52 protein-coding genes (1 of these 52 running past the window's edge) are annotated in these 57,671 nt (G+C 69.3%); 35 read left to right on the forward strand and 17 right to left on the reverse strand.

What is annotated here, in order from left to right; all coding sequences use genetic code 11:
- From AC5Y31_RS20100 to secG, 7 genes are all read left to right on the forward strand, one after another.
- A partial coding sequence (locus AC5Y31_RS20100; protein WP_499982473.1) for an HNH endonuclease signature motif containing protein occupies window positions 1-1,246 on the forward strand: 1,246 nt, incomplete at its 5' end.
- A 32-nt stretch (window positions 1,247-1,278) separates the two neighbouring features.
- Window positions 1,279-2,109 (forward strand): alpha/beta hydrolase, encoded by an 831-nt coding sequence (locus AC5Y31_RS20105; protein WP_499982476.1) that lies wholly within the window; start codon window positions 1,279-1,281, stop codon window positions 2,107-2,109.
- 73 nt (window positions 2,110-2,182) lie between these two features.
- Window positions 2,183-3,949, forward strand: a complete 1,767-nt coding sequence (locus tag AC5Y31_RS20110; protein ID WP_499982477.1) for a DUF3556 domain-containing protein — start codon at window positions 2,183-2,185, stop codon at window positions 3,947-3,949.
- 47 nt (window positions 3,950-3,996) lie between these two features.
- Window positions 3,997-5,019, forward strand: coding sequence for a type I glyceraldehyde-3-phosphate dehydrogenase (gene gap, locus AC5Y31_RS20115; protein WP_064853896.1), 1,023 nt, complete (start codon window positions 3,997-3,999; stop codon window positions 5,017-5,019).
- An 11-nt stretch (window positions 5,020-5,030) separates the two neighbouring features.
- Complete coding sequence (locus AC5Y31_RS20120) at window positions 5,031-6,266, forward strand: phosphoglycerate kinase (protein WP_499982480.1); 1,236 nt, start codon at window positions 5,031-5,033, stop codon at window positions 6,264-6,266.
- Window positions 6,263-7,048, forward strand: a complete 786-nt coding sequence (tpiA, locus tag AC5Y31_RS20125; protein WP_065022734.1) for a triose-phosphate isomerase — start codon at window positions 6,263-6,265, stop codon at window positions 7,046-7,048. The genes AC5Y31_RS20120 and tpiA overlap by 4 nt, the downstream gene beginning before the upstream one ends.
- Window positions 7,049-7,090: 42 nt before the next feature.
- Window positions 7,091-7,324, forward strand: a complete 234-nt coding sequence (gene secG, locus AC5Y31_RS20130) for a preprotein translocase subunit SecG (protein WP_064853893.1) — start codon at window positions 7,091-7,093, stop codon at window positions 7,322-7,324.
- A 12-nt stretch (window positions 7,325-7,336) separates the two neighbouring features.
- Here secG and AC5Y31_RS20135 read toward each other — a convergent pair whose 3' ends face one another.
- The 6 genes from AC5Y31_RS20135 to tkt are packed head-to-tail and all read right to left on the reverse strand — an operon-like array spanning window position 7,337 to window position 14,228.
- The gene (locus AC5Y31_RS20135; protein ID WP_065022733.1) at window positions 7,337-7,735 is read right to left on the reverse strand and encodes an ATPase; all 399 of its coding nucleotides are present in this window, start codon (window positions 7,733-7,735) and stop codon (window positions 7,337-7,339) included.
- A gap of 33 nt (window positions 7,736-7,768) precedes the next feature.
- On the reverse strand, window positions 7,769-8,515 hold the full coding sequence (pgl, locus tag AC5Y31_RS20140) for a 6-phosphogluconolactonase (RefSeq protein ID WP_301635370.1): 747 nt from the start codon (window positions 8,513-8,515) through the stop codon (window positions 7,769-7,771).
- Window positions 8,512-9,423 (reverse strand): glucose-6-phosphate dehydrogenase assembly protein OpcA, encoded by a 912-nt coding sequence (gene opcA / locus AC5Y31_RS20145; protein ID WP_499982484.1) that lies wholly within the window; start codon window positions 9,421-9,423, stop codon window positions 8,512-8,514. Before opcA ends, pgl begins: the two co-directional genes overlap by 4 nt.
- Window positions 9,420-10,973 carry a glucose-6-phosphate dehydrogenase gene (gene zwf / locus AC5Y31_RS20150; RefSeq protein WP_499982485.1) on the reverse strand — a complete coding sequence of 518 codons (1,554 nt, stop codon included), beginning with the start codon at window positions 10,971-10,973 and terminating at the stop codon, window positions 9,420-9,422. Before zwf ends, opcA begins: the two co-directional genes overlap by 4 nt.
- Window positions 10,974-10,980: 7 nt before the next feature.
- Window positions 10,981-12,093 (reverse strand): transaldolase, encoded by a 1,113-nt coding sequence (gene tal / locus AC5Y31_RS20155; protein ID WP_065022730.1) that lies wholly within the window; start codon window positions 12,091-12,093, stop codon window positions 10,981-10,983.
- Between the two features lie 44 nt (window positions 12,094-12,137).
- Entirely contained in the window at window positions 12,138-14,228 is a 2,091-nt protein-coding gene (gene tkt, locus AC5Y31_RS20160; RefSeq protein WP_301635377.1) for a transketolase, read from the reverse strand.
- Window positions 14,229-14,431: 203 nt separating this feature from the next.
- On the opposite strand from tkt, the gene AC5Y31_RS20165 reads away from it, so the two are divergent.
- Window positions 14,432-15,355 (forward strand): heme o synthase, encoded by a 924-nt coding sequence (locus AC5Y31_RS20165; protein ID WP_065022728.1) that lies wholly within the window; start codon window positions 14,432-14,434, stop codon window positions 15,353-15,355.
- Here AC5Y31_RS20165 and AC5Y31_RS20170 read toward each other — a convergent pair.
- Window positions 15,352-15,831: an NUDIX hydrolase gene (locus AC5Y31_RS20170; protein WP_499982494.1), complete on the reverse strand. Its 480-nt coding sequence runs from the start codon at window positions 15,829-15,831 to the stop codon at window positions 15,352-15,354. The two genes, AC5Y31_RS20165 and AC5Y31_RS20170, sit on opposite strands and share 4 nt — an antisense overlap.
- Before the next feature lie 171 nt (window positions 15,832-16,002).
- Between AC5Y31_RS20170 and AC5Y31_RS20175 the strand changes: the two genes are divergently transcribed.
- Together AC5Y31_RS20175 and AC5Y31_RS20180 are read left to right on the forward strand one after the other, a co-directional pair.
- Window positions 16,003-17,562 (forward strand): PPE domain-containing protein, encoded by a 1,560-nt coding sequence (locus AC5Y31_RS20175; protein WP_499982496.1) that lies wholly within the window; start codon window positions 16,003-16,005, stop codon window positions 17,560-17,562.
- A gap of 62 nt (window positions 17,563-17,624) precedes the next feature.
- Window positions 17,625-19,076: a PPE family protein gene (locus tag AC5Y31_RS20180; protein ID WP_499982559.1), complete on the forward strand. Its 1,452-nt coding sequence runs from the start codon at window positions 17,625-17,627 to the stop codon at window positions 19,074-19,076.
- Here AC5Y31_RS20180 and AC5Y31_RS20185 read toward each other — a convergent pair.
- On the reverse strand, window positions 19,073-20,050 hold the full coding sequence (locus tag AC5Y31_RS20185; protein ID WP_499982497.1) for a quinone oxidoreductase family protein: 978 nt from the start codon (window positions 20,048-20,050) through the stop codon (window positions 19,073-19,075). The genes AC5Y31_RS20180 and AC5Y31_RS20185 overlap by 4 nt on opposite strands.
- A 31-nt stretch (window positions 20,051-20,081) precedes the next feature.
- On the opposite strand from AC5Y31_RS20185, the gene AC5Y31_RS20190 reads away from it, so the two are divergent.
- Window positions 20,082-20,774, forward strand: coding sequence for a DcsG N-terminal domain-containing protein (locus AC5Y31_RS20190; protein WP_499982499.1), 693 nt, complete (start codon window positions 20,082-20,084; stop codon window positions 20,772-20,774).
- On the opposite strand, the gene AC5Y31_RS20195 is transcribed toward AC5Y31_RS20190, so the two are convergent.
- From AC5Y31_RS20195 to mptB, 4 genes are all read right to left on the reverse strand, one after another.
- Entirely contained in the window at window positions 20,730-21,659 is a 930-nt protein-coding gene (locus tag AC5Y31_RS20195) for a COX15/CtaA family protein (RefSeq protein WP_499982561.1), read from the reverse strand. The genes AC5Y31_RS20190 and AC5Y31_RS20195 overlap by 45 nt on opposite strands.
- A gap of 71 nt (window positions 21,660-21,730) precedes the next feature.
- A complete protein-coding gene (locus AC5Y31_RS20200; protein ID WP_065022723.1) occupies window positions 21,731-22,513 on the reverse strand; it encodes an ABC transporter permease in 783 nt (260 codons plus the stop codon).
- A complete protein-coding gene (locus AC5Y31_RS20205) occupies window positions 22,510-23,448 on the reverse strand; it encodes an ABC transporter ATP-binding protein (protein WP_082966261.1) in 939 nt (312 codons plus the stop codon). The genes AC5Y31_RS20200 and AC5Y31_RS20205 overlap by 4 nt, the downstream gene beginning before the upstream one ends.
- On the reverse strand, window positions 23,445-25,187 hold the full coding sequence (mptB, locus tag AC5Y31_RS20210; RefSeq protein ID WP_499982503.1) for a polyprenol phosphomannose-dependent alpha 1,6 mannosyltransferase MptB: 1,743 nt from the start codon (window positions 25,185-25,187) through the stop codon (window positions 23,445-23,447). Before mptB ends, AC5Y31_RS20205 begins: the two co-directional genes overlap by 4 nt.
- A 207-nt stretch (window positions 25,188-25,394) precedes the next feature.
- Here mptB and AC5Y31_RS20215 point away from each other — a divergent pair, with 207 nt between their 5' ends.
- The 9 genes from AC5Y31_RS20215 (at window position 25,395) to AC5Y31_RS20255 (ending at window position 34,480) form a co-directional block, all read left to right on the forward strand.
- The gene (locus AC5Y31_RS20215; protein WP_499982563.1) at window positions 25,395-26,171 is read left to right on the forward strand and encodes a helix-turn-helix transcriptional regulator; all 777 of its coding nucleotides are present in this window, start codon (window positions 25,395-25,397) and stop codon (window positions 26,169-26,171) included.
- Window positions 26,172-26,238: 67 nt separating this feature from the next.
- The gene (gene sufB / locus AC5Y31_RS20220; RefSeq protein ID WP_065022721.1) at window positions 26,239-27,687 is read left to right on the forward strand and encodes a Fe-S cluster assembly protein SufB; all 1,449 of its coding nucleotides are present in this window, start codon (window positions 26,239-26,241) and stop codon (window positions 27,685-27,687) included.
- Window positions 27,687-28,883 (forward strand): Fe-S cluster assembly protein SufD, encoded by a 1,197-nt coding sequence (sufD, locus tag AC5Y31_RS20225; protein WP_499982504.1) that lies wholly within the window; start codon window positions 27,687-27,689, stop codon window positions 28,881-28,883. Before sufB ends, sufD begins: the two co-directional genes overlap by 1 nt.
- A gap of 25 nt (window positions 28,884-28,908) precedes the next feature.
- Window positions 28,909-29,691, forward strand: coding sequence for a Fe-S cluster assembly ATPase SufC (sufC, locus tag AC5Y31_RS20230; RefSeq protein ID WP_499982505.1), 783 nt, complete (start codon window positions 28,909-28,911; stop codon window positions 29,689-29,691).
- Between the two features lie 2 nt (window positions 29,692-29,693).
- Window positions 29,694-30,956 (forward strand): cysteine desulfurase, encoded by a 1,263-nt coding sequence (locus AC5Y31_RS20235; RefSeq protein ID WP_065022718.1) that lies wholly within the window; start codon window positions 29,694-29,696, stop codon window positions 30,954-30,956.
- 4 nt (window positions 30,957-30,960) lie between these two features.
- On the forward strand, window positions 30,961-31,458 hold the full coding sequence (sufU, locus tag AC5Y31_RS20240; protein ID WP_499982507.1) for a Fe-S cluster assembly sulfur transfer protein SufU: 498 nt from the start codon (window positions 30,961-30,963) through the stop codon (window positions 31,456-31,458).
- Window positions 31,455-31,796 carry a metal-sulfur cluster assembly factor gene (locus AC5Y31_RS20245; RefSeq protein ID WP_064853875.1) on the forward strand — a complete coding sequence of 114 codons (342 nt, stop codon included), beginning with the start codon at window positions 31,455-31,457 and terminating at the stop codon, window positions 31,794-31,796. Before sufU ends, AC5Y31_RS20245 begins: the two co-directional genes overlap by 4 nt.
- Before the next feature lie 15 nt (window positions 31,797-31,811).
- Window positions 31,812-32,624: an MBL fold metallo-hydrolase gene (locus AC5Y31_RS20250; RefSeq protein ID WP_499982509.1), complete on the forward strand. Its 813-nt coding sequence runs from the start codon at window positions 31,812-31,814 to the stop codon at window positions 32,622-32,624.
- 119 nt (window positions 32,625-32,743) lie between these two features.
- Window positions 32,744-34,480 (forward strand): amidohydrolase, encoded by a 1,737-nt coding sequence (locus tag AC5Y31_RS20255; protein ID WP_499982511.1) that lies wholly within the window; start codon window positions 32,744-32,746, stop codon window positions 34,478-34,480.
- A gap of 30 nt (window positions 34,481-34,510) precedes the next feature.
- Here the strand turns inward: AC5Y31_RS20255 and AC5Y31_RS20260 are convergent, their stop codons facing one another.
- Both AC5Y31_RS20260 and AC5Y31_RS20265 read right to left on the reverse strand, forming a co-directional pair.
- The gene (locus tag AC5Y31_RS20260; RefSeq protein ID WP_499982515.1) at window positions 34,511-39,313 is read right to left on the reverse strand and encodes a cation-translocating P-type ATPase; all 4,803 of its coding nucleotides are present in this window, start codon (window positions 39,311-39,313) and stop codon (window positions 34,511-34,513) included.
- Window positions 39,314-39,571: 258 nt separating this feature from the next.
- Window positions 39,572-40,225 carry a DUF5666 domain-containing protein gene (locus AC5Y31_RS20265; RefSeq protein ID WP_499982517.1) on the reverse strand — a complete coding sequence of 218 codons (654 nt, stop codon included), beginning with the start codon at window positions 40,223-40,225 and terminating at the stop codon, window positions 39,572-39,574.
- A gap of 177 nt (window positions 40,226-40,402) precedes the next feature.
- Here AC5Y31_RS20265 and trxA point away from each other — a divergent pair, with 177 nt between their 5' ends.
- From trxA to AC5Y31_RS20285, 4 genes are all read left to right on the forward strand, one after another.
- Complete coding sequence (gene trxA / locus AC5Y31_RS20270; protein ID WP_499982519.1) at window positions 40,403-40,777, forward strand: thioredoxin; 375 nt, start codon at window positions 40,403-40,405, stop codon at window positions 40,775-40,777.
- A gap of 26 nt (window positions 40,778-40,803) precedes the next feature.
- Entirely contained in the window at window positions 40,804-41,625 is an 822-nt protein-coding gene (locus tag AC5Y31_RS20275) for an enoyl-CoA hydratase (protein WP_499982522.1), read from the forward strand.
- A gap of 36 nt (window positions 41,626-41,661) precedes the next feature.
- Window positions 41,662-43,299, forward strand: coding sequence for an ABC-F family ATP-binding cassette domain-containing protein (locus AC5Y31_RS20280; protein WP_499982524.1), 1,638 nt, complete (start codon window positions 41,662-41,664; stop codon window positions 43,297-43,299).
- Window positions 43,300-43,399: 100 nt separating this feature from the next.
- On the forward strand, window positions 43,400-43,588 hold the full coding sequence (locus tag AC5Y31_RS20285) for a helix-turn-helix domain-containing protein (protein ID WP_499982565.1): 189 nt from the start codon (window positions 43,400-43,402) through the stop codon (window positions 43,586-43,588).
- 12 nt (window positions 43,589-43,600) lie between these two features.
- On the opposite strand, the gene AC5Y31_RS20290 is transcribed toward AC5Y31_RS20285, so the two are convergent.
- Window positions 43,601-44,164, reverse strand: a complete 564-nt coding sequence (locus AC5Y31_RS20290; protein ID WP_499982525.1) for a TetR/AcrR family transcriptional regulator — start codon at window positions 44,162-44,164, stop codon at window positions 43,601-43,603.
- A gap of 23 nt (window positions 44,165-44,187) precedes the next feature.
- On the reverse strand, window positions 44,188-47,010 hold the full coding sequence (gene acnA / locus AC5Y31_RS20295; RefSeq protein WP_499982527.1) for an aconitate hydratase AcnA: 2,823 nt from the start codon (window positions 47,008-47,010) through the stop codon (window positions 44,188-44,190).
- Window positions 47,011-47,145: 135 nt separating this feature from the next.
- Here acnA and AC5Y31_RS20300 point away from each other — a divergent pair, with 135 nt between their 5' ends.
- From AC5Y31_RS20300 to AC5Y31_RS20340, 9 genes are all read left to right on the forward strand, one after another.
- Complete coding sequence (locus tag AC5Y31_RS20300; RefSeq protein WP_065022707.1) at window positions 47,146-47,697, forward strand: Rv1476 family membrane protein; 552 nt, start codon at window positions 47,146-47,148, stop codon at window positions 47,695-47,697.
- Between the two features lie 242 nt (window positions 47,698-47,939).
- Complete coding sequence (ripA, locus tag AC5Y31_RS20305; protein WP_499982529.1) at window positions 47,940-49,355, forward strand: NlpC/P60 family peptidoglycan endopeptidase RipA; 1,416 nt, start codon at window positions 47,940-47,942, stop codon at window positions 49,353-49,355.
- 74 nt (window positions 49,356-49,429) lie between these two features.
- On the forward strand, window positions 49,430-50,062 hold the full coding sequence (gene ripB / locus AC5Y31_RS20310) for an NlpC/P60 family peptidoglycan endopeptidase RipB (RefSeq protein WP_499982567.1): 633 nt from the start codon (window positions 49,430-49,432) through the stop codon (window positions 50,060-50,062).
- 121 nt (window positions 50,063-50,183) lie between these two features.
- Window positions 50,184-51,293 (forward strand): chaperone MoxR1, encoded by a 1,110-nt coding sequence (gene moxR1 / locus AC5Y31_RS20315; RefSeq protein ID WP_499982530.1) that lies wholly within the window; start codon window positions 50,184-50,186, stop codon window positions 51,291-51,293.
- Window positions 51,294-51,352: 59 nt separating this feature from the next.
- Window positions 51,353-52,264 carry a DUF58 domain-containing protein gene (locus AC5Y31_RS20320; RefSeq protein ID WP_065022787.1) on the forward strand — a complete coding sequence of 304 codons (912 nt, stop codon included), beginning with the start codon at window positions 51,353-51,355 and terminating at the stop codon, window positions 52,262-52,264.
- Between the two features lie 97 nt (window positions 52,265-52,361).
- Window positions 52,362-53,369, forward strand: coding sequence for a VWA domain-containing protein (locus AC5Y31_RS20325; protein WP_499982532.1), 1,008 nt, complete (start codon window positions 52,362-52,364; stop codon window positions 53,367-53,369).
- Window positions 53,370-53,459: 90 nt separating this feature from the next.
- Window positions 53,460-54,209, forward strand: coding sequence for a 3-oxoacyl-ACP reductase FabG1 (fabG1, locus tag AC5Y31_RS20330; RefSeq protein ID WP_499982534.1), 750 nt, complete (start codon window positions 53,460-53,462; stop codon window positions 54,207-54,209).
- Between the two features lie 16 nt (window positions 54,210-54,225).
- Window positions 54,226-55,035 carry an NADH-dependent enoyl-ACP reductase InhA gene (inhA, locus tag AC5Y31_RS20335; protein ID WP_499982536.1) on the forward strand — a complete coding sequence of 270 codons (810 nt, stop codon included), beginning with the start codon at window positions 54,226-54,228 and terminating at the stop codon, window positions 55,033-55,035.
- A complete protein-coding gene (locus tag AC5Y31_RS20340) occupies window positions 55,036-56,061 on the forward strand; it encodes a ferrochelatase (protein ID WP_499982538.1) in 1,026 nt (341 codons plus the stop codon).
- On the opposite strand, the gene AC5Y31_RS20345 is transcribed toward AC5Y31_RS20340, so the two are convergent.
- Entirely contained in the window at window positions 56,058-56,891 is an 834-nt protein-coding gene (locus AC5Y31_RS20345) for an Rv1486c family protein (protein WP_499982540.1), read from the reverse strand. The genes AC5Y31_RS20340 and AC5Y31_RS20345 overlap by 4 nt on opposite strands.
- Window positions 56,892-56,970: 79 nt before the next feature.
- Between AC5Y31_RS20345 and AC5Y31_RS20350 the strand changes: the two genes are divergently transcribed.
- Together AC5Y31_RS20350 and AC5Y31_RS20355 are read left to right on the forward strand one after the other, a co-directional pair.
- Window positions 56,971-57,405 (forward strand): NfeD family protein, encoded by a 435-nt coding sequence (locus AC5Y31_RS20350; RefSeq protein ID WP_301635424.1) that lies wholly within the window; start codon window positions 56,971-56,973, stop codon window positions 57,403-57,405.
- Window positions 57,406-57,420: 15 nt separating this feature from the next.
- On the forward strand, window positions 57,421-57,671 hold the start of the coding sequence (locus AC5Y31_RS20355; RefSeq protein WP_065022698.1) for an SPFH domain-containing protein. It continues 898 nt past the right edge of the window; only the first 251 of its 1,149 coding nucleotides appear in the window; the start codon lies at window positions 57,421-57,423; its stop codon lies off the right edge, out of view.

Here is a 57,671-nt window from a genome sequence, read left to right on the forward strand (position 1 = left end):
CGAGCGGCTGGAAACCCAGGAGCGCACCAACCGGGGGTTGATGTATCGGATCTTCGGTGAGCTGGCCGACCCACCCGATGGTGAGGGCTCGATCGCTGCGGTGCGCGACGCGCTGTGGAAGCGGCTGCGGATCACCCCGCGCGAGATCACCCGCCGCTGCCGGCTGGCCGCCCGCATCCGGCCGCGCCGGTCGCTGACCGGCGCCGAAATCCCACCGGAGTTGCCCGCCTTGGCGCAGGCGGTCGAGGCGGGTGCGGTCGGGGAGGATCACATTCGGGCGGTCTGCCAAGCCGTCGACGTCCTACCCGCCTCGGTAGCCCCGGATGAAATCGCCAACGTCGAAGCCGCCCTGGTCGCCCACGCCACCCGGGTGGATTCGGGCGTCGTGGCCAAACTCGGGCAGCGCATCGCCGATCACCTCAACCCCGACGGATTGTTCAGCGACGAAGACCGCGCCCGGCGCCGCGGCCTGGTCCTGGGTCGCCAAGGCCTCGACGGCATGTCGAAACTGTCCGGGCTGCTCGATCCAGAGGCCCGGGCCTACTTCGAAGCGGTCGCCGCCGCGGTCCGCCCGGGCCGCCACCAACCCGGGGACGCTCCCGGCCGTGATGAGCGCAGCGATGCCCAGCGCCGCCACGACGCCCTAAAACTCGCCCTGGTCACCGCCCTGTCCTCCCAAAGCTTGGGCACTCACCGTGGGCATCCGGTCACTGTCGTGGTCACCACCACTTTGGCCGAACTCAACCAAGCCGCCCACGCGGCCCTCGACCCCACCATCGCGATGCCGCCACCGGCTACCACCGGGGGCGGATCCCGGCTGCCGATGCGCGAGCTGGTCCGCATGGCCGCCAATGCGATTCACTACCTGGCCGTCTTTGACGACCACACCCAACGACCGCTTTACCTGGGCCGGCAAAAACGCGTGGCCACCGCCGACCAACGCCTGATCTGCTACGCCCGCGACCGCGGCTGCACCCGCCCCAACTGCCTGCAGCCCGGATATCACTGCGAAGTCCACCACGCCCAACCCTGGGCCCAAGCCGGGCGCACCAACGCCGACAACCTCTACTTCGCCTGCGGCCCCGACCACACCGACACCACCGACGGCCGCCAACACACCACCGTCACCAAAACCGGCCGCCTCGGCTGGACCGACGGCACCAGCCCACCGCAGATCAACCACGCCCACCACCCCGAAGAACTCCTCCAAAGCGACCCCGACCCACCCGGGGAAGACGTCGCCTGAGCAGGCGGGCTCAGGTGTGAAAGGCTCCAACGGTGGCGACCGACAACACCGGGCCCGATCGCCGTCCCACCGTCCCTGGCCGGTGGCTCTACCTCACCGAACCGGCCCGGGCCGCGGTCGACGTCGGATTGCTCACGTCCACGGCACCGCTGCTGTCGCTGCTGCCACGCGGTGACAGCCAGCCGGTGCTGGTGTTGCCCGGCCTGGGCGCCGCCGATACTTCGACGCTGGTTCTGAGACGAGTCTTGCGGCGGCTGGGTTACCGGATGCACGGGTGGCGGCTGGGCACCAATCTCGGGCCGACCCCGCGGGTGCTCGACGGAATGGCCTCCCGCGTCGAGGAGTTGACTGATCGCTACCAGGAACCGATGTCGGTGATCGGCTGGAGCCTCGGCGGATTTTATGCACGCCAATTGGCTTGGCGCAGGCCCGAATCCGTCCGCCAGGTGATCACCCTCGGCACACCGGTACGGCTCGCCGCCGGCATGGCACGCCAACGCGGCGCCGCCGGCCGTCCCAGTGACCTGTCCGGCTTTCCGCAGTGGCCCCGCTGGTCGCAGTGGGCCCGCTGGTACGGGGACTTCCAGGCCCGGGTGCCCGACGAGCCTGCGCCCGGCGGCGGCGAGCCTGCGCTGCCGGTGCCGACCACCTCGATCTACTCTGTGCTCGACGGCATCGTGGGCTGGCGGGTCTGCCTCACCGACGCCGCGCCGCAAGCGGAGAATATCGGCGTCGCCGCGAGTCACATCGGGTTCGCCTACCATCCCGCGGTCATCTTCGCGATCGCCGACCGGCTGGCACAAGCTACCGGGGTCTGGCGCCCATTCCGGCCGCCGGCGCTGCTGCGCGCGGCCTACACCTGAGCGGACCCGAAACCGCGTCGCGGCATGACGCGTATCGCTATAACTGAACATGCACAAGCCAGGGGAGGCCAAGATGGGGTTCATCGCACCGACGGTTCCCGATGCGGATCCCGAGACCTGGCGCAGTATGCCGTGGGCCACCCGGGCGCAGATCTGCAGCCGGCACTGGGCCGAACACGGATTCGGCACCCCGTCGGCGATCTATCTGCTGTATCTGCTCAAGATCACGGCCTACGCCGTCGGCGCCGCGGCGGTCATTGCGCTGACCCCGGGCCTGGGCGGGCTGGGCCGGATCACCGAATGGTGGACGCAGCCGATCGTCTACCAGAAGGTCGTCGTCTTCAGCTTGCTGTTCGAAATCCTGGGACTGGGCTGCGGCTCCGGCCCGCTGACCGGACGATTCTGGCCGCCGATCGGCGGATTCCTATACTGGCTGCGGCCCAAGACGATTCGGCTGCCGCCCTGGCCGGGCCGGGTCCCGCTCACCGGCGGCGACACCCGGACCCTCCTCGACGTCGCGCTGTACGCCGCGGTGCTGGCCTCCGGAATCTGGCTGTTGCTCTCGCCCGGGGTCCCGGACACCGGCACCGGCGGCGCCGGCGAGATCGGCCTGATCGACCCGATCCGGGTGGTCGCGATCATCGCGGCACTGGTGCTGCTGGGGCTGCGGGACAAGACGATCTTCCTGGCGGCCCGCGCCGAGCACTACGGGCTGACGTTGCTGGTGTTCTTCTTTCCCTACGTCGACCAGATGGCCGCGTTCAAGCTCATCCTGCTCGGTTTGTGGTGGGGCGCAGCGATCTCCAAGCTCAACCATCACTTCCCGTACGTGGTGGCCGTGATGATGAGCAACAACGCCCTGCTACGGCCCAGGATGTTCACCCGGTTCAAGCACCTGCTCTACCGCGATCACGCCAACGACCTACGGCCCACCCGGATACCGCAACTGATGGCACACGTCGGCGGCACCACCGCCGAATTCATCGTGCCGGCGCTGCTGGTGCTGGTCGCCGGTGACCAGCCCTGGCGGTGGGCCCTGATCGCGTTCATGGTGGTCTTCCACCTCAACATCATCTCCAACCTTCCGATGGGAGTTCCGTTGGAATGGAACGTGTTCTTCATCTTCTCGCTGTTCTATCTCTTCGGCCAGCACGCCGAGATTCAGGTGTACGACCTGCGCTCACCACTGCTGGGGGTCATACTGGTCGCCGGCCTGGTGGTCATGCCGATCGCGGGAAACATGTTTCCCCAACAAATCTCGTTCCTGCCGGCGATGCGTTACTACGCCGGAAACTGGGCCTCGAGCCTGTGGTGCTTCCGCGATGGCGCCGAAGACACCCTCGAGGCGCGCACGGTCAAGAGTTCGGCGCTGGTCATCAACCAGCTCGCCAAGCTCTACGACCGCGCCACCGCCGAACTCGTGGCCGACAAGGTTCCGGGGGCCTTCCGCGCGATGCACCTGCACGGTCGCGCACTCAACGGGCTGCTGCCGCGCGCCATCAAGAACCAAGCCGACTACAGCATCCGCGACGGCGAGATCATCGCCGGCCCGCTGATCGGGTGGAACTTCGGCGAAGGCCACCTGCACAACGAGCAGCTGCTGGCCGCGGTGCAGCGCCGCTGCCACTTCGAAGACGGCGACCTGCGGGTGATCATGCTCGAAGGCCAGCCCATTCACCGCAAGGAACAGGCCTACCGCATCGTCGATGCCAAATCCGGACTGATCGAAGCGGGCTATGTGGCGGTAGCCGACATGCTCAGCCGTCAGCCGTGGCCCGAGCCCGGTGACGAGTTCCCGGTCCGCCGTACCGAAGGACCTGTGGGTTCGGTCACGCATTAGGCTGGCGTCGAATACACCAGCAAACTAGGCGACACGAGGAGAGACCAGTGACGGTCCGGGTAGGCGTGAACGGCTTCGGCCGCATCGGGCGCAACTTCTTCAGGGCATTGGACGCGCAGAAGGCCCAGGGCGCCAATACCGACATCGAGATCGTCGCGGTCAATGACCTGACCGATAACGCCAGCCTGGCGCACCTGCTGAAATTCGACTCCATCCTGGGTCGGCTGCCCCACGACGTCAGCCTCGAGGGCGACGACACCATCGTCGTCGGCAACACCAAGATCAAGGCGCTGGAGGTCAAGGAAGGCCCGGCGGCGCTGCCCTGGGGCGACCTGGGCGTCGACGTCGTCGTCGAGTCCACCGGCATCTTCACCAAGCGCGACAAGGCCCAGGGCCACCTGGACGCCGGCGCCAAGAAGGTGATCATCTCCGCGCCCGCCTCCGACGAGGACATCACCATCGTGCTGGGCGTCAACGACGACAAGTACGACGGCAGCCAGAAGATCATCTCCAACGCCTCGTGCACCACGAACTGCCTGGGGCCGCTGGCCAAGGTGCTCAACGACGAGTTCGGGATCGTCAAGGGCCTGATGACCACCATCCACGCCTACACCCAGGACCAGAACCTGCAGGACGGCCCGCACTCCGACCTGCGCCGGGCGCGGGCGGCCGCGATCAACATCGTGCCGACCTCCACCGGTGCCGCCAAGGCGATCGGCCTGGTGCTGCCGGAGCTGAAGGGCAAGCTGGACGGCTACGCGCTGCGGGTGCCGATCCCCACCGGCTCGGTCACCGACCTGACCGCCGAGCTGAGCAAGTCGGCTTCGATCGCCGACATCAACGCCGCGATGAAGGCCGCCGCCGAGGGACCGATGAAGGGCATCCTGAAGTACTACGACGCCCCGATCGTCTCCAGCGACATCGTCACCGACCCGCACAGCTCGCTGTATGACGCCGGCCTGACCAAGGTGATCGACAACCAGGCCAAGGTGGTCTCCTGGTACGACAACGAGTGGGGCTACTCCAACCGGCTGGTTGACCTGGTCGCCCTCGTCGGCAAGTCCCTGTAAGTCCGGCCGCCGTGACCATCCAGTCTCTGGAAGATCTTCTGGCGCAGGGGGTGAGTGGGCGCGGCGTGCTGGTGCGCAGCGATCTCAACGTCCCCCTCGACGACGGCAACATCACCGATCCGGGCCGGATCACCGCGTCGGTGCCGACGCTGCGCGCGCTGGTCGAGGCCGGCGCCAAGGTGGTGGTGACCGCCCACCTGGGCCGGCCCAAGGGCAAGCCCGGCCCGGCGCTGTCGCTGGCGCCGGTCGCGGCCGCGCTCGGCGAACAGCTGGGCCGACACGTTCAGCTGGCCGGTGATGTGGTCGGCACCGATGCGCTGGCCCGCGCCGAAGGCCTCACCGACGGTGACGTGCTGCTGCTGGAGAACATCCGCTTCGACCCGCGGGAGACCAGCAAGGACGACAAGGAGCGCCTCGCGCTGGCCCGGGCGCTGGCCGAGCTGGTCGCCGCACCGGACGGCACGCCGGGGGCATTCGTCTCCGACGGGTTCGGCGTGGTGCACCGCAAGCAGGCCTCGGTCTACGACGTCGCGACCCTGCTGCCGTCGTACGCCGGCAAGCTGGTCGCCGCGGAGATCCAGGTGCTGCAGCAGCTGACCGAGTCCACCGAGCGCCCCTACGCGGTGGTGCTGGGCGGGTCGAAGGTCTCCGACAAGCTGGGCGTGATCAAGTCGCTGGCGACCAAGGCCGACAGCATCGTGATCGGCGGCGGCATGTGCTTCACCTTCCTGGCCGCCCAAGGGCTGCCGGTGGGCACCTCGCTGCTGGAAGCCGACATGGTCGACACCTGCCGGCAGCTGCTGGACGACTACGGCGACGTGCTGCGGCTGCCGGTGGACATCGTGGTCGCCGACAAGTTCGACGCCGCCGCCACCGGCGAACTGGTCGCGGCCGACGCCATCCCGGAGAACAAGATGGGCCTGGACATCGGTCCCGGTTCGGTCGAGCGGTTCGCCGCCCTGCTGTCGAATGCCCGGACCATCTTCTGGAACGGGCCGATGGGGGTGTTCGAGTTCCCGGCGTTCGCCGCCGGCACCAAGGGCGTGGCCGAGGCGATCGCGGCGGCCACCGGCAAGGGCGCGTTCAGCGTGGTCGGCGGCGGGGACTCCGCTGCGGCGGTGCGAGCACTCGGCCTGCCCGAGCGCGGTTTCTCGCACATCTCCACCGGCGGCGGGGCGTCGCTGGAATACCTTGAGGGACAACAACTGCCAGGCCTGCAGGCACTGGAGACCGAAGGGGCGCAATGAGTCGCAAACCGCTGATCGCCGGCAACTGGAAGATGAACCTCAACCACTTCGAGGCGATCGCGCTGGTGCAGAAGGTGGCGTTCTCGCTGCCGGACAAGTACTACGACAAGGTCGACGTGACCGTGCTGCCGCCGTTCACCGACCTGCGCAGCGTGCAGACCCTGGTCGACGGGGACAAGCTGCGGCTGACCTTCGGCGCCCAGGACCTCTCGCAGCACGACTCAGGCGCCTACACCGGCGAGGTCAGCGGGGCGTTCCTGGCCAAGCTGGGCTGCAGCTACGTCGTCGTCGGGCACTCCGAGCGGCGCAGCTACCACGGCGAGGACGACGCGCTGGTGGCGGCCAAGGCGGCCGCCGCCCTCAAGCACGGACTGACCCCGATCGTCTGCATCGGCGAGCACCTGGAGATCCGGGAGGCCGGTAACCATGTCGAGCACTGCCTGGAGCAGTTGCGCGGCTCGCTGGCCGGGCTCAGTGCCGAGCAGATCGGCGCGACCGTCATCGCCTACGAGCCGGTGTGGGCGATCGGCACCGGCCGGGTCGCCGGTGCCGCCGACGCCCAGGAGGTGTGTGCCGCGGTGCGCGCCGAGCTGGGCAAGCTCGCTTCGCCGAAGGTGGCCGAGGCCGTGCGGGTGCTCTACGGCGGCTCGGTCAACGCCAAGAACATCGGTGAACTGATCGGGCAGCCCGACGTGGACGGCGGTCTGGTCGGCGGGGCGTCGCTGGACGGCGAGCAGTTCGCCACCCTGGCGGCGCTGGCGGCCGGCGGGCCCCTTGTCTAGGCGGGCCGTGATGGCCCTGCGTGGCACGGTAGGGTAGCGGCCATGATCTTGACGCTGCAGATCCTCTTGGTGATCACCAGCCTGCTGGTGGTGCTGCTGGTGCTGCTGCACCGCGCCAAGGGTGGCGGCCTGTCGACCCTGTTCGGCGGCGGCGTGCAGTCCAGCCTGTCCGGCTCGACGGTGGTGGAGAAGAACCTCGACCGGCTGACCTACTTCGTCATCGCGATCTGGCTGGTGTCCATCATCGCGGTGGGCCTGCTCATCAAATACGCCTGAACCAGGCGGCGCTTAACGCACCACCCGGTTGCGCATGGCGTTGAACATGCCCCGGACCATGTTCTCGGTCGCGGCCAGCGGCGCCATCGCGGTCTCGCCGACGCTGACGATGTCGTCCATCCGGCTGACGATGGTCTCCACCGGTTCGATCAGGGCAACCAGCCGGCGGGCCAGGTCGTCGAGACTGGCCATGGTCTCATCCAGGTGGTCCAGGCCGTCACCGAGGCGTTCGACGGTGGCGTTGAGGCCGGCCAGGGAACTGTTCAAGGCGTTCATCGTGTCGCCCAGGCCGCTCAGGACGTCTTCGAGTTGCCCGACGGTCACGTCGGCGTTGAGCGCCGCCTGCGCCAATGTCTTGAGCCGATTGCGTTCCCCGCCAGTGCCCGAGCCTCTGTCTGCCATGCCGCTCATTATGACGCGACGGCGGGCAGCGCCGAGCGCCGGTCAGCGAGATTGCGCGGGCAGCTGCGCGGCCGCCCCGGCATCGAGCAGCCACACCGTCTCTTCGCGCCCGACGGCCCCGGCCGCCGGCACCGAGACCGGGTCGGCGCCGCCGACCGCGGCGGCCACCGCCTCGGCCTTGGCCTCCCCGGACACCACCAGCCACACCTGGCGGGAGCGCCGGACCGCGGGCAGCGTCAGCGTGATGCGCCGCGGCGGCGGCTTGGGTGAGTCGGGCACCCCGACCACCAGGCGGGTCGTCTCGCGCACCGCGGGGGTATCGGGGAACAGCGAATTGATGTGGCCCTCGGGGCCCATTCCCAACAGGTGCACGTCGAAATCCGGTGCCGGCTGGCCCGGCTCGGCGTTGGCGGCCAGCACCTCCTGGTAGGCCTGCGCGGCGGCCTCGAGGTCGTCGCCGCATTCGCCGTCACTCGCCGGCATGGCGTGCACATTGGCGGCCGGGATGTCGATGCGGCCCAGCAGCGCCTCACGGGCCTGCTTGTCGTTGCGTTCGGCATCGTCGGCCGGGACGAACCGGTCGTCGCCGAAGAACAGGTGCACGCGTGTCCAGTCGATGCGTGCAGCGTGCTCGCCGAGGCGCTTGAGCAGCGCGATACCGCTGCCGCCGCCGGTCAGCACGATCAGCGCGCGGCCCCGGGCGGCGACGGCGGCCTCGATGGCATCGGCCAGCCGGTCACCGGCGGCGGCGATGAGTTCATCGGTATCGCGGTAGGTCGTTACAGTCACAGATACTCCACTTCCTCGAGGCCGACCAACGCGGCGCCATAGATGGGGTCGGGGTCCAGTCGGCGCAGGTCTTCGGCCAAGCACTCGGCGGTCACCCGGCGCGGCAGCGGAACCAGCGCGTCCGGGCCGGCGGTGCGGCTCAAGGTGGCGATCACCCCGGTCTGGGGCCGGCTCAGCACCACCGTTTCGCTGTCGCGCACCAGCTCGATCTTCAGCTCGCCGACCGCGCGGCGTACCGGCCCATCGATACGACTGGCCAGCCAGCCGGCCAAGATGTCCAGCGCCGGTTCGGTCGACAGTCCCGATACCAGCGCCGAGCGGATCGGCTCATACGGCGGCTGATCCACCGCCGACGCCAGCAGCGCCCGCCAGTAGGTGATGCGACTCCAGGACAGGTCGGTGTCGCCGGCGGTGTAGCCGCCCCGCCGGCCCTTGATCGCCGCCAGCGGATCCGGGCTGTTGGTGGCGTCGGTGATCCGACGCAGCGCCAGGGCGCCCAGCGGGTCGGCGGCCGGTGCCGACGGCGCGATCTCGGGCCACCACGCGACCACCGGGATGTCGGGCAACAGAAACGGCACCACGACCGCATCGGCGTGGCCGGCGAGCGGGCCCGACAGCCGCAGCACCACCACCTCGCCGGCGCCGGCGTCGCCGAACATCCGCAGCTGGGCGTCCAGGCGGGCGTCGCGGGCATCGGTGTCGTCGGTTATCACCACGATCACCCGGCTGGGATGCTCCTGGCTGGCCATATTGGCCGCGGCGATGGACTCGTCGAGCAGCGTGTCGTTCTCGATCGCGATGATCAGGCTCAGCACCCGGCCGGTGGTGGCCGCGCCGACCTGCTCGCGTAACTCGTCGAGCTTCTTGTTGATTGCGTTGGTGGTGGTGTCCGGCAGTTCGACAATCACGGGCGCCGCCATTCCCGCCCGGAGCGCTCCAGCATCTCGAACGACGACCGCGGACCCCAGGTACCGGCCTCATAGGGCTCGGGTCTGCCGTGCTGCTCCCAGTTCTCGAGAACCGGATCGAGTATCTGCCAAGACAATTCGACTTCGGCGTTGACCGGGAACAGCGACGGCTCACCGAGCAGCACGTCGAGAATCAGCCGTTCGTAGGCTTCCGGTGAATCCTCGGAGAACGCCGAGCCGTAGGAGAAATCCATGTTGACGTCGCGGACTTCCATGAGATGGCCGGGCACCTTGGATCCGAATCGCAGGGTGATCCCCTCGTCGGGCTGCACCCGGATCACCAGGGCGTTCTTGCCCAGCTCATCGGTCATGGTGGCGTCGAACGGCAGGTGCGGCGCCTGCTTGAACACCAGCGCGATCTCGGTGACACGACGCCCCAGTCGCTTGCCGCTGCGCAGATAGAACGGCACCCCGGCCCAACGCCGGGTGTCGACCTCCAGCGTGATGGCCGCATAGGTCTCGGTGCGGGAGTCCGCGGCGAACCCCTCCTCCTCGAGCAGACCGACGACGTGCTCGCCGCCCTGCCAGCCGGCCGTGTACTGCCCGCGGGAGGTGGTTTCATCCAGCGGCAGCGCCAGTTTGGTCGCCGAGAGCACCTTGATCTTCTCGGCCTGCAGCTCGGCGGGGGAGAAGCTCACCGGCTCCTCCATGGCGGTCAGGGCCAGCAACTGCAGCAGGTGGTTCTGAATCACATCGCGGGCGGCGCCGATGCCGTCGTAGTAGCCGGCCCGACCCCCCAGGCCGATGTCTTCGGCCATGGTGATCTGCACATGGTCGACGTAGTGCGCGTTCCAGATCGGGTCGAACAGCTGGTTGGCGAACCGCAGCGCCAGGATGTTCTGGACCGTCTCCTTGCCCAGGTAGTGGTCGATGCGAAACACCGACTCCTCCGGGAAGACGCTGTTGACCACGCTGTTGAGCTCGACCGCGCTGGAGAGGTCGTGACCGAACGGCTTTTCGATCACCACCCGGCTCCAGCGGCCCTCCCGCGGGCGGGCCAGCCCGCTGGCGTGCAGCTTCTCGCACACCACCGGGAACGCGTCGGGCGGGATCGACAGATAGAAGGCGTGGTTGCCGCCGGTGCCGCGCTCGGCGTCCAGCTTCTCCAGCGTCTCGGCCAGCTGGGCGAAAGCGGCATCATCGTCGAAGGTGCCTGTCACGAAACGGAATCCGGCAGCCAACCGGTCCCACACGACCTGACGGAACGGTGTCCGGGCGTGCTGCTTGACGGCCTGGTAGACGACGTCGACGAAATCCTGGTCGGCCCAGTCCCGGCGAGCGAAGCCGACCAGGGCGAATGTCGGAGGCAGCAGCCCGCGGTTGGCCAAGTCATAGATGGCCGGCATCAGCTTGCGCCGGGCCAGGTCGCCGGTCACCCCGAAGATCACCACGCCGCACGGGCCGGCGATCTGAGGCAGGCGCTTGTCCCGCTTGTCCCGCAGGGGGTTGCGCCACCCCGCGGCACTGCTTCGCGCTGCGCCTGCGCCCACGATCAGGTCACTTGGCGGCGTCGAGCTGCGACGCGGTGGCGTCCAGCAGTTCTCCCCAGGAGACCTCGAACTTGTCCACGCCCTCGTTCTCCAACACCAGGAACACGTCGGTCAGATCGATGCCCACCGCCGAGAGTTGGTCGAAGACCTGCTGGGCCGATGAAGCGGTACCGGCGATGGTGTTGCCGGTGACATCGCCGTGGTCGGCCACCGCCTCTATCGTCGCCTCCGGCATGGTGTTGACGGTGTGCGGGGCCACCAACTCGGTGACGTACAGGGTGTCCGGGTAGTCCGGGTTCTTGACCCCGGTCGAGGCCCACAGCGGGCGCTGCACCCGGGCGCCGTGCGCCGCCAACGCCGCGAAGCGCTCACCTGCGAAGACCTCCTCGTAGGCGGCGTAGGCCAGTCGGGCGTTGGCCACGCCGGCCTTTCCGCGCAGCGCCAGGGCGTCCGCCGAACCGATCTTCTCGAGCCGGCTGTCCACCTCGGTGTCCACCCGGGAGACGAAGAACGACGCCACCGAATGGATCTTGGCCAGATCGTGCCCGGCGGCCTTGGCCGCTTCCAGGCCGGCCAGGTAGGCGTCCATCACCTCTCGGTGCCGCTCGACGGAGAAGATCAGCGTGACGTTGACCGAGATGCCTTCGGCCAGCACCGCGGTGATGGCCGGCAGTCCGGCCTTGGTGGCCGGGATCTTGATGAACAGGTTGGGCCGGTCGACGATCTTCCACAGCTCGACGGCCTGCGCGACGGTCTTGTCGGTGTCATGGGCCAGGCGGGGGTCGACTTCGATCGACACCCGGCCGTCGACGCCGTCGGAGGCCTCCCACGCCTTGGTCAACACGTCACACGCGTTGCGCACGTCGTCGGTGGTGACAGTGCGGATCACCGCGTCGACGTCGGCGCCGCGCGCGGCCAGTTCGGCCAGCTGCTTGTCGTAGGCATGGCCCTTCTCCAGGGCCTTCTGGAAGATGGTCGGGTTGGTGGTCACCCCGACGACGCTGCGGGTGGCGACCAACTCGGCCAGGTTGCCCGACGTCAGCCGGTCGCGGGACAGATCGTCGAGCCACACCGATACGCCGGCGGCGCTCAGAGCGGCGAGCCTTTCGTTCTGAGTCATGTTGCGCTCCTTCTCAATCGGCCGTCATGCGGCCACGGTTTGCTTCATCGCTCCAGGGTTCGTTCGGCGGCGGCGACGACGGCCTCCGGAGTGAAACCGAATTCACGGAACAGCGTCTTGTAGTCGGCGGACTCGCCGTAGTGCTCGATCGAGACGATTTCCCCGGTGTCACCTACCAGTTTATGCCAGCACTGCGCGACACCGGCTTCCACCGCGACACGCGCCGACACCGCGGGCGGCAGTACCGCGTCGCGATACTCGACCGGCTGCGACTCGAACCACTCCAGACAGGTCATCGACACCACGCGGGCAGTGATGCCCTTGTCCGCCAACAGCTTCTGTGCTGCCACGGCGAGCTGTACCTCCGACCCGGTGGCGATCAGCACCACGTCGGGCCGCTCGGTGCCGGGATCGCCGAGCACATAACCGCCGCGCGCGACCCCCTCGGGGTCGGTGCCCTCCAGGATCGGCAGGCCCTGACGCGTCAGGATCAGCCCGACGGGCCCGCTGTCCGCGCCGCGGGCCAGCACGGTGCGCCAGGCGTAAGCGGTCTCATTGGCATCGGCCGGACGCACCACCGACAGTTGGGGGATGGCACGCAGCGCCGCCAAGTGCTCGATCGGCTGGTGGGTGGGGCCGTCTTCGCCCAGGCCGATCGAATCGTGGGTCCACACATAGATGGTGTCGATGTCCATCAACGCGGCCAGCCGCACCGCCGGCCGCATGTAGTCGGAGAACTGCAGGAAGGTGCCGCCGTAGGCGCGGGTCGGGCCGTGCAGCACGATGCCCGACAGGATCGAGCCCATCGCGTGCTCGCGGACCCCGAAGTGCAGGGTGCGCCCGTACGGGTCGGCGGTGTAGTCCTTGGTGGAGATCGACGCCGGGCCGAACGACTTGACATTGTCCATCGTGGTGTTGTTGCTGCCCGCCAGATCGGCTGAGCCGCCCCACAATTCGGGAAGCTTCGGCCCCACCGCATTGAGCACCTTGCCGGACGCGGCGCGGGTCGCGATCTCCTTGGAGCCGGGCTCCCAGTACGGCAGGTCGGCGTCCCAGCCGTCCGGCAGCTCACCAGCGGTCAACCGGTCCAGCAGTGCCTTGCGCTCCGGCTCCCGGGCCGCCCATGACTCGAACTGGGCCTGCCACTCGTCCCGCGCCGCCTTGCCGCGGCCCACCAGCCCGCGGGTGTGGGTGATCACGTCCTCGCGAACGTCGAAGGACTTGTCCGGGTCGAATCCGAGCGCGGACTTGGTGGCGGCCACCTCGTCGTCGCCGAGTGCCGCGCCGTGCGCCTTGCCGGTGTTCATCAGGTTCGGCGCCGGATAGCCGATGATCGTGCGCAGCTCGATGAACGAGGGCCTGTCGGTGACGGCCTTCGCCTTGGCGATGGCCTCCTCGATGCCGGTCACGTTCTCGCCGCCCTCGACTCGCTGCACGTGCCAGCCGTAGGCCTCATAGCGGGCCGCGGTGTCCTCGCACAGCGCGATGTTGGTGTCGTCTTCGATGGAGATCTTGTTGTGGTCGTAGAACACGATCAGGTTGCCCAGCTGCTGGACCGCGGCCAGCGACGACGCCTCACTGGTGACGCCCTCTTCGATGTCGCCGTCCGAGGCGATCACGTAGATGTAGTGATCGAACGGGCTCTGGCCGGGGGCGGTGTCGGGGTCGAACAGCCCGCGCTCGTAGCGGGCGGCCATCGCCATCCCGACCGCGGAGGCCAGACCCTGCCCCAGCGGACCGGTGGTGATCTCCACCCCCTTGGTGTGGCGGAACTCCGGGTGCCCCGGCGTCTTGGAACCCCAGGTCCGCAGCGACTCGATGTCGGACAGCTCCAGCCCGAAACCGCCCAGGTAGAGCTGGATGTAGAGCGTCAGACTCGAATGCCCGCAGGACAGGATGAACCGGTCGCGGCCCAGCCAGTGCGTGTCGGAGGGGTCGTGGCGCATCACCCGCTGGAACAGGGTGTACGCCAGCGGCGCCAGGCTCATCGCGGTGCCGGGGTGGCCGTTACCGACCTTCTGCACCGCATCGGCGGCCAGCACCCGGGCGGTGTCGACGGCGACCGAGTCGATCTCGGCCCAGTCGTCGGGGTGGTGGGCTTGGGTGAGGGCGGAGATCTCTGCAGCAGTGGTCACGAACGTGAAGTCCTCATCTTCGGGATGTGTTTAGGCAAGCCTGGTTGGTTCTCACCCTAGTGGGGGGCCGGGTAGTGTTGCAGGTCCGGTCGGCGTGTGTATTACCCATGAATCGACCCTGCGATTCGGTCGACCCGGCTGCGCGGTCTACCATCGTCCGTAGTAGACGCTGGCGTCGCTGCTGCCATCTGAGGAGTCATCACGTGAGTATTCGCGAGCGCGCCGCGCCGCGCCGAATACGCGCAATACGTTCCACCTTCCTGGCGTACCTGTCGTTGACCAAGCCACGGATCATCGAGTTGCTGCTGGTGACGACCATTCCGGCGATGCTGTTGGCCGACCGCGGCACGGTGAATCCGCTGCTGATCTTCAACACGCTGATCGGCGGGATGCTGGCCGCCGCGGGCGCGCACGCCCTGAACTGCGTGGTCGACGCCGACATCGACAAGGTGATGAAGCGCACCGCGCGCCGGCCGCTGGCCCGCGATGCCGTCCCGACGCGCAACGCGCTGGTGTTCGGTCTGGTGCTCGGTGCCATCTCGTTCGTCTGGCTGTGGCGCACCACCTACCTGGTCTCGGGCCTGCTGGCGGTGGCCACCATCGCCTTCTACGTGCTGGTCTATTCGATGCTGCTCAAACGGCACACCTCGCAGAACGTGGTCTGGGGCGGGGCGGCCGGTTGCATGCCGGTGGTGATCGGCTGGTCGGCGGTGACCGGCACCATCGGCTGGCCGGCGCTGGTGATGTTCCTGGTGATCTTCTTCTGGACTCCGCCGCACACCTGGGCGCTGGCGATGCGCTACAAGGACGACTACGCGGCGGCGGGGGTGCCGATGCTGCCGGTGGTCGCCACCGAGCGCGTCGTCACGCACCGCATCGTGGTCTACACCTGGGCGACGGTGGCCGCCACACTGGCGCTGGTGCCCGCCGCCGGCTGGCTGTACGCCTCAGTGGCGTTCCTGGCCGGGGTCTGGTTCCTGGCCATGGCCCACCAGCTCTATGCCGGGGTGCGCCGCGGGGAGCCGGTCAAGCCGCTGCGGCTGTTCCTGCAGTCGAACAACTACCTCGCGGTGGTGTTCTGCGCACTGGCGGTGGACTCGGCCATCGGCTTGCCCACGCTGTTCTAAGACCCACCGTTCCACTCGAAGCGGGTCTCGCCGTGCACGTTGAGCACGGCTGCGATGCGTTGCCGCATCCGTTCCGGCATCTCCGGTAGCGCCGCCAGCGCGCACCACCGCGCATCGGTGCTCTCATCGTCGGCCGGGTAGGGCTCGCCGGCCACCCAGCGCATGGCGAAGACGTGGTCGAGGTACTGGGCGTGATCCCCGTTGGCGTGAGTCACCGGCGCGGTGGCGTGCACCCAGACCAGGCGTTCCGGCACCGCGGTGACACCGGTCTCCTCGGCGACTTCGCGGACCGCGGCGTCGGCCGGCTCCTCACCGGGGTCGACGATCCCGGTGACCGGCGCCCAGATGCCGTTATCCGCCCGCTCGATGAGCAGCACCTCATCGTCGCGGATCACCACTGCCGTCACGCCGATCAGCCAGAGCCGGGCGTGGCCGATGGCGGCCCGGAGGTCGACGATGAACTGCGGAATCGGCATGTGACCGATCGTGCCAGGCAGCTCGATTCAGCCTCACAGCATTAGTCCAGGTAACGCGAGGGTGGAACATCTTGCGCCGGTGGCCGCGACGGTTATTCAATCGACGATAATGACAATCATATTCAACAAGCTGGCGGGCGCCCAGCTGTGACCGCCGCGTCGCCGGTATGGATGGCATCTCCTCCGGAGGTGCACTCGGCGCTGTTGAGTGCCGGCGCGGGACCGGGCCCACTGCTGGCCTCCGCAGCGGCGTGGTCGGCGCTGAGCGCGGAGTACACAGCGGTCGCCGGCGAGCTCATGGCGGTACTGGGGGCCGTGCAGGCCGGGACGTGGCAGGGGCCGAGCGCACAGTCGTATGTGGCCGCGCACGCTCCGTATCTGGCGTGGCTGAACCAAGCCGGTGCGGACGGTGCTGCTGCGGCGGCGCAGTCTGAGACGGCGGCCGCCGCGTATACGACGGCGTTAGCCGCGATGCCGACGTTGGCGGAGCTGGCGGCCAATCACGCGGTGCACGGTGTGCTGGTGGCGACGAATTTCTTTGGGATCAACACCATTCCGATCGCGGTCAATGAGGCCGACTATGCGCGGATGTGGGTGCAGGCGGCTACGACGATGGCGACGTATGAAGCAGTCAGTGGCGCGGCAGTGGCCACGGTGCCCGACATCCCGCCGGCGCCACAGATCGCGAAAACCGATGCCGCAACGCCGCAGGACGACCACGATGACACCGACCCCACCGTCGACAATCCGCTGGATCAGCTCATCGCCAAGATGCTGAACACCGCCAGCAATGGACAGATCAACTGGGGCCCCGGCCACGCCATGATGAACGGCATTCCGTACGACCAGTACACCGATCCCAGCCAGCCGATGTTCTGGCTGGTCCGGTCGCTGGAGTTGTTCGAGGACTTCCAACAGTTCGGCGTGTATCTCCAACACAATCCGGCACTGGCCTTTCAGTATCTGGTCCAGCTCGCCGAGTTCGATTGGCCGACCCACATCGCCGAGATCGCCACCTCGCTGGGGCAAACGCCCCAGTTGCTCGCCGTCGCGGTCGGCGTGATGGTCGCCCCCGTTGGCGCCGTGGGCGGCTTCGCCGGGCTGGCCGGGCTGGCGGGCCTGCCGCCGACGCCGCCGACGATGGCTGCGCTGCCCGCCGACACGGCTGGGCAGGCGTTGCCGACGGTGGGCAGTGTCCCGCCCGCGCCGGCGGTTTCCGGATCGGTCAGCGCATCGGCCCCCGCGCCGCCGGCACCGGCGGGCGCGGCCGGGGGCGCCGCGCCGGCAGCGGCCGGGCCACCGCCGCCGGCCGGGGCGTCGTTCGTCCCGCCCTACCTGATCGGCGGACCCGGTATCGGTACGGGATCGGGGATGGGTGCCGCCGCGCGTTCGGCACGCAAGGCGCCCGAACCCGACAGCACTGCCGCGGCGGCAGCGGCGCGCGAGGCCAATCGCGAACGGGCGCAGGCCCGGCGCCGTCGGCGTGCCGCCAGGCAGGATCACGCCGATCAGTTCATGACGATGGGGGTGGAGGTCGACCCGGACTGGCAGCTGCCCGACGAGGAGCCGGTGCTGGCCGCCGACCGGGGTGCCGGACCGCTGGGTTTCACCGGCAGCGCGGCCGCAGGGCAGCTCGCTGCGGCAGGGATGACCCGGCTGACCGGTGTGTTCGGCAACGGGCCGACGGAGCCGATGATGCCGGCCAGCTGGGACGACGACGGAAACAATTAAGTTTGGGTAGCCGAAAACCAGAGTTCCTTGTACTAAAGTTACTCGGCGTGCCAGGGGTGTGGATGGCGTCGCCGCCGGAGCTGCATTCGGCGCTGTTGAGCGCTGGGCCCGGAGCCGGGCCGTTGTGGGCGGCGGCTGGGGCGTGGTCGTCGCTGAGCGCCGAGTACACCGTGGTGGCCCAGGAGCTGACCGCTGTCCTGGCCGCGGTGGAAGCCGGAGCCTGGCAGGGGCCGAGCGCGGAGGAGTATCTGGCTGCCCACACTCCGTACCTGGCCTGGCTGAGCCGCGCCGGCGCGGACAGTGCGGTGGCCGCAGCGCAATGCCAGATGGCGGCGGCGGCCTATAGCGCCGCGCTGGCGGCGATGCCGACGCTGCCGGAGTTGGCGGCCAACCACGCCACCCACGGCGTGCTGATCGCGACGAACTTCTTCGGTATCAACACCATTCCGATCGCGCTCAACGAAGCCGACTACGTCCGGATGTGGGTGCAGGCCGCCGCCACGATGGCCGGCTATGAGGCGGTGGCGGGCTCGGCGGTGGCCTCGACCCCGCGCCCCAGCGCCGCGCCGCCCATCACCAATGGCCCGGGGGTGCACGATCCCAAGGTCGACAACCCGCTGAACCAGGAGATCGTGCAACTGCTCAAGAACGTCGGCATCAACTGGGATCCGACGGCGGGAACCATCAATGGGCACGTGTACGACTACTACGCGAACGCCAACGACCCGATGTGGTATCTCGCCCGAGCGCTGGAACTGGTGGCCAACTTCCAATACGCCGGTACGCAGGACCCGACGGCGGCGTGGCAGTACCTGCTGGCCGTGGCGCTGCTCGACTGGCCGACCCACGTGGCGCAGTTCACCGCAACGCTGAGCCAGTCGGCGCCCCTGCTGGCGGCCGCGACCGGCGCGTTGGCTGCCCCGGTCGGCGCTCTCGGCGGGCTCGGCGGCTTGGCGAGCCTGCCCGCACCTCCCGAGGCAGTGGCCGCAGCGGCAGCGCCCGTCCCGTCGGCGTCGGCCCTGCCGACGGTCGTCAGCAGCGCCCCGGCGGTCCCCGCCACAGCCGCTCCGGCAACGGCTTCGCCCGCGGCGCCGGCCGGCCCGCCGGCGAGCCCGCCACCGGCCCCGACGCCGCCCCCGGCTGTCCAGGCATTCGCTTATCCGTATCTGGTCGGTGGCGGGCCCGGCGCCACCCCGCGGGTCGGTACCGGCGCCGGGGCGAGCGCCCCGGCGAGCGCCAGCAGAAAAGCAGCGGAGCCGGATCTCGCCACCGTCGCGGCCGAAGCCGCCGCACGAGCACGCGCACGCCGCCACCGGCGCGCGATCAAGCGCGACCACGGTGACGCGGTGATCAAAGTCGGCGCCGACGCCTCGGATCAAGGGGCGGGGCCGCTGGGGAGCAGCGGGAGCGTAACGCCGGGCGTCAATGCAGCCGGGCTGACCCGGCTGGCCGGGGCAGAATTCGGCGAAAGTCCGCGGCTGCCACTGCTGCCCGAAGGCTGGAAGGCCGGCTAGGGCACCAGGACGATCGAACCGGTGGTCTTGCGGGCCTGCAGATCCCGGTGCGCGTCGGCCGCCTCGGCCAGCGGATAACGCCGGCTCACCGTCACCTCGATCGAGCCTGCCGCGATCGCGTCGAACAACTCTCCTGCGCGCCAAGAGAATTCCTGCGCCGAGCGGGTGAAGTGAGCCAGGTTCGGCCGGGTCAAATACACCGACCCCGCAGCATTGAGCCGCTGCGGATCCACCGGCGGGACGGGTCCGCTGGCCGCACCGAACAGCGCCAGCGTGCCCCGGACCGCCAGGCTGGCCAGGCTGGCGTCGAACGTCGTCGCACCTACGCCGTCGTATACCGCGGCAGCCCCGGCGCCGTCGGTCAACTCCCGGATGCGGGCGCCGAACGCGGCGGCGTCCGGGCCGGGGTAGTCGAGCACCTCGACAGCGCCGGCCCGCCGGGACAGCTCAGCCTTCGCCGGCGTCGAGACCGTGGTGATCACCCGTGCGCCGCGCGCCGTGGCCCACTGGGTCAAGATCAGGCCCACTCCGCCCGCGCCGGCGTGCAGCAAGACGGTGTCGCCGCGTTGCACCGGGTACACCGACGTGATCAGGTAGTGCGCGGTCAGGCCCTTGAGCAGTACGGCCGCCGCCACACCCGAGTCGACACCGGCGGGGATCGGCGCCACCAAAGATGCTGGGGCCGTGCAGTATTGCGCATAGGCCCCGGTGGCGGCGGCGGTCACCACGCGGTCACCGACGCTCAGCGTCGTCACCTCGGCGCCGACTTCGGCCACGGTGCCCGCGGCTTCGCTGCCGAGCACGAACGGCAGCTCGGCCGGGTACGTCCCGGAGCGGAAATAGGTGTCGATGTAGTTGACCCCCACCGCCTCGGCCCGGATCAACACCTCGCCGGCGGCGGGGGAGGGCTGCGGTCGGTCGACTACGTTCAGGACTTCTGGGCCGCCGGTCGCGGCGATTTCCACGGCGTGCATGGTGACTATCATCTCCGAATGTGAGGTCTGCATGAAGCTGGCCCGGCCCGATATCTTCCACCCGCGCATCGTGTTGGCGGGCGATCCGCGCCGCGGGCACGAGGAGCGCCCCGGCTCCGACGACGACGCGGGCCTGCTCGCCGCGCTGCGGCACCGGGGGCTGCAGGCCCGGCGGCTGGCCTGGGATGACCCGGAGACCCTCGAGGCCGACCTGGTGATTCTGCGCTCGGCCGGCGACCCGGACCGGCGCGCTGAGTTCGCGGCGTGGACCACGCGGGTGCGCCACCTGTTGAACCCGCCGGAAGTAGTCGCCTGGAACGCCGACCCGCGCTACCTGGCGGACTTGCAATGCGACGGGGTGCCCACAGCGCCCGGCGCGACGGCTCAGACCGCGCTGGTGTTTTTCGGCGCCGGCCGGTCGCACGCATTCGGCGCTGCCGGGCCCGACCCGGACTTCGAGCTGTGGGATGTCGGCCGCGCCGCCCTGCGCGCGGCTGCCGAACGCTTGAGCATCCGCATCGAGGAGTTGCTCTACGCGCGCGCCGACGTCTCGGGAACGGCCGCCGACGCCCGGCTGGTCGGACTGGATCTCGTTGCGCCGCAACTGGGATTCAGCGAACTCCCGGCCGGCGAAGGTGAGCTGGCGCAGCGCCGGTTCGCCGTCGAGGTCTCCGCGGCGTTAGAGCGGCTCGGGCTCGGTCCGCTCGCGCAGCGACGCCCATAGGGCTGCGCTCGCGCCGGTGACCAGCACGGCGCCCGCCACGTGCAGGATGACCAGCACGGCGGGCACCCCGGTGAAGTATTGGATGACGCCGATCAGCCCCTGCGCGAAGGTCAGGGCGATGACCACGGCAAGCCGGCGGGTCACCGGCTTGGCCGCCCCCACCGCGACCAGCCCGAACGCCAGACCCACCAGCAGCCCCAGGAACGCGATCAACAGGGACTCGTGCAGGTGGGCCAGCGTGGCCACCTCGACCTTGAGCCGGGCCACCGTGCGGGTGGCGCTCTTGTCGCCGGCGTGCGGTCCGGCGCCGGTCACCAAGGTGCCGGTCACCAGTACCGCGGCCAGCGTGATGGCGCACAGCCCCGTCAAAGTGCGTAGCGGCGCCGGCACCCGCTGGCGCACCACCGCATCGTCGGGTTCGCCGACCTTCACAAACAGCAGCACCGCCAGCCAGACCATCAGCATCGAGACCAGCAGGTGCACGGCCACCGTCCACCAGGCCAGCCCGGTGCGCACCGTGATACCGCCGATCACGGCCTGCAGCACCGTGGAGCCCGGCATCAACCAGGCGTAGACCAGCACTTCGCGGCGCCGCCGCGCCCGGATCAGCGCCAGCACCGCCAGCGCCGAGGTGATGACCACCGCGAAGGTCACCATCCGGTTGCCGAACTCGATGGCCTGATGGATGCGCGGGACCTCGGACACGGCCACCGGGACATAGCTGCCCGGGAAGCACTGCGGCCAGGTCGGGCAGCCCAACCCGGAGGCGGTGACGCGGACGATCGCACCGGTGACGGAGATGAAGCCCTGGGTGAAGACGACGGCGGCGGCCAGCAGTCGCTGGGTGCGCAGGCTCGGGTCCGGCAGCAGATCCACCAGGCGCATCAGGAAGGGTCGCACGGGCTGATCGTAGAGGATCGGGAACTACAGCATGTAGTAGCTCAGGCGTGGGCGGCTCAGCTGAACCGGAACCAGCGCACCGCGCCGACGCCGGCCAGCAGCCCCCACACCGCCACCACCGCGATGCCGAACCAGTCGAACGAGACGGTCAGGGCCTGCGCCAGCGCCTCGGTGAGCGACCCCGACGGGGTGAGCCGGGCGAGCCAGCGGATCGGGTCGGGCACCAGATCGGTCTCCACCGTCAGCGCCGAGAACCCGCCGAAGACGAACCACAGCAGGTTGGCCACGGCCAGCACGATCTCGGCCCGCAGGCTGCCGCCGAGCAGCAGACCCAACGCTGCGAAGCACGCCGTGCCCAGCGCGATGACCACCGCCCCCAGACCCAGCCCGATCAGCGTCGGCCGCCAGCCCAGAGCCACGCCGATCAGCCCGAGCAGCACCGACTGCAGCAGCACCACCGTCGCCACCGACAGTGATTTGCCGGTGATCACGCCCCACACCGGCAGTGCGGTGGCGCCCAGGCGTTTCAGCGCGCCGTAGCGGCGGTCGAATGCCACCGCGATCGCCTGGCCGGTGAAGGCGGTGGCGATCACGGCCAGCGACATGATCACCGGCAGCAGGGTGGTGGCGCGCTCGGCGTGGCCCTCGCCGAACGGGCCCAGCGGCAGCAGCGACATCCCGATCAGCAAGGTGATCGGGATGAACATGGTCAACAGCAGCTGCTCGCCGTTGCGCAGCAGCAGGGTCAGCTCCAGCCGGTACTGGGCGGCCAGCATGGCCGGCACGCTGGCCGGCCGCGGGTCGGGGGTGAAGGTGCCCGGCGGAAACGAGGTGGTCATGCGCGCAGCTCCCGTCCCGTCAGCTCCAAGAACACGTCCTCCAGGCTGCGCTGCTCCACCCGCAGCTGGGTGGCCAGCACGTCGAGGCGAGCGCACCAGGCGGTCACCGTGGCCAGCACCTGCGGGTCGACCCGCCCTTCGACGAGGTATTCGCCGGGTTGCACCTCGCTGGCTCGGTAGCCCTCCGGCAACGCGGTGATCAGCAACGACAGATCCAGGCGCGGAGGGGCAGTGAACCGCACCTGACCCTGGGCGCCGCTGCGGGTCAACTCCTGCGGCGTCCCGGCGGCCACCGCCGCGCCGTGGTCGATGATCAGCAGCCGGTCGGCGAGTTCCTCGGCCTCCCGAAGATGGTGGGTGGTCAGCACCACGGTCACGCCGTCGCGGCGCAGGGCGTCGATCAGCTCCCACACCAGCAGGCGCGCATGGGCGTCCATGCCGGCAGTCGGCTCGTCGAGGAACACCAGCTCCGGGCGCCCGACCAAGGCGCAGGCCAGGGCAAGCCGCTGTTGCTGGCCGCCCGAGAGCCTGCGGTAGGTGGTGCGGGCGGCGTCGGTCAGGCCGAGGGTGTCCAGCAGCCACTGCGGATCCAGCGGGTTCGCCGAATAGGACGCCACCAGCTTGAGCATCTCGCCGGCGCGCGCCGCCGGGTAGCCGCCGCCGCCCTGCAGCATCACCCCGATGCGTTCCCGCAGCCGGGCGTTGTCGGCGACCGGGTCCAGCCCGAGCACCTCGATGCTGCCGGCGTCGGGGCGTACGAAGCCCTCGCACATCTCGACCGTCGTCGTCTTGCCGGCGCCGTTGGGGCCGAGCAGCGCGAAGACTTCGGCGGTGTGCACCTCGAGATCAAGGCCGGCGACCGCCTCGGTCGCTGCTGGACCGGCCCCGTAACGCTTGCGCACTCCGCGCAACCGCACCGCGACAGCTGAGCTCACGGGGAATCAGCGTAAGCGTCGGCGACGGCGGCGGAGCGCGGGGTCGGTCCCGGCGTCGGCTCATCGCCGGCACGGCCGGGTCCTTGCGGCGGTTCCGGCTTCGTCTCTCCTCCGTCGAGCCTCGCCGAACCGCCGGGCTCGTCCGGCAACTCCCGCCACGGCAGATGCCGGTAGGTCAGCAGGAACAACGCCAGCACCACGACGGCGCTGGCCAGGGTGGCGTCCACGATTTGAAACAGTGCGAAGCGGTCGCCGTTGGCGGTCGGGCCGAAGATGCCGACCACCAGCGTCACCGCGATCACCGCGATCCGGAAACCGGGGCGGGTCGCCCAGGCGGCGAGCGGGATGATCGCCCACAGCAGATACCAGGGCTGCACCACCGGGAACAGCAGCACCGTGACGCCCAGCGCGACGCCGAGCCCGCCGACCGGATGCAGCCGGCCCTGGAACACCACCAGCAGCAGCCAGATCACCATCACCGCGATGATCAGCACACCGATGCCACGCGTCAGCGACAGCACCGCGGTGGTGTGATCGCCCAGGCCCAGCAGGATCCCGACCTGACCGGTGCCCAGCGCGAGCAGCGTCGGCGGTGACATCCAGCTGCGGACCACGTTGGCGGTGCCCAGGGTGAACACCCAGCCGAAGCCCAGGCCACTGGCCCAGCCGATCACGCCCATCACCGCCACCGCCACCGCGCTGCTCCCGACCCCGGCGAGCACGAACGCCCGCAGGTCGCCGCCCCAGCGCCAGCCCAGGGCCATCGCCACGAATCCGAGCGCCAGCAGCGACGGCAGCTTGACCTGCGACGACATCGCGATCAGCACCGCCCCGAAGATCAACTCGGCCAGCGGCATCCACTCCCGCGGTGGCCGGCGCAGGCCCGGCAGCAGGGGTTTGGCCACGGTGATCCCACGCAGGGCGAACTCCGTGCCGGTCAGCATCAGGCCGAGCATCAACGCTTCGTTGTGGATGCCGGCGACCAGGTGCATCAGCAGCAGCGGATTGGCCGCGCCCAACCACAGGGCGCTGACCTCGGCTACCCCGCAGCGTGCGGCCAGGCGCGGCACCGCCCACACGATCAACCCGACACCGAGCAGCACCACTACCCGGTGGCACAACACCGCGGTGACGATGTTCTCCCCGGTCAGCGCGGAGATTCCGCGGCCGATCCACAAGAACAACGGTCCGTAGGGAGCCGGTGTCTCCCGCCACAGGCTGGGCACCGACAGGGTGAACACGTGGTCGAGCCCCAGCGCCGGCGCCGGGCCCACCCGGTAGGGGTCCAGTCCCAGCCGGGAGATCTGACTCTGCGCCAGGTAGGAGTACACGTCCTTGCTGTACATCGGCGGCGCGACCAGCAGCGGCAGCATCCACAGCAGCAGCGTGCGGTCGAGCTGGCTGCGCGACATCCGGCGCCGCCCGCTCAATGCGAACCGGCCCAGCATCAGCCAGGCCAGCGTCATCATCACCGCCCCGGTGGTGGTCATGGTCAGCGCCACCGTCTGCAGCCGCGACGGCAGGTTCAGCAGCCGTACCCCGAAGGTGGGGTCTTGGATCACCGGGCGCGCACCCGCCCCCAGCGCACCGATCGCCATCAGCACGGTGCCGGCCGCGCCGAACAGGCGAGTGCGCCGCAGCGCTACCAGTTCCGCGTTGTTGAGGGGAGTGCCGACGGTGCGCTCGTCGCCGTGCAAATGCGCGATCGACGTGCTCAGCGAGTGCCGGCGGGCTGCCATCCCAGCAGCGTAACGGCCCGTCCCCGAGATCCTCGGGGCCGTCCGGACAACAGCGGAGTGTGATCAGCGCAACTGCCGATTCCGGCCGAACTGAGGTAACCCTTTCTGGACCCGGCCGCGGAATTGCGTCACACTGGTGTTGTGAAATTCAAGGCCGAGGCGAACGCCGCCACCGAATCCGCCGGGCACCGTCCCGGCGGTGCGGTATTGCCTGGGCCTCAGCCGGCCGCGGACCTCGCCGGCAGCCATGATTCACCCGAGGGCCCCACCCGCCAGGCCGTGGTGCGTCTGCTGATGGAGTCCGGGTCCATCACCGCCGGTGAGATCGGCGCCCAGCTGGGGCTGTCGGCCGCCGGGGTGCGGCGCCACCTGGACGCCCTGATCGAGATGGGTGACGCCGAGGCGCACGCGCCGGCGTCCTGGCAGCAGGTGGGGCGCGGGCGTCCGGCCAAGCGGTTCCAGCTCACCGCCGCCGGCCGGGGCAAGCTCGGGCACCGCTACGACGACCTGGCGGTGGCCGCGATGCGCCAACTGCGCGAGATCGGCGGCGAGGACGCGGTGGTCGCCTTCGCCCGCCAGCGCATCGACACCATCTTGTCCGAGGTCGCCGAGGTTGCCGCCGGTGCTGACACCGACGCCGACGAGGATCTGGAGGTCACCGCCGAACGGATCGCCGCGGCGCTGACCGACGCCGGTTATGCCGCCTCCACCGCGCGGGTGGAGGGCGGTGTTCCCGGGGTGCAAATCCTGCAGCACCATTGCCCGGTGGCCAATGTCGCCAAGGAGTTCCCGGAACTGTGCCGGGCCGAGCGGCAGGCGATGGCCGAAGTGCTGGGCACTCACGTGCAGCGGCTGGCGACCATCGCCGACGGCGGATACGTCTGCACCACCCACGTACCGCTGATCAACAAGAGCGCCAAGTCCGTCCGGGCCGGCAAGACCGCCAAACCCGGCAAGGCCGGGACCGCCAAAAAACAGCACTAGTAGCACCGATCGACCTTCGGCGCACCGCCTGCGCCGAAGCCATCACGAGCACTGAAGGAGCGTCACCATGACACTCACACCGGAGGCCACCGCAGCAGCGGTCGAGCCGAGCACCCAGGAAGAGACGATCGCGTCGCTGGGCCGGTACGAATACGGTTGGGCTGACACCGATGCCGCGGGCGCCGCCGCCCAGCGTGGCCTGTCCGAGGACGTGGTGCGCGACATCTCGGCGAAGAAGAACGAGCCGGAGTGGATGCTTGAGGCCCGGCTGCGGGCCTACCGGACGTTCATGAAGAAGCCGATGCCCAACTGGGGCTCGGATCTGTCCGGCATCGACTTCGACAACATCAAGTACTTCGTCCGGTCCACCGAGAAGCAGGCCCAGACCTGGGAGGACCTGCCCGAGGACATCCGCAACACCTATGACCGGCTGGGCATCCCGGAGGCCGAGAAGCAGCGCTACATCGGTGGGGTGGCGGCCCAGTACGAGTCCGAGGTCGTCTACCACAAGATTCGCGAGGACCTGGAAGCCCAGGGCGTGATCTTCCTCGACACCGACACCGCGCTCAAAGAGCACGAGGAGCTGTTCCGGGAGTACTTCGCCACCGTGATTCCGGCCGGGGACAACAAGTTCTCGGCGCTGAACACCGCGGTGTGGAGCGGCGGATCGTTCATCTACGTGCCCAAGGGTGTGCACGTCGACATCCCGCTGCAGGCCTACTTCCGGATCAACACCGAGAACATGGGCCAGTTCGAGCGCACCCTGATCATCGTCGACGAAGACGCCTACGTGCACTACATCGAGGGTTGCACCGCCCCGGTGTACTCGAGCGACTCGCTGCACTCGGCGGTGGTGGAGATCGTCGTCAAGCCGCGCGGCCGCTGCCGCTACACCACCATCCAGAACTGGTCGGTCAACGTCTACAACCTGGTCACTAAGCGGGCGCGGGCCGAAGAGGGCGCCACGATGGAGTGGGTCGACGGCAACATCGGCTCCAAGGTGACCATGAAGTACCCGGCGGTGTGGATGACCGGCGAGCACGCCAAGGGCGAGGTGCTCTCGGTCGCGTTCGCCGGCGAGGACCAGCACCAGGACACCGGCGCCAAGATGCTGCATCTGGCGCCCAACACCTCGTCCAACATCGTCTCGAAGTCGGTGGCGCGCAGCGGCGGCCGATCCTCCTATCGGGGCCTGGTGGAGATCCACAAGGGCGCGCAGGGGGCGAAGTCCAGCGTGAAGTGTGACGCGCTGCTGGTCGACGACGTCAGCCGCAGCGACACCTACCCCTACGTCGACATCCGAGAAGACGACGTCACCGTGGGCCACGAGGCCACCGTGTCGAAGGTCAGCGAGAATCAGCTGTTCTACCTGATGAGCCGGGGCCTGACCGAGGACGAGGCGATGGCGATGGTGGTGCGCGGCTTCGTCGAGCCGATCGCCAAGGAACTGCCGATGGAGTACGCGCTGGAGCTCAACAAGCTGATCCAGCTGCAAATGGAAGGCTCGGTGGGCTAGTGGCTTCGACTGGTTTGAGTCCAAACCCGGCTGCCAACCTCACCGAGGCCGCCGAAAGCATCAACAAGGGCACCGCGTTCACCTCGTTCGACGTGGACGCCTTCGAGGTGCCGCACGGTCGCGACGAGGCATGGCGGTTCACCCCGCTGCGCCGGCTGCGTGGCCTGCACGACGGCTCCGCGGTCGCCGACGCCTCCGCCACGATCGAGGTTTCCGCGGACACGGCGGTGCGGACCGAGACCGTGCAGCGCGGCGACGACCGGCTGGGTGCAGCCGGTGTGCCCGCGGATCGTATTGCTGCCCAAGCTTTCTCGGCGTTCGGCGACGCGACGGTGGTCACCGTTCCCAAGGACACCAGCGTCGAGGAACCGATCACCATCACCGTCACCGGTCCCGGTGCGGGTGCCACCGCCTACGGGCATCTGCAGCTGCGCGCCGAGGAACTGTCCCGCGCGACGGTGGTAATCGACGTGCGGGGCAGCGGAACCTATGCCGACAACGTCGAATTCGTCGTCGGCGATGCTGCGCAGCTCACGGTGGTGTGGATCATCGAGGCAGCGGCCGACGACCTGGTGCACGTCAGCATGCACCACGCGGTGCTCGGCAAGGACGCGGTGCTGCGCCACACCGCGGTACAGCTGGGCGGCGAGTTGGTGCGGCTGACCGGGCGGGTCCGGTTCGACGGACCGGGCGGCGACGCCGAGCTGCTCGGCCTGTACTTCGCCGACGACGGCCAGCACCTCGAATCGCGGCTGCTGGTCGACCACAGCCAGCCCAACTGCCGCTCCAACGTGCTCTACAAGGGTGCGCTACAGGGCGACCCGGATTCGGCACGGCCGGACGCGCACACCGTCTGGGTCGGCGACGTGCTGATCCGCGCGGCCGGCGTGGGCACCGACACCTTCGAGGTGAACCGCAATCTGATCCTGGCCGACGGTGCCCGGGCGGATTCGATCCCCAACCTGGAGATCGAGACCGGCGAGATCGTCCAGGCCGGCCACGCCAGCGCCACCGGCCGATTCGACGACCTACAGCTGTTCTACCTGCAGGCCCGCGGCATCCCGGAAGACCAGGCCCGGCGCCTGATCGTGCGCGGTTTCTTCGGCGAGATCATCTCCAAGATCCCGGTGGCCTTCATCCAGGAGCGCCTCACCGACGCCGTCGAGCGTGAACTCGCGATCACCGAGAACAAGTAAACGACTTAAAGGACACGAAACAGCAATGAGCACACTGGAAATCAAGGATCTGCACGTGAGTGTGTCGCCGGGCGGCGCCGACGGCAGCTCGGCGATCCCGATCCTGCACGGCGTCGACCTGACGGTGAACTCCGGTGAGACGCATGCCCTGATGGGCCCGAACGGGTCGGGCAAGTCCACCCTGTCGTACGCGATCGCCGGCCACCCCAAGTACACGGTGACTTCCGGGTCGATCACCCTCGACGGTGAGAGCGTGCTGGAGATGACCGTGGACGAGCGTGCTCGGGCCGGCCTGTTTCTGGCGATGCAGTATCCGGTCGAGGTGCCGGGGGTGTCGATGTCGAACTTCCTGCGCACCGCGGTGACCGCGGTACGCGGGGAGGCACCGAAGCTGCGCGCCTGGATCAAGGAGCAGCGGGCGGCCTTCGCCGAGCTGGGTATCGACTCCGGTTTCGCCGAGCGCAACGTCAACGAGGGCTTCTCCGGCGGGGAGAAGAAGCGCCACGAGATCCTGCAGTTGAGCCTGCTCAAGCCCAAGATCGCCATCCTCGACGAGACCGACTCGGGTCTGGACGTCGACGCGCTGCGGGTGGTCAGCGAAGGCGTGAACCGCTACCGGGACGCCGAGAACGGCGGCGTACTGCTGATCACGCACTACACCCGCATCCTGCGTTACATCCAGCCGCAGTTCGTGCACGTCTTCGCTGGCGGGCGCATCGTCGAGTCCGGCGGCCCGGAACTGGCCAACGAGCTGGAGGAGAACGGCTACGAGCGCTTCACCCAGGCCGAGGCCGCGGCGGAGGCCTGAGCATGACACTTTCGGTCAGTCGTCCGGCGGCGCCGGACCTGGACGCGATCCGGGCGGACTTCCCGATCCTGAATCGCGTCATGCGCGGCGGAAGCCGACTGGCCTATCTCGATTCCGGCGCCACCTCGCAGCGCCCGCTGCAGGTGCTCGACGCCGAGCGGGACTTCCTGCTGAACTCCAACGGTGCGGTGCACCGCGGCGCGCATCAGCTGATGGAGGAGGCCACCGACGCCTACGAGGACGGTCGGTCCGCCATCGAGAGCTTCGTGGGCGCCGGCCCGGACGAGTTGGTGTTCACCAAGAACGCCACCGAATCGCTGAACCTGGTGTCCTATGCGCTCGGCGACGACCGCTTGGAGAACGCGGTCGGCCCGGGCGACGTCATCGTCACCACCGAGCTGGAGCACCACGCCAACCTGATTCCGTGGCAGGAGCTGGCGCGGCGCACCGGTGCGACGTTGCGGTGGTACGAGGTGACGCCCGACGGGCGTATCGACCTGGACTCGCTCAAGCTCGATGAGCGGGTGAAAGTCGTTGCGTTCACCCATCATTCGAATGTGACCGGGGCACTGGCGCCGGTCGCCGAACTGGTGTCGCGAGCCAAGGCCGTCGGCGCGCTGACCGTGTTGGACGCCTGCCAGTCCGTGCCGCACCAGCCGGTCGACCTGCATGGACTCGGTGTTGATTTCGCGGCGTTCTCGGGTCACAAGATGCTGGGCCCCAACGGCATCGGGGTGCTCTACGGCCGCCGCGAGCTGCTGGCGGCGCTGCCGCCGTTCCTCACCGGCGGATCGATGATCGAGACCGTGACGATGTCAACGAGCACGTACGCGCCGCCGCCGCAACGTTTCGAGGCCGGTACACCGATGACCTCGCAGGTGGTCGGGCTGGCCGCGGCCGCGCGCTACCTGGACGCGATCGGGATGGACGTGGTGGAGGCTCACGAGCACGAGCTGGTGGCCGCCACCCTCGAGGGCCTCGCTGAAATCGACGGGGTGCGCATCGTCGGGCCGACGACGATGACCGACCGCGGGTCGCCCGTCTCGTTCGTGATCGACGGCGTGCACGCCCACGATGTCGGGCAGGTGCTCGACGACGACGGTGTCGCGGTGCGGGTGGGCCACCACTGCGCCATGCCGTTGCACCGCAAGTTCAATGTGGCGGCCACCGCCCGGGCGTCGTTCGCGGTGTACAACACCCATGACGAGGTCGAGCGACTGCTGGCGGGAATCCGCCGGGCCGTGAAATTCTTCGGCGGAGTGTGACCGGATGCGTCTGGAGCAGTTCTATCAGGAAGTGATCCTCGATCACTACAAGCACCCGCAGCACCGCGGTCTGCGGGAGCCGTACGGCGCCGAGGTGCACCACGTCAACCCGACCTGCGGTGACGAGTTGACGCTGCGGGTGGCGCTGTCGGCCGGCGGTGAGCAGATCGCCGACATCTCCTACGACGGGCAGGGCTGCTCGATCTCGCAGGCGGCCACCTCAGTGCTGGCCTCCGAGGTGATCGGATTGACTGTGCCGCAAGCCTTGTCAAAGTTCGACGCGTTCCACGAGATGATCTCGTCGCGGGGGACCGTGGCGGGCGACGAGGACGTGCTCGGCGACGGTGTCGCGTTCGCCGGGGTGGCCAAGTACCCGGCGCGGGTCAAGTGCGCGCTGCTCGGCTGGATGGCGTTCAAAGACGCGCTGGCCCAAGCGCTCGCGAATACGGAAGAACACGCGCTGGCATCCGCCAGTGTGACAACCCAGGAGATGAAGCAATGAGCGAAACCGCACCCGAGGAGCTGCTCGCCGAGGTCGAAGAGTCGATGCACGATGTCATCGACCCCGAGATCGGCATCAACGTCATGGACCTGGGACTGGTCTATGACTTGTCGATCCGGCAGGACGAGGACGGTTCCGCCGCCGTGGTGACCATGACGCTCACCTCGCCGGCCTGCCCGCTGCAGGACATGATCGCCGAGCAGGTCGAGAACGCGACCGTGGGCGCGGGCCTGGTCAAAAAGCTCGACCTGTCCTGGGTGTGGGAGCCGGCCTGGGGACCGGACAAGATCACCGACGAGGGCCGCGAGATGATGCGCGCCGTCGGCTTCACAGTCTAAAGCGGAGCCGGCCGCGTGTTCTGGCTGTGCCGGACATGCGGCGTCGAGCACGATGCCACGCCGGATGTCTGCGCGATCTGCGCCGACGAGCGGCAGTGGGTGCCGGCCGCGGGTCAGCAGTGGGCCACGCTTGAGGAGCTGGCCGCTGAGGGTGTGCGATCCACCGTTGCCACCCTGGAACCCGGGCTGATCGCGATCGGCAGCACCCCGCCGGTCGGCATCGGTCAGCTCGGCAAGCTGGTGTGCACCGCGGGCGGAAACGTGCTGTGGGACCCTTCAGGCTTTCTCGACGATGCCGCGGTGGCCGCGGTGACCGAGCACGGCCCAGTCGTTGGGATCGTCGCGAGCCATCCGCACATGTTCGGCGCGCAGGTCCAGTGGAGCCGCCGGCTCGGTGGGGTGCCGGTGTATGTCAACGCCGCCGACGCGCCGTGGGTGATGCGACCGGACCCGGTGATCAGCTACTGGTCGGGCCGGTTGCAGCTCACGCCGACGCTGGCGGTCATCGAGGTCGGCGGCCACTTTCCCGGCAGTGCGGTGGCCTGCTGGGACGACGGCGCCGACGGGCGCGGTGTGCTGCTGGTCGGCGACACCATCTTCCCGAACCCGGACCGGCGCACCGTGGCCTTCCTGCGCAGCTATCCGAATCGGATTCCGTTGTCGGCCGCGGTGGCGCACCGGATGGCCGACACCCTGGCGGACCTGCGCTTCGACCGTATTTACGGGCTGGTGGACAACGCTATCGACACCGACGGCGCCGCCGCGGTCCGGTTCTCGGCGGACCGGCACGCCGCGTGGGCGCGCGGTGACCACGACGACCTGACCTGATGCCGCCCCCGGGTGGCTGGTCGGTGGAAGCGGGCGGGTCGCTGCCATACTCGTCGCGTGAACCGCATAAGGCCGTGGGCGGCGGCGGTCGACTGCGACTGAGGAAGAACAGACACACGGTGACGACGAGCAGGCGACGGTTCCTGGCGGGGATGGCCGCTGCGGCGGCCGGCACGGCAGTCGGCGGGCTCGCGGGATGCGGATCGCGCGGCCCGGGCGCCGACACCATCTTCATCGGCGGTCCGGTGGTGACAGTGGCGCCGGGGCGTCCTGAGGCCGAGGCACTCGCGGTTACCGGAGCGCGGATCAGCAAGGTGGGCACGGCCGATGAGGTGCTGGCGCTGCGAGGGTCGGAGACCAAGGTCATCGACCTGCGCGGGCGGGCCTTGCTGCCGGCGTTCGTGGAACCGCACGGCCACCCGTTCGAGATGGGCACCACCTTGGCGCCGCCGGCCATCGATGTGCGGCCGTTCACGGTCTCGACCGCCGGCGGCGTGTTCGAAAAGCTCAACGAGGCCGTAGCCGACACGCCCAAGGGCCAGCCGATCCTGCTCAACGGGGTGGACCCGCTGCTGCAGACCGGACTGGGGCCGTTCACCCGCACCGAGCTGGACCGGCTGGCCCCGCACAACCCCGTCGTCATCATCACCAACAGCGGCCACGCCGGCTACGCCAACACCGCCGCGTTCGCCGCGGCCGGGATCACCAAGACCACCCCCAACCCGGCCGGGGCGCAGTATCTGCACAGCCCCGACGGGCAGCTGAGTGGCGAGGTGCGCGAGGCGGCGGCGCTGATGGCGCTGACCGCGCCGTTCTCCGGTGCGATCATGGCCAACGCCGGCGACAACCTGCGCTGGGCCTACGCCCAGCTGGCCCGCGCGGGTATCGCGACCGCCACCGAGCATTCCTACGATGCGCGTTCGCAATCCGAGGTGTTCGGCAAGCTGGCCCAGCAGTCCGACTGCGCGGTGCGCGTGCGTGCCTATGAGATCGGGACGGCCGAGCTTGCCGAGGATTCGAACAATGTGCGCGGCAAGCGGGCCGGCGCGGACGTGCTGTTCGACAAGATCGGGATGAAGATCTGGGCCGACGGATCGCCGTGGCAGGGCAACATCTTCACCACGTTCCCGTACCTGACCAACGCCACCACGGCGCGCATGGGGCTGGGCCCCGATCATCGCGGCGGGATGAATTACCCGCCCGAGCAGATCCAGCAGCTGGCGAAGGCGTTCATCGATCAGCGCTGGCAGGTCTCCTGCCATGTGCATGGTGACGCCGCGATCGACGTCGTGCTGGACGCCTTCGAACAGGCGCAGGTGCCGCCGGCACTGCGGCCCCGGCTCGAACACGTCGGCGCCATGCGGCCCGATCAGTTCGCCCGCGCCGCGCGCCTGGGTGTCACCCCGAGCCTGTTCATCGAGCACATCTACTTTTGGGGAGATGTGTTGGTGGACAAGCTATTCGGTCCGGATCACGGGGCACACTGGATGTCGGCGCGCTCGGCTTTCGATGCGGGGCTGCGCGTTTCGTTCCACAACGACGGCACCGTCACCCCGCCCGACCCGATCGGCAACATCGCCACCGCGGTGAACCGGGTCGCCAAGGGCAGCGGCGGCCGGGTGCTGGCCCCCGAGCAGCGCATCAGTGTCGACGCGGCGCTGCGGGCGCAGACGTTGAACGCTGCCTGGCAGCTGCGGCTGGACACCGAGATCGGCAGCCTGGAGCAAGGCAAGTACGCCGATCTGGTGGTGCTCTCGCACAATCCACGTCGGGTGCCGCCGACCGACCTGCGCGACGTCGCGGTCGAGGCGACCTACCTGATGGGCCGGCAGACCTACGGGAAGGTGCTGGGGTAGCCGCGGGGCGGCTGTCTTGCTGCAGGGCCGCTAACCGGTATCGACGTCGGCGACTCCGATCGTTTTCGCCAGCGCAGTCGGCGCCAGCAGCGAAAGGGCAGTGGCGGCGCCGGTAGCGGCGCCCACCCCGGCCCAGGCGACCGGGCCCAGTGGCGTGCACCCGAAGAACTGGCTGATGACCGGGGTCTGGACGATTCCGACCAACACCACCGCGCTGCCCAGTGCAGTTGCCACCACCAGTGGGCTGTGCCGCCGCGTCAGGAGCGTCTGCACCAACTGCGTTCCGACCAGGGCGGTCAGCCCCATGGTGGCCGTCCGCCGCTCGGTGCCCGGCGTCCACCTCCCGATCGCCCAGGCGCCGGTTGCGCCCGCAGCGGTGACCGCGCCGCGGGTGATGATGTGGCGCATCAGCGACGCGTCCAGCGAGGGGGCCGGCGCCGAGAGGATCGCGCGCTGGTGGGCGCGTTCGGCCTCCTCCTCCGCCCGGTCGGGTCCCTCATCTTCGTCGGGTTGCGGGTACTGCGGGGTGACGGCCACTGCCAGCGCGGGGAACATGTCGGTGAGCAGGTTGACCAGCAGCAGTTGGCGGGTGCCCACCGGCGCTCGCCCGGAACCCAGCGCGGTCCCGATGATCGTGAACAACACCTCGCCGACGTTGCCACCGACCAAGACGCCAACCGCATCGCGCACGCCGGTCCACATGCCGCGGCCCTCGACCAACGCGTCGAGCAGCACCCCCAGATCATCTTCGGTCAGCACGATGTCGGCGGCCCCGCGGGCCGCCGACGAACCGCGACCGCTGACGCCTACGCCCACGTCGGCCATCCGGATCGCCGCGGCGTCGTTGGCACCGTCGCCGACCATCGCAGTCACCTGTCCACTGCGCTGCAGCGCGGCGACGATCTGCACTTTTTGTTCCGGAGTGACCCGGGCGAAGACCTGGGCGTCGGCGACGAGATTGGTGAAGCCTTCCTCGTCGACGACGGCGAGTTCGGCTCCGGTGACCTCTGGTGCGTCCGGGGGCAGACCCAGTTGACGGGCGATGGCCCGTGCGGTCACCGGGTGATCCCCGGTGATCAGCACGACCTTGTGCTTGGCATCGCCCAGTGCTTCGATCAGCGGCCGTGCCGACGGCCGTAGCGTGTCGGCCAGCCCGATGAAGCCGATCAACTCCAGATTCTTGGCCACCGCATCCACGGCGTCGGCATCGGTGTCGGTCTCCGAGGCGGTAGGCCCGTCCCAGCTGCGCTGCGCCACTGCGAGTACCCGCAACCCCTGTTCGGCGAGGCTGGCCACCAGGGTCTCCGCGCGGTCGTACCCGCCGTCCGGATCGGCGAAACGACAGCGCGGCAGGATGACTTCCGGTGCACCTTTGATCATCAGTATCGGCGGGTTGGTGTCTGGCCGGCCGATCGTGGCGGCGTAGCCGCGAGTCGACTCGAACGGAACCTCGGCAAGCACTGTCCATCCCGAACCAACAGGGTCGGCAAGCGACTCTGCTGCAGTGAGAATGGCCTCGTCGGTGGCGTGCGCATGGCCCTGCCCCTCACGCGGCTGGGTGCAGGCCCGCGCCGCGGCCCGAAGTGCCCGGGTATCAAGGCCGTCGGCGTCTCCCGGGGCGGCTGTGGGCGCCACACTGCGCACCACTTGCAGCCGATTCTCGGTCAGGGTGCCGGTCTTGTCGAAACAGACGGTCTCGATCCGGCCCAGCGCTTCGACGGCGCGTGGGGTTCGAACCAACACCCCGTGGCGCGAAAGCCGTTGGGCAGCAGCCAGTTGCGCCAGGGTCGCCACCAGCGGCAGACCCTCCGGGACCGCGGCCACCGCGATCGCCACCCCGTCGGCCACCGCTTGGCGCAGCGGTCCGCGGTGCAGCAAAGCCAAACCCGTCACCGCTGCGCCGCCGGCCAGCGTCATCGGCAGCACTTTGGCCGTCAACTCACGCAGCCGGGCCTGCACTCCGGCCGCCGTTTCGACGTCGGCGATCGCCGAAATCGCCCGGCGCGCAGCGGTGCCGGCGCCGGTGGCGACCACGATCGCCCGGGCATGCCCGGCGATGATCGTGCTGCCCTCGAACAGCATGCTGGCCCGTTCGGGGTCGGCGACGGCGACGGGATCGACCTGTTTGTCCACCGGCAGCGACTCGCCGGTGAGCGAGGATTCGTCGACCTCGAGGTCGTCGGCCGTCAACAGGCGGGCATCCGCGGGCACCACATCGGGAGCGGCCAGGTCGATGATGTCGCCAGGCCGCAGCGATTTCGCGGTCACCGTCACCGTGCGCCGGGAGGTCCGCCCCGCTTTCAGCCGGCGTTGTGTCGTCGCTACCGGGGGCAGAACGACGCGGCGCGCCACGGTTTTCTGTTCGGCGAAGAGTTCGGCGACCGCCGCTTCGGCGCGCACCCGTTGCGTCCCGCCGACCAGGGCATTGGCGGTCATCACGCCCGCGACCAGCAGGGCGTCGATGTTGCTGCCGACGATCGCCGACGCTGCGGCTCCTACCGCCAGAATCGGGGTCAGCGGATCGGCAAGCTCTTCGCGCGTCGCGGTCAGCAGCCGCCCCACGCGAGCTGCCGGGCCGCGCAACGGTGCCACCACCGAGTGATCGGAGAGGTCTCCCAGGGCGCGGCGCCAGACCGGCGTACCGACCTCGACGGCTAGCGGCCGCGCCGACCCGGTCAGCCGCGAATAGACGATCTCCGGATCCAGGGCATGCCAGGCGGTGAGCGGCTGCGGGGTGGGGTCGGGCTGGCTCAACACTTTGCGCGCGGACAGGGAGCCGGCCACCAACGCGGCCGCACCGGCCGCGTTCACCGGATCGAGCCAGCGCCGCAGGCTCAGCGGACCCGGTTTGCCCCGGGAGTCTCCGGCGACCAGCAACAGCCCCGACAGCGTGCTGCCGCCCTGGGCGAGCCGCACTGCTGATTCGCTGGCGCGCCGGGCCACCGGCAGCGCCGACAGGATCCGGACTGCGGCAGCCAAGTCGGTGCCGGTGATGATGTCCGCGCTCCACGGGGTGGCTGCCTGCGGGTCGTCGAGGGCCACCCCCACATCGGCGATGGCCAGCGCCGCCAGCGTGTCGGTCGAGGCGAAGTCACGGTGCAGTGCGGTGATCAGCAAGACCGGCCCGCGGTCGGCACGCAGTTCGCGGACCAACTTCAGCAGCGGCGTACCGGCGGGGTGACTGGCGGCGACGCTGGCGGTCAGATCCTGAGTGCCGGCCACATGGCGCAGTACCACCCGCGCTCCGGTCCGATGCGCGGTCTGCAGGAGTGGCACCGCGAACGGATCGACTTCCCAGCCGATCTTGACCCTGCCGACGGTGTCGCCGTCGACGACCAGATCGGCGCGTTCCAGCCCCTGCACCGGCGCCGCGGACGGCTGCGACCGGACCCACCGCAGCCGAGCGCCGGTAGCCGGTAACTCGTCCGGGTCGGGGTCGGGTGCCTGTTCGCCGTGCAGTAATGCGTCGGCGACTTCATAGACCCGGTCCTCGTCCCAGCCGGGCATCTCGCCACGCGCATGCAGCACCGCGCGCGCGTCACCGCGCAGCGCCGCACCGTCGACGACGATGACCTTCACCCGATCCAGCCGGCGCAGGGCACCCGGGTCCAACACGAGTTGTCCGGCGTCGGCCAGGCCGCGGCCGAGCACCGCACCGAACGCCTGCCGGCCCAGATGCGCTGCTTTCGGAACCCCGGCCAGAATCGCGCCGGCCGCCTCGTCGGCGCCGCCGCCGGCCAACAGCGCACCGGCTGCGGCGATCAACGACGCATTGGCGGCCTGGTCGGCGTACTCTTCCACCGGCCCGGCCATCGCCCCCTTCGCCGTGTCGATAGCGGAATCGATGGCGCCGTCGACCATGACGTGCGAGGCCTCACCGGCCGCCGCGGCCGGCGAGTTGTGTCGGCGCGTGTGCGACTCGGGTCCGGCCGACGAAATGACCGGAACCACCGCGGCCTGCGGCCGTCTCGGCGACGCCAGTCGGGGTTCCCGCTCCTGCCACCGACGCCGATGAGCCGCGGCCTCGGAGATCTGCAGGCCGCGCTGGGCCAGATCCAGCAGCGGGGCACCGACGGCCTGCGTCAGCCCGTTGGTGGTCGCCAGCGAGGCGGCCAGCGCGAGATCGGTGCCGACACGGCCCAGCCGCGATTCCAGCATCGACACGATGCGCGGTTGGTGGCTGACGACGGCGGCGGCACCGCGAACGGCCAGCGGGGCGCCGGGCAGGCGGCCCACCCAGCCACCTACCGCGGCACCGACGGCTACCACGTCCATGACCGCGGCGGCCATCGGTACGAGCAACGCCAGCGGGTTACCCGGATCGGCGAACGGCGCGGTGCGCGACGCCGACCGCGGTGCCGACCGGCCCACCTTGGCGGCCACCGCACAGACCGCCACGCGGACCTCATCAAGCACCTCGTCGGAGTCGGCACCCGGCTCCAGATCGACCACCAGCCGGCCCAGTGCTCCCTCGATGTGTGCGCTGGCCACTCCGGCGATGGTGGCGACCGGTTGCTCGACCGCGTCGGCATTTTCATGCCAGAGCGAAAACGGCAGCAGTTGCTCAAGGTCCAGGTGCACCCGCTGCTTGCTGCGCCAGCGCACCGGCATGGCCGCGCTGGCACGGGAAGCGCCGCTCGAACCACCGAGGAAGCGGCCGGCGGATTGGCTCACCGACTCGACGGCCGGGCCCAGGAGCAACTGCACCGCATCGGTGGCACTGTCGCGCAACCGGGCGGTGCTTTCGGCTGCGTCCTTCACGCCGGCTCGCAGCAGCTGCACCGCACCATCGGTGATGCCACCGACAGCGGTGGCTATATCCGGCATCATCATTGCCTCACCCCTCGAGGACGTCGTCGCAAAAGCAGGTTGCGTACCAACCCATAGTGCCGTGATTGATCCTCGGCACCGTGCGACTCCGTTACGACGACCCGGTCGCAGCTAGGCGAAATCGCTGCGTCGCCGCGTGGGGAGGCCAGCGAGCGCGACGCCGGCCGCAAGCAGACGCATCAGATGATCGACGCGGTGTGGAAGCGGATCCGTGGGTGCGGATCCCGCTCGCGGAGAACGGGCCGGCGGGAGCCGGTCTCCCTACCGCGGCGGCTCGGGGCAGACACCACCGTCGGGGGCCCAGACCGAGATCCTGGTCGCCTGCAGCACGCCGTCGGCATCCCTGTCGCCGCGGGCCGCGACGCACTTGCCGTCGCTGATCACCCCGGCGCCGGCTGTGACCATCCGGCGCAGGTGGGTGTCGTCGGTGACGGTCACGGTGGTCTGCCCGGCGGCGCCGGTCACGGTGATGGTGTTGCCGGCGACGGAGTCGACAACGCCGCGCACGCCCCGATGCGGTGCCGGCGGTGCCGGGGCGTCGGCGCCGCCCGGGCGCTGCGGGCACTTTCCGTCGACCGGAGTGCTGATCGCCACCCATTTCGCCGAGATCGCACCGCTGTCGGCCGGGGCGCTGTCGGGGGTGGCGCCGGCCTTGATGCAGGTGCCGGCGGTGATCTCGCCGAGCTGCGCAGGTACCGGCTCGACGATGCGGGTGGAGTCGCTGAAGGCCACCGTGGTGGCGCCGGCGGGCCTGGCCACCTCGAAGGTGCTGCCGGTCACCGAGGACACCGGGCCGATCACCCGGTCGCCTTCAGCGTGGGCCGGCGCCGGAACGAACAGCGCGGCAGCGAACAGCGCGGCGGCGCCGGTGAGCGTGCTCATCGCCGGGGCAAGGGTGCTGGGGCGAGCGGACATCAGCGTTTCTCCGATCGTCGATGTCGGCGACGGGTGTGCCGCCGGACAGGTGCTACCACCGTCACTGGCCGAGTTAGCGCACAGCTAGCTGTGTGCTGTGAGCCCGCTGTGTAAGCGGCTCCGCCACTGCCCAGTCGGGCCGGGAACACCACGGGAAGCCCGGGCGTTGGCCCAATCATGGCAACTCAAGACCTCACCGCAGCAAAATTCGAAGAAACCATTGCCGACAACGACATCGTGTTGGTCGACTTCTGGGCCTCTTGGTGCGGGCCGTGTAAATCCTTCGCGCCGACGTTCGAGTCCGCCTCCGACAAGCACCCCGACGTGGTTTTCGCCAAGGTCGACACCGAGGCCGAGCAGCAACTGGCCGCCGCCGCCCAGATCCGGTCCATCCCGACCCTGATGGCGTTCAAGAAGGGCACCCTGGTGTTCAACCAGGCCGGCGCGCTGCCGCCGGCGGCGCTGGAACACCTCGTCCAGCAGGTCAAGGACCTCGACGTCGAGGCTGCCCTGGCCGAGCAGGCGTCCCAGGACAAGCCAGAACAGGTCTGATCCGCCGCACGCGATAGCGTGCAACCGTGACCGCCGCATCCGAGTACGTCGTCGTCGAACGCCCCCGTCCGCAGGTCGCTCTGATCACGCTGAACCGCCCGGAGCGGATGAACTCGATGGCGTTCGACGTGATGGTGCCGCTGCGCGACGTGTTGACGCAGATCAGCTACGACAACGCGGTGCGGGTGGTGGTGCTGACCGGGGCGGGCCGGGGATTCTCCTCGGGCGCCGACCACAAGTCCGCCGGTTCGGTGCCGCACGTGGCCGGGCTGACCCGGCCCAGTTTCGGGTTGCGGTCGATGGAGCTGCTCGACGACATCATCTTGGCGCTGCGCCGGCTGCACCAGCCGGTGATCGCCGCGGTCAACGGCGCGGCGATCGGCGGTGGACTCTGCCTGGCACTGGCAGCCGACATCCGGGTCGCCGCGACGGACGCCTACTTCCGGGCGGCCGGCATCAACAACGGCCTGACCGCCAGCGAACTGGGCCTGAGCTACCTGCTCCCGCGGGCGATCGGGGCGTCGCGGGCGTTCGAGATCATGCTCACCGGCCGCGACGTCGACGCTGCCGAGGCCGAGCGGATCGGCTTGGTCTCCCGGGTGGTCGAGCAGCCGGATCTGCTGGACACCTGCTATGAGCTGGCCGAGCGGATCGCCGGGTTCTCCCGGCCGGGCACCGAACTGACCAAGCGGACGCTGTGGAGCGGACTCGATGCCGGTAGTCTGGAGGGGCATATGCAGGCCGAGGGCCTTGGACAGCTCTATGTGCGCCTGTTGACCAGCAACTTCGAAGAAGCCGTCGCTGCGCGCGCCGAGAAGCGCCCACCGGCCTTCACTGACGACAAGTAATCAGCACCGACGACAAATAGCAACAGGAGTACGTGCGTGATAACCGCTACGGACCTGGAGGTCCGCGCCGGAGCGCGCACCCTGCTCGACTCGGTCGGATCGGTGTTGCGGGTGCAGCCCGGCGACCGGATCGGTCTGGTCGGTCGCAACGGCGCCGGCAAGACCACCACGCTGCGCATCCTGGCCGGTAAGGGCGAGCCGTACGCGGGCACCATCGCCCGTACCGGCGAGGTCGGCTATCTGCCGCAGGATCCCCGGGAAGGCAATCTCGAGGTCCTGGCCCGGGACCGGGTGCTCTCGGCCCGCGGCCTCGACACCATCCTGGCCGACCTGGAGAAGCAGCAGGTGTTGATGGCCGAAGTCGTCGACGACGCCGCGCGGGACCGCGCCATCCGCCGCTACGGCCAACTCGAGGAGCGGTTCGCCGCGCTGGGCGGCTATGCCGCCGAGAGCGAAGCGGGCCGGATCTGCACCAGCCTGGGCCTGCCGGAGCGGGTGCTGACCCAGCCGCTGCGCACCCTGTCCGGCGGCCAGCGCCGCCGGGTGGAATTGGCGCGCATCCTGTTCGCCGCCGGCGAGGGCGGGGCAGGGGGAGCAGGCTCGGACACCACGCTGCTGCTCGACGAACCGACCAACCACCTCGACGCCGATTCGATCGGCTGGCTGCGCGACTTCTTGAAGAACCACAGCGGGGGACTGGTGCTGATCAGTCACGACGTGGATCTGCTGGCCGACGTGGTCAACCGGGTGTGGTTTCTCGACGCGGTACGCGGTGAAGCCGACGTCTACAACATGGGCTGGCAGAAGTACCTCGACGCCCGGGCCACCGATGAGCAGCGCCGCCGCCGCGAGCGCGCCAACGCCGAACGCAAGGTCGCCGCGCTGCGCACCCAGGCCGCGAAACTGGGCGCCAAGGCCACCAAAGCCGTTGCCGCGCAGAACATGTTGCGTCGCGCCGACCGGATGCTGGCCGCCCTGGACGAGGAACGGGTCGCCGACAAGGTGGCCAGGATCAAGTTCCCGACTCCGGCCGCGTGCGGAAAAACTCCGCTGATGGCCAGCGGCCTGACCAAGATGTACGGCTCGCTGGAGGTGTTCAGCGGCGTGGACCTGGCCATCGACCGCGGATCGCGGGTGGTCGTGCTGGGCCTCAACGGTGCCGGCAAGACCACGCTGCTGCGCGTGCTGGCCGGAGTTGAAACCCCCGATGCCGGTCAGCTCGAGCCCGGGCACGGCTGCAAGATCGGCTACTTCGCCCAGGAACACGACACCATCGATAACGCAGCGACGGTGTGGGAGAACACAGTTCACGCCGCACCGAACACCTCCGAACAGGATCTGCGCGGACTGCTGGGCGCGTTCATGTTCACCGGGGCGCAGTTGGACCAACCGTCCGGCACGCTGTCCGGTGGTGAGAAGACCCGCCTGGCGCTGGCCGGGCTGGTGGCCTCGACCGCGAACGTGCTGTTGCTCGACGAGCCGACCAACAACCTCGACCCCGCCTCGCGGGAGCAGGTGCTCGACGCGCTGCGCAGCTACACCGGGGCCGTCGTGCTGGTCACCCACGACCCCGGGGCGGCCGAGGCGCTCGACCCGCAGCGGGTGGTGTTGCTGCCCGACGGCACCGAGGACCACTGGTCGACCGATTACCGGGATCTGATCGAGCTGGCCTGAGTGCCGGCTGTTTTTCGGCCAAAGCCGCCCGGTATCGCCGACGCCTTTTTACGCTGAACCCGTTGGGTCGGCGAGGGGATGGTGAGGGGACGTGGCCACGATGAAACCGGACAAGCTGCGCGATCGACAGCTGGTCGAGTTGCGTAACGCCTATGAGCGCGGGGCCAGCATCCGCACCCTGGCGGCCTCAACCGGGCGATCGTATGGATCCGTACACAGCATGCTGCTCGAGTCGGGGGTGGCGATGCGCAGCCGCGGCGGACCCAACCACCGCACCCGGTCGCGCTGACTTCTCGCGAAATCAGCGCTGCCGCACCGAATCCTCGACCAGATCGAGCACCGCGGACAGCCGCTGGGGGTCTTCGCCGGAGGCCAGCCGGGCCACCAGGCCGTCGAGCACCAGGTCTAGATAGGTGTGCAACACGTCGGCGGGAACGTCGCCGCGCAGCCGGCCGGCCAGCTTCTGCCGATTGAGCCGATCCGTTGTCGCAGCGGACAATTCAGCTGACCGCTCCGCCCAGCCACGGCTGAACTCGGGGTCGTGGCGCAGTTTGCGCGCGATCTCGAGCCGGGTCGCCAGCCAGTCGTACTGCTCGGGCGCGGCCAGCATGTCACGCATGACGCCGATCAGGCCGGCCCGGGCGGCCACCTCCGCCATCTGCGCGGCATCCTCTTGGGCCAGCTCGAAGAACAAGGTGTCCTTGTCGCGGAAGTGATGAAAGATCGCCCCCCGCGACAGCCCGACCGTCTGCTCCAGACGGCGCACCGTGGCCCCGTCGTAGCCGTAGGCGGCGAAGCACCGCCGCGCGCCGTCAAGGATCTGGCGACGCCGGGCCGCCAGGTGATCCTCGCTGACCCTGGGCATCAGCTGTTCGCCGCCTACGCGGGCTACTTCGAGGTCAGCATGTTGCGCAGCACGTACTGCAGGATGCCGCCGTTGCGGTAGTAATCGGCTTCACCGGGGGTGTCGATGCGCACCACCGCGTCGAATTCGACGGCACTGCCATCGGCCTTGGTGGCCTTGACATGCACCGTCTTCGGCGTCTTGCCCTTGTTGAGCTCCTCGATGCCGGTGATGTCGAAGACCTCGGTGCCGTCCAGCTTCAGCGACGCCGCCGACTCGCCGGCGGGGAACTGCAGCGGGATCACGCCCATGCCGATCAGGTTGGAGCGGTGGATGCGCTCGAACGACTCGGTGATCACCGCACGCACCCCCAACAGCACGGTGCCCTTGGCGGCCCAGTCGCGCGACGAGCCCGACCCGTATTCCTTGCCGCCCAGCACGACCAGCGGAATGTTCTGCGCCGCATAGTTCTGCGCGGCGTCGAAGATGAACTCCTGCGGGCCGCCGTCCTGGGTGAAGTCGCGGGTGTAGCCGCCGGACACAACTTCCCCCAATCCAGCGAGTACTTGGTTGCTTAGCCGGATGTTGGCGAACGTGCCGCGGATCATCACCTCGTGGTTGCCGCGCCGCGAACCCAGCGAGTTGTAGTCGCGGGGGGAGACCCCGTTGGCTTCCAGGTACTGGGCGGCCGGGGTGCCCTTCTTGATCGCACCGGCCGGGCTGATGTGGTCGGTGGTGACCGAATCACCCAGCAGCGCAAGGACCCGGGCGCCGGTGATGTCTTCGACCGGTGCCGGCTCGGCGGGCATGCCGTCGAAGTACGGCGCCTTGCGCACGTAGGTCGACTTCTCGTCCCAGGCGAAGGTGTTGCCCTCCGGGGTGGGCAGCGAGCGCCACCGCTCGTCGCCCTTGAACACGTCGGCATACGAGCTGGTGAACATGTCGCGGTCGATCGAGGAGGCGATGGTCTCCTGGATCTCGGCGGTGGAGGGCCAGATGTCGGTGAGGAACACGTCGTTGCCGTCGGTGTCCTGGCCCAGCGGCTGGGAGGCGAAGTCGAAGTCCATGGTCCCGGCGATGGCGTAGGCGATGACCAGCGGCGGGGAGGCCAGGTAGTTCATCTTCACGTCCGGCTGAATGCGGCCCTCGAAGTTGCGGTTGCCCGACAGCACCGCCGTCACCGACAGGTCGTTGTCGTTGATGGCCTTCGAGATCTCCTCGGGCAGCGGGCCGGTGTTGCCGATGCAGGTGGTGCAGCCGTAGCCGCCGAGGTAGAAGCCGAGCTTCTCCAGGTACGGCCACAGGCCGGCCTTGTTGTAGTAGTCGGTCACCACCTGCGAGCCCGGCGCCATGTTGGTCTTGACCCACGGCTTGGAGGTCAGGCCCTTCTCGACGGCCTTCTTGGCCAGCAGCGCCGCACCCAGCATCACCTCGGGGTTGGAGGTGTTGGTGCAGGAGGTGATCCCGGCGACGACGACGGCGCCGTGGTCGAGCACGAAGTCACCGCGCTCGGCCGAGGACACCTTGACCGGCTTGCTGGGCCGGCCGTCGCAGTTCTGCGCCGCCGAGGGCACCGCCGCGTCGTCGTCGGCGAAGGACAGCACCGCGGGGTCGGATGCCGGGAACGACTCTTCGACCGCCTCGTCGAGCTGACTGTGCGGGGCGTCGCGGTCCTCACCCACGTAGTTGTGAATGTCCTTGCGGAAGGCGGTCTTTGCGTCGGAGAGTTCGATGCGGTCCTGCGGGCGCTTGGGGCCGGCGATCGAGGGGACCACGGTGCCCAGGTCCAGTTCGATGTACTCGGAGTAGGCCGGCTCCCGGGCGGGGTCGTGCCACATGCCCTGAGCCTTGGCGTAGGCCTCCACCAGCGCCAGCTGCTGTTCGCTGCGGCCGGTCAGCCGCAGGTAGCTGATCGTCTCGTCGTCGATCGGGAAAATCGCTGCGGTGGAACCGAATTCGGGGCTCATGTTGCCCAGGGTGGCGCGGTTGGCCAGCGGCACCTCGGCGACGCCCTTGCCGTAGAACTCGACGAACTTGCCCACCACACCGTGCCGGCGCAGCATGTCGGTGACCGTGAGCACCACGTCGGTGGCGGTCACGCCCGGTTTGATCTCACCGGTCAGCTTGAACCCGACGACGCGGGGGATCAGCATCGACACCGGCTGACCCAGCATGGCGGCCTCGGCCTCGATGCCACCGACGCCCCAGCCGAGCACACCGAGGCCGTTGACCATGGTGGTGTGGCTGTCGGTGCCCACGCAGGTGTCCGGGTAGGCCACCCCGTCACGCACCATCACGGTGCGGGCCAGGTACTCGATGTTGACCTGGTGGACGATGCCGGTGCCCGGCGGGACGACCTTGAAGTCGTCGAAGGCGCCCTGGCCCCAGCGCAGGAACTGGTAGCGCTCGCCGTTGCGCTGGTACTCCAGTTCCACGTTGCGCTCGAAGGCGTCGGCGCGGCCGAACACGTCCAGGATCACCGAGTGGTCGATCACCAGCTCGGCCGGCGCCAGCGGGTTGACCTTCGCGGGGTCACCGCCCAAGGCGGCGACGGCTTCGCGCATGGTGGCCAGGTCGACGATGCAGGGCACGCCGGTGAAGTCCTGCATGACCACCCGGGCGGGGGTGAACTGGATCTCGACGCTGGGCTCGGCTTCCGGGTCCCAGTTGGCGATCGCGGTGATGTGGTCTTTGGTGATGTTGGCGCCGTCCTCGGTGCGCAGCAGGTTTTCGGCCAGCACCTTGAGGCTGTAGGGGAGTTTCTCGGTGCCCGGGACGGCGTCGAGGCGGTAGATCTGATATTCGTCGTCACCCACCGTCAGGGTGTCGCGGGCTCCGAACGAATTCACCGAATCTTTGCTGGTCACTTCAACTCCCCGAGATCGAGTTCTCCTCCATCGACGGGTCCGCGCCGACGGGCGTCATAAACCCTAACAGTACGGTTGTCCTGTATGAAGTAAGGATCACCTCACCTGAGCCGCACTTTGCTACCGTCATCGCTCGTGACCACCCCGCACCCGCCGGCCTATATTCCCGGCGAGCTCTGCATCACCGTCGGCCTCGACCCGGCCACTCCGCCGGACGAGTGCATGGCGCTGGTCAAGGTCGCCGTGGCCGTCGACGGGGTGAGCGCGCCGGCCGCCGACGTGCCGGCGCTGCGCAACGTGGTCGCCGACGCGGCGCGCGACGGTATCGACCTCAAGATCGTCGAGGTCGCCCGCAACCCGGGGATGGACACCGCGCTGCGCGACGTCGCCACGGTGGTGGGCTATGACTATCCCGATGCCACCGTGCTGGTGCTCAGTACTACCTACGTCGGCAGCTATAGCGGGCAGTTTCACCGCGCCAAATTGGAGGCCGCCGAAGACCACGCCAAAACCGGCGATGCGGTGACCTCGGCGCAGAATTTCGTCAATGAATTGAACAAGCCTGATCTGCCCTGGACGGGCCTGACGGTCGTACTGCTGATCGGGGTGGCGGCAGCGGCCGTCGGCACCCGCTTGCTGCAGCGGCGCAGCAAACGCGCCCTCGCTCGCGTCGACGCTCCTGAGTAGCGCGCTCACCTGCTGAAACGCATCTTCCTCGGCGATCCGTGATCGCTTCTATTCGCGTCGCTGCAAAGAACTAGGTCACCAGTCGGTCACAACCGGCTTAATTACAATAACGTAGTTTGTTACGAACGTTTCTCCAGTGACTGATGTGACGTATGGTTCAAAAGGCGTTGCTGTTGTAACTGTGCTTTGCCGCCGGTCGAAGCGTGGCTCCGCCTGCCCGAGTCCGAGGAGATCCAAGCCGAATGAGACGCATCCGCTGTGGCTCCGAGGTCTCGGTCTTCCCGCCGGTCGCCAGGCTCACCCGCACCGCCGCAGCGTCGGTGCTGAGCTCCGCGCTGCTGCTGGGAACCCCCGGACTGGCCGCGGCCCAACCGGCACCGGACCCCGACGGCATCGCCAGGTTGATCGCCGACGTCGCCGAGGCCAACCAGCAGCTGCAGGACCTGGGCGCCCAGATCGCCCAACAGAAGGAAAGCGTTAACAAGGCCCTGGTCGACCTGCAGACCGCGCGGGAAGACGCAACCTCGGCCCAACAGGAGGTGGAGGCCGGCCGGGCGGCGATCGTCGAAGCCGACGCCAAGATCGTGGCCGCCCAGAAGCGGTTCAACACCTTCGCCGCATCGACCTATGTCAACGGGCCCTCGGAGAGCTACCTGACCGCGACCGACCCGTCGGAGATGATCGCCACCGCGGCCGCCGGCCGGACCCTGGCGCTGTCCTCCCAGCAGGCATTGGACAACCTCAAGCGGGCCCGCACCGAGCAGCTGAACAAGGAGTCAGCGGCCCGGCTGGCCAAGCAGAAGGCCGACCAGGCGGTCGCCGACGCCCAGTCCAGCCAGGACGCCGCGGTGGCCTCGCTTACCGATACCCAGCGCAAGTTCGGCGAACAGCAGGGCGAGATCGACCGGCTGGCCGCCCAGCGCAACGAGGCCCAGGCCAAGCTCGCCGCCGCCCGCGGCCAGCAGCAGCCCCAGGAGGGGCCCGCGCCGGCAGGGGACCGGTGGGGCAACCCGGCCGGCCCGCCGGCCGCCAAGCGCGCCGAGATGTGGGACGGCCCATGGGATCCCACCTTGCCGGCGGTGCCCAGCGCCAACGTCCCCGGCGACCCGATCGCCGTCATCAACCAGGTGCTCGGAATCTCCCAGACCTCGGCGCAGGTGACCTCGAACCTGGGCCGCCAGTTTCTGCAGTCGATCGGGCTGGCCAAACCCGATGACACCGGCATCAACAACGGCAAAATTCCGCGGGTGTACGGCCGGCAGGCCTCCGAATACGTGATCCGCCGCGCCCTGTCGCAGCGCGGGGTGCCCTACTCCTGGGGCGGCGGCACCGCCGCGGGACCCGGCCGCGGTATCGGATCCGGTTCGGGGACCGTCGGGTTCGACTGCTCCGGGCTGATCCTTTACGCCTTCGCCGGGGTGGGCATCAAGCTGCCGCACTACTCGGGCTCGCAGTACAAGATGGGCCGCCAGATCCCGACCGCAATGGCGCGGCGCGGCGACGTCATCTTCTACGGCCCCGGCGGCAGCCAGCACGTGACGCTGTACCTAGGCAACGGCCTGATGCTCGAGGCCCCCGACGTGGGTCAGGTGGTGAAGGTGTCGCCGGTACGGAAAAGCGGCATGACGCCTTTTGTAGTCCGATACATCGAATACTGACGGTGGAGCGAATGCGACAGAGTGCACTACGTCTATCCCGGCTTATCGCCTCGCTGCTGGTGGCGGGCCCGGTGATGCTGGGTTTGGCCGCACCGGCCGCGGCGGAGCCGGGATGGGATCCCACCCTGCCGGCGACCATCAGCGCCGGGGCCCCCGGTGACCCGCTGGCGGTGGCCAACGCGTCGCTGCAGGCCACCGCGCAGGCCACCCAGACCACCATGGACCTGGGGCGCAAGTTCCTGTCCGGGCTCGGGTTCAACGTCGGCGAGCAGGCCAACGTGTCACCCGGTCAGCGGGTGCACGGCAAGCAGGCCATCGAATACGTCATCCGCCGCGCCGGCTCCCAGATGGGGGTGCCCTATTCGTGGGGTGGTGGTTCGCTCACCGGCCCCAGCAAAGGCATCGACTCCGGGGCGGGCACCGTCGGCTTCGACTGCTCGGGGCTGATGCGGTACGCGTTCGCCGGTGTCGGGGTGCTCATCCCGCGGTTCTCCGGCGACCAGTACAAGGCCGGTCGACAGATTCCGCCCAGCCAGGCCCGCCGCGGCGACCTGATGTTCTGGGGGCCCGGCGGCGGCCAGCACGTGGCGATGTTCCTCGGCGGCGGCAAGATGCTGGAGGCCTCCGGCAGCGCCGGCAAGGTCGTCGTCAGCCCGGTGCGCACGGCCGGCATGACGCCGTATCTGACCCGCATCATCGAGTACTGACGGCCCGTACGTCGACGGATGCTGCGAACCCTGGAATAGTGAAACGCGGGCACGACGCTGCCCCGCGGCCGTGTGCCGTGCAAGCAGTTGTGTCTGACCGACCTTTGTGGAGGATTTCTCGATGACGTCATCGGATGGGACGCCCGCGGGCGCCAGCGGTTTCCCCGGCCCGGAGGGCGCCCAGGGCCCCGGCTCAGGCCTGGCCGCCGACGTACACGCGCTGGAGCGGGCCATCTTCGAGGTCAAGCGCGTCATCGTGGGGCAGGACCAGCTCGTCGAGCGGATCCTGGTCGGGCTGCTGGCCAAGGGGCACGTGCTGCTCGAGGGCGTGCCCGGTGTCGCCAAGACCCTCGCCGTGGAGACCTTCGCCAAGGTGGTCGGCGGGTCGTTCGCGCGCATCCAGTTCACCCCGGACCTGGTGCCGACCGACATCATCGGTACCCGCATCTACCGGCAGGGCCGCGAGGAGTTCGACACCGAGCTCGGCCCGGTGATGGTCAACTTCCTGCTCGCCGACGAGATCAACCGGGCGCCGGCCAAGGTGCAGTCGGCGCTGCTGGAGGTCATGCAGGAGCGCAAGGTCTCCATCGGCGGCAAGACCATCCCGCTGCCCACCCCGTTCCTGGTGATGGCCACCCAGAACCCGATCGAGCACGAGGGCGTCTACCCGCTGCCGGAGGCGCAGCGCGACCGCTTCCTGTTCAAGATCAACGTCGGCTACCCCTCGCCGGAGGAGGAGCGCGAGATCATCTACCGGATGGGTGTCACCCCGCCGGAGCCCAAGCAGATCCTCAATCCCGGCGACCTGCTGCGGTTGCAGGGTCTGGCGGCCAACAACTTCGTGCACCACGCGCTGGTCGACTACGTGGTCCGGGTCATCACCGCGACGCGCCAGCCCGAGCAGTTCGGTATGCCCGATGTCAAGAACTGGCTGTCCTTCGGGGCCTCCCCGCGTGCCTCGCTGGGCATCATCTCCGCGTCCCGGGCGCTGGCGTTGGTGCGCGGGCGCGACTACGTGATCCCGCAGGACGTCATCGAGGTCATCCCCGATGTGCTGCGGCACCGGCTGGTGTTGTCCTACGACGCCCTGGCCGATGAGATCACCTCGGAGATCGTCATCAACCGGGTGCTGCAGACGGTGCCGCTGCCGCAGGTGAATGCCGTTCCGCAGCAGCCGCATTCGGTGTCGCCGGGTGCCCCGACCGCGGCGGCAGTGGCCAGCGGTCGGTGAGCGACGCGGGCACCGGGCAGGGCGCAGCAGACCCGGGAACCAGCACCGCGCCGCCGTCGATGCTGCGCGGCGGGATCCGTGACCCCAAGCTGGCGGCGGCGCTGCGCACCCTGGAACTGACGGTCAAACGCAAGCTCGACGGGGTGCTGCACGGCGACCACCTGGGCTTGATCCCCGGCCCGGGTTCCGAACCCGGCGAGTCGCGGCTCTACCAACCCGGCGACGACGTGCGCCGGATGGACTGGTCGGTCACCGCACGCACCACCCACCCGCACGTGCGCCAGATGATCGCCGACCGCGAGCTGGAGACCTGGCTGGTGATCGACATGTCGGCCAGCATGGATTTCGGCACCTCGACCTGTGAGAAGCGCGACCTGGCGGTGGCCGCGGCCGCGGCGATCGTCTTCCTCAACAGCGGCGGCGGTAACCGGCTGGGCGCGCTGGTGGCCAACGGCGAACGGGTGGTGCGGGTGCCGGCGCGCTCCGGGCGCAACCACGAGCAGACGCTGCTGCGCACCATCGCCACCGTGCCGCGGGCCCCGCTCGGGGTGCGCGGTGATCTGGCGGCGGCCATCGACGCGCTGCGCCGGCCCGAACGGCGGCGCGGCATGGCGGTCGTGATCAGCGACTTCCTCGGACCGGTCAACTGGATGCGCCCGCTGCGCGCGATCGCGGCCCGCCACGAGGTGCTGGGTATCGAGGTGCTCGACCCGCGTGACGTCGAACTGCCCGACGTCGGCGATGTGGTGTTGCAGGACACCGAATCCGGCGTCACCCGCGAGTTCACCATCGACGCCAAGCTGCGTGACGACTTTGCCCGGGCCGCAGCCGCCCACCGCGCCGACGTCGCACATGCGCTGCGCAGTTGCGGCGCCCCGTTGTTGTCGCTGCGCACCGACCGGGACTGGATCGCCGATATCGTCCGATTCGTCGAGTCACGCCGGCGCGGCGCGCTGGCGGGGATGCCGTGACGCTCACCTTCCCTCGGCGAACAGACGTGAAAGCCCCGATTTCAGCCACTGAATGGGGGCTTTCGCGACTGCTCGCCGGCCAAAAGACAGGTCTGCTATGACATTGCCGCTGCTCGGGCCGATGACGCTGTCCGGCTTCGCTCACCCGTGGTTCTTCCTGTTCCTGTTCGTTGTCCTGGGCCTGGTCGCGCTGTACATCCTCATGCAGGTGGCGCGGCAGCGGCGCATCCTGCGGTTCGCCAACATGGAGCTGCTGGAGAGTGTGGCGCCCAAGGCGCCGACCCGCTGGCGGCACCTGTCGGCAGCCCTGCTGGTGGCCTCGCTGATGCTGTTCACCGTCGCGATGGCCGGCCCCACCCACGACGTGCGGATCCCGCGCAACCGTGCGGTGGTGATGCTGGTGATCGACGTGTCCCAGTCGATGCGGGCCACCGATGTCGAACCGACCCGGCTGGCCGCGGCGCAGGAGGCCGGCAAGCAATTCGCCGACGAGCTGACCGCGGGCATCAACCTCGGTCTGATCGCCTACGCCGGCACCGCGACCGTGCTCACCTCGCCGACCACCAACCGCGAGGCCACCAAGGCCGCGATCGACAAGCTGCAACTGGCCGACCGGACCGCCACCGGGGAGGGCATCTTCACCGCGCTGCAGGCGATCGCCACCGTGGGTGCGGTCATCGGCGGCGGTGACACGCCCCCGCCGGCCCGCATCGTGCTGCTCTCGGACGGCAAGGAGACCGTCCCGTCTAACCCGGACAATCCCAAGGGGGCGTTCACCGCGGCGCGCACCGCTAAGGACCAGGGGGTGCCGGTCTCGACGATCTCGTTCGGCACGGCCTACGGCTACGTCGAGATCAACGAGCAACGCCAACCGGTGCCGGTCGACGATGACTCGCTGAAGAAGATCGCCGACCTGTCCGGCGGCAGCGCTTACACCGCCTCGAGCCTGGCCCAGCTCAAAGAGGTCTACTCGACCTTGCAGGACCAGATCGGCTACGAGACGATCCGCGGCGACGCGTCCACCGGCTGGCTGCGCCTCGGCTCGCTCATCCTCGCGCTGGCTGGGCTGGCGGCGCTGCTGCTGAACCGGCGGCTGCCCGCTTAGCCCCAGCCCCGATTGACTCTGCGGTTACCACGCCAAAGTACGAGTGGGCCCTTTGGTGAGCGCAGAGTCAACCGCGAGCACTGATAAGTTATGCCGGTGACAGACAGCCAAACACCCGCCGCCAAGCCCGCCTTCGTATCCCGTTCGGTCCTGGTCACCGGCGGAAACCGCGGCATCGGATTGGCGATCGCGCAGCGGCTGGCTGCAGATGGCCACAAGGTGGCGGTGACCCACCGCGGCTCCGGGGCCCCCGAGGGCCTGTTCGGGGTGGTCTGCGATGTCACCGACAACGACGCCGTCGACCGCGCCTTCAAAGAGGTCGAAGAGCACCAGGGACCCGTCGAGGTGCTGGTGGCCAACGCCGGCATCTCCAAGGACGCGTTTTTGATGCGGATGACCGAGGAGCGCTTCGAAGAGGTCATCAACGCCAACCTCACCGGCGCCTTCCGGGTGACCCAGCGCGCGTCACGCAGCATGCAGCGCAAGCGCTTCGGCCGGATCATCTACATCGGATCGGTCTCGGGCATGTGGGGCATCGGCAACCAGGCCAACTACGCGGCGGCCAAGGCGGGTCTGATCGGCATGGCCCGCTCGATCTCGCGCGAGTTGTCCAAGGCCGGCGTCACCGCCAACGTCGTCGCACCCGGCTACATCGACACCGAGATGACCCGCGCCCTCGACGAGCGGATCCAAGAAGGCGCGCTGGAGTTCATCCCGGCCAAGCGGGTCGGCACCGCCGAGGAGGTCGCCGGGGCGGTCAGCTTCCTGGCCTCCGAGGACGCCGGGTACATCGCCGGTGCGGTCATCCCGGTCGACGGCGGCATGGGCATGGGCCACTAGGAGATTAAGGACTGATATGGCAGGCATTCTCGAGGGCAAGCGGATCCTGGTCACGGGGATCATCACCGACTCCTCCATCGCGTTTCACATCGCCAAGGTGGCGCAGGAGGCCGGCGCCCAGCTGGTCTGCACCGGCTTCGATCGGCTGCGGCTGATCCAGCGCATCATCGACCGGCTCCCCGAGCCCGCGCCGCTGCTCGAGCTCGACGTGCAGAACACCGAGCACCTCGACACCCTGGCCGACCGGATCACCGAGGTGATCGGGGAGGGCAACAAGCTCGACGGCGTGGTGCACTCGATCGGGTTCATGCCGCAGACCGGAATGGGCGTCAACCCGTTCTTCGACGCTCCCTACGAGGACGTCGCCAAGGGCATCCACATCTCCGCCTACTCCTACGCCTCGCTGGCCAAGGCGACCCTGCCGATCATCAACCGGGGCGGGTCGATCGTGGGCATGGACTTCGACCCGACCCGGGCGATGCCGGCCTACAACTGGATGACGGTGGCCAAGAGCGCGCTGGAGTCGGTGAACCGCTTCGTCGCCCGCGAAGCCGGCCCGCACGGCGTGCGGTCGAATCTCGTTGCGGCCGGGCCGATCCGGACCCTGGCGATGAGCGCGATCGTCGGCGGCGCGCTCGGCGAGGGCGCCGGTGAGCAGATCCGGCTGCTCGAGGAGGGCTGGGACCAGCGCGCTCCGGTCGGCTGGGACATGAAGGACCCGGCCCCGGTGGCCAAGACCGTCTGCGCACTGCTGTCGGATTGGCTGCCCGCCACCACCGGCACGGTCGTCTACGCCGACGGCGGCGCCCACACCCAGTTGCTCTAGATGCAGCCAGACGCCGTCCTGCTGCTGTCCTTCGGCGGGCCCGAAGGGCCCGAGCAAGTGCGGCCGTTCCTGGAGAACGTCACCCGGGGCCGCGGCGTGCCACCTGAGCGGCTCGACGCCGTCGCGCAGCACTACCTGCATTTCGGCGGGGTGTCGCCGATCAACGCGATCAACCGCGCGCTGGCGCAGGCGTTGCAGGCCGAATTGCCCGGGCTGCCGGTGTATTTCGGCAACCGAAACTGGGAGCCCTACGTCGAGGACGTGGTCGCCCGGATGGCCGACGACGGGATCCGCCGCGCCGCGGTCTTCGCGACCTCGGCCTGGGGCGGGTACTCCGGCTGCGATCAGTACGCCGAGGACATCGCCCGGGCGCGCCGCGCGGTAGGGGAGCGGGCCCCCGAATTGGTGAAGCTGCGCCAGTATTTCGACCATCCGCTGTTCGTGGCGATGTTCGCCGAGGCGATCGCCGCGGCCGCCGACACCCTGCCCGCCGAACCACGCGCTACCGCCCGGCTGGTGTTCACCGCCCACTCGATCCCGGTGGCCGCCGACGAACGCTACGGCCCGCGGCTCTACAGCCGTCAGGTCGCCCACGCCACGGCCCTGGTCGCGGCCGCGGCCGGCTACTCCGACTACGACCAGGTGTGGCAGTCGCGCTCCGGGCCGCCGCAGGTGCCCTGGCTGGAGCCCGACGTCGAAGACCACCTGGCCGCGCTGGCCGAGGCGGGGGTGCGCGCGGTGATCGTGTGCCCGATCGGATTTCTCAGCGACAACATCGAGGTGCTCTGGGACCTCGACCACGAAGTGCGGTCGCAGGCCCAAGCCGCCGGAATCGCCTACGCGCGCGCCAGCACCCCGAATGCGGACCGCCGCTTGGCAAGCCTGGCGCGTGGACTCATCGAGGAACTGCGCGACGGCGGCGAACTCACCCGGGCGCCCGGCCCCGAACTGGGTTGCGGCTTCGGTGTCGACGGTGCGCGGTGCGGGTCCTCGCACTGCCTCGCGGACGTGGCGGACAGGCGCTAATTCGCCCAGGCCGAGTGCAGGATTGCGGTCACCGCGGCGCTGCGCGAGGAACGCACCACCGCCGCCAGCGGCCGCACCGCATCCACGGCGCTGTCCAACGCGGCCGAGGAATGCGCGCTGGCGGTCAGCAGATCGGCGCTGACCGCGACGATCGCCTCGACGTGCGCCGCACTGTGCAGCACCCGCACCGCGCGGGTCGGCGCATGGTCCGGAATGCGATGCCGGAGTACGGCTTCCATCATCTGCTCGACCCGCAATCGCGGATCCTCGACACCGTAGTCGGCCCACCGCGAAGCGGCGGAGCCCAGCGCCTCGGCGGCCGTCCGGACCGCCGAGCGCAACGCGTACTCGGCGTCGCCCAGATCGTGTTGCTCGGCCACCGGCACGCTGGTCAGCGGAAAAGCCGTCCAGCACAATTCGGCGACGTCGGGGGAGTCGGCGTCCTCCAGATACGCCGGCACCAAGCCGACCGGGGCTGCCCCGTCAGCCGAACCGATCAGCACGCCTTCCCCGGCCAGGATCGCTTCTTGGGCGAACGCGGTTCCGGCCGGCAGCCCGCGCACGTCGCCGGGCACCGGAAACACCGGATGGATACCGGAACCGGCGCCGGGCGCCGCCGCGCCGCGCACTACCTGCAGCAGCGACGCCGCGCCGCCTTCGGGTGGCCCCGACCAGTGCAGGCCGGCCTCACCGATGCTGATCGCGTCATAGGCGGCCACCGATTGCACTGGCGCCCAAGCCGATAGTGCGTCCAACAGGTCGTCGGGCGCGGCCCGGCCGGCAAGCCAGGCGTTGGCCCACACCGACAGAGAGACACTCGGGCACCACATGATGCAAGGCAGTGTAGTTGTCCGCGCCACCCGTCCCGGTCCGCACGGGTCCGGGTGATTCTCGGGCTATCCTGGCCGCATGTCGGCTGCGCTGGTCTGGTTGGTCTTCGCGCTCGGGCTCGCCGGTGCCGAGGCGCTCACCGGCGACATGTTCTTGCTGATGCTGTCCGGCGGCGCGCTGTCGGCGGCCGGGGCCAGCTGGCTGACGGACTGGCCGCTGTGGACCGACGGCGCGGTGTTTTTGGTGGTCTCGGTACTGCTGCTGGTGCTGGTGCGCCCGGCCCTGCGGCGGCGGTTGTGGGCCGGGACGGGCAGTGAGACCGGGGTGCGGGCGCTGCAGGGCAAGACCGCGCTGGTGCTCGACCGCGTCGAACAACACGGCGGCCAGGTGAAGCTCGACGGTGAAGTGTGGACGGCGCGCCCGCTGGCCGACGGTGACGTCTTCGAGCCCGGCGAGCAGGTCACCGTGATGCATATCGACGGGGCCACCGCGGTGGTCGGCAAGGTCCTGTAGAGAAAAGGAGTGCTCATGGAAGGCGCTACGACCGGCCTGGTGTTGCTGGCAGTACTGGTGATCTTCGCGGCGATCGTGGTCGCCAAATCGGTGGCGCTGATTCCGCAGGCCGAGGCGGCGGTGATCGAACGCCTGGGCCGCTACAGCCGCACGGTCAGCGGCCAGTTGACCCTGCTGGTGCCGTTCATCGACCGGGTGCGCGCCCGCATCGACCTGCGTGAGCGGGTGGTGTCGTTCCCGCCGCAGCCGGTGATCACCGAGGACAA

The sequence above is a fragment of the Mycobacterium sp. NGS18 genome (genome assembly GCF_059813185.1).

What these genes read in the sequence shown, in the direction of transcription:
- AC5Y31_RS20110 (WP_499982477.1), top strand. Translation starts at nt 2,183, where the DNA reads ATGGGGTTCATCGCACCGACGGTTCCCGATGCGGATCCCGAGACCTGG.
- tpiA (WP_065022734.1), top strand. Translation starts at nt 6,263, where the DNA reads ATGAGTCGCAAACCGCTGATCGCCGGCAACTGGAAGATGAACCTCAAC.
- secG (WP_064853893.1), top strand. Translation starts at nt 7,091, where the DNA reads ATGATCTTGACGCTGCAGATCCTCTTGGTGATCACCAGCCTGCTGGTG.
- AC5Y31_RS20135 (WP_065022733.1), bottom strand. Translation starts at nt 7,735, where the DNA reads ATGAGCGGCATGGCAGACAGAGGCTCGGGCACTGGCGGGGAACGCAAT.
- tal (WP_065022730.1), bottom strand. Translation starts at nt 12,093, where the DNA reads ATGACTCAGAACGAAAGGCTCGCCGCTCTGAGCGCCGCCGGCGTATCG.
- AC5Y31_RS20170 (WP_499982494.1), bottom strand. Translation starts at nt 15,831, where the DNA reads ATGCCGATTCCGCAGTTCATCGTCGACCTCCGGGCCGCCATCGGCCAC.
- AC5Y31_RS20175 (WP_499982496.1), top strand. Translation starts at nt 16,003, where the DNA reads ATGGCATCTCCTCCGGAGGTGCACTCGGCGCTGTTGAGTGCCGGCGCG.
- AC5Y31_RS20180 (WP_499982559.1), top strand. Translation starts at nt 17,625, where the DNA reads ATGGCGTCGCCGCCGGAGCTGCATTCGGCGCTGTTGAGCGCTGGGCCC.
- AC5Y31_RS20185 (WP_499982497.1), bottom strand. Translation starts at nt 20,050, where the DNA reads ATGCACGCCGTGGAAATCGCCGCGACCGGCGGCCCAGAAGTCCTGAAC.
- AC5Y31_RS20190 (WP_499982499.1), top strand. Translation starts at nt 20,082, where the DNA reads ATGAAGCTGGCCCGGCCCGATATCTTCCACCCGCGCATCGTGTTGGCG.
- AC5Y31_RS20195 (WP_499982561.1), bottom strand. Translation starts at nt 21,659, where the DNA reads ATGCGCCTGGTGGATCTGCTGCCGGACCCGAGCCTGCGCACCCAGCGA.
- AC5Y31_RS20200 (WP_065022723.1), bottom strand. Translation starts at nt 22,513, where the DNA reads ATGACCACCTCGTTTCCGCCGGGCACCTTCACCCCCGACCCGCGGCCG.
- mptB (WP_499982503.1), bottom strand. Translation starts at nt 25,187, where the DNA reads ATGGCAGCCCGCCGGCACTCGCTGAGCACGTCGATCGCGCATTTGCAC.
- sufB (WP_065022721.1), top strand. Translation starts at nt 26,239, where the DNA reads ATGACACTCACACCGGAGGCCACCGCAGCAGCGGTCGAGCCGAGCACC.
- sufC (WP_499982505.1), top strand. Translation starts at nt 28,909, where the DNA reads ATGAGCACACTGGAAATCAAGGATCTGCACGTGAGTGTGTCGCCGGGC.
- AC5Y31_RS20235 (WP_065022718.1), top strand. Translation starts at nt 29,694, where the DNA reads ATGACACTTTCGGTCAGTCGTCCGGCGGCGCCGGACCTGGACGCGATC.
- sufU (WP_499982507.1), top strand. Translation starts at nt 30,961, where the DNA reads ATGCGTCTGGAGCAGTTCTATCAGGAAGTGATCCTCGATCACTACAAG.
- AC5Y31_RS20245 (WP_064853875.1), top strand. Translation starts at nt 31,455, where the DNA reads ATGAGCGAAACCGCACCCGAGGAGCTGCTCGCCGAGGTCGAAGAGTCG.
- AC5Y31_RS20260 (WP_499982515.1), bottom strand. Translation starts at nt 39,313, where the DNA reads ATGATGATGCCGGATATAGCCACCGCTGTCGGTGGCATCACCGATGGT.
- AC5Y31_RS20265 (WP_499982517.1), bottom strand. Translation starts at nt 40,225, where the DNA reads ATGTCCGCTCGCCCCAGCACCCTTGCCCCGGCGATGAGCACGCTCACC.
- trxA (WP_499982519.1), top strand. Translation starts at nt 40,403, where the DNA reads ATGGCAACTCAAGACCTCACCGCAGCAAAATTCGAAGAAACCATTGCC.
- AC5Y31_RS20285 (WP_499982565.1), top strand. Translation starts at nt 43,400, where the DNA reads ATGAAACCGGACAAGCTGCGCGATCGACAGCTGGTCGAGTTGCGTAAC.
- AC5Y31_RS20290 (WP_499982525.1), bottom strand. Translation starts at nt 44,164, where the DNA reads ATGCCCAGGGTCAGCGAGGATCACCTGGCGGCCCGGCGTCGCCAGATC.
- ripA (WP_499982529.1), top strand. Translation starts at nt 47,940, where the DNA reads ATGAGACGCATCCGCTGTGGCTCCGAGGTCTCGGTCTTCCCGCCGGTC.
- ripB (WP_499982567.1), top strand. Translation starts at nt 49,430, where the DNA reads ATGCTGGGTTTGGCCGCACCGGCCGCGGCGGAGCCGGGATGGGATCCC.
- moxR1 (WP_499982530.1), top strand. Translation starts at nt 50,184, where the DNA reads ATGACGTCATCGGATGGGACGCCCGCGGGCGCCAGCGGTTTCCCCGGC.
- AC5Y31_RS20320 (WP_065022787.1), top strand. Translation starts at nt 51,353, where the DNA reads ATGCTGCGCGGCGGGATCCGTGACCCCAAGCTGGCGGCGGCGCTGCGC.
- AC5Y31_RS20325 (WP_499982532.1), top strand. Translation starts at nt 52,362, where the DNA reads ATGACATTGCCGCTGCTCGGGCCGATGACGCTGTCCGGCTTCGCTCAC.
- fabG1 (WP_499982534.1), top strand. Translation starts at nt 53,460, where the DNA reads ATGCCGGTGACAGACAGCCAAACACCCGCCGCCAAGCCCGCCTTCGTA.
- inhA (WP_499982536.1), top strand. Translation starts at nt 54,226, where the DNA reads ATGGCAGGCATTCTCGAGGGCAAGCGGATCCTGGTCACGGGGATCATC.
- AC5Y31_RS20340 (WP_499982538.1), top strand. Translation starts at nt 55,036, where the DNA reads ATGCAGCCAGACGCCGTCCTGCTGCTGTCCTTCGGCGGGCCCGAAGGG.
- AC5Y31_RS20345 (WP_499982540.1), bottom strand. Translation starts at nt 56,891, where the DNA reads ATGTGGTGCCCGAGTGTCTCTCTGTCGGTGTGGGCCAACGCCTGGCTT.
- AC5Y31_RS20350 (WP_301635424.1), top strand. Translation starts at nt 56,971, where the DNA reads ATGTCGGCTGCGCTGGTCTGGTTGGTCTTCGCGCTCGGGCTCGCCGGT.